Genomic DNA, 55591 nt, shown 5'->3' with positions numbered 1-55591 from the left:
GTGCCGTCCGCACCTCGTGGAAGTTCCCCAGCGTGGAAAATCCGTCAGCGGGCTGCGTCTCGGTGGTCCACGGTGCCGCCCTTGATGTTGACGCCGCAACGGTACCAGCGCGATTCCGTAGATAGTTTCACCGGTTAGCAGTCATCGCTAATTCCGCCTACAGCGCCGGTAAGTTTTACGACGTGCCGAAGCGGACGAACGAGTTTCAAGAGATGGTGGCGATCATCCATTCCCATCTGAGTGGGGATGCAGTCGTCACAGAGTCGAAGATGCTGGTGGACCTCGTGTCAGGCGAAGAAAGGGAGGTTGACACCTGTATTGAGGACGTCGCTGGCGGGCATCGAGTGATCGTCAGCATCGAGTGTCGAGACCACCAAAGGCGGCAGTCTGTGGGTTGGGTCGAGGAGATGAATAGCAAGCACGATCGGCTGCCGACCAATGTGTTGGTTCTCGCATCGTCCTCCGGGTTCACCAAGTCGGCCATCGCGAAAGCGCGGAGTTTCGGTATCACGACGGTCGTTCCGGGTGAGCTTGAACCCGGCGCTTTCGGATCCGAGATCATCGGCAAGCTCGCCGCGGTGTGGATGAAGACGTTCACGCTGACCGCAGCGAAGGTGCGCCTGTGGGTTGAGGAGACCGATGGTCGTCCGGCGGAGATCGTGCGTGCGTTTCCAGACAACGTGATCTTCCGGGCGGACGGGTCGGAAGTGGCGGTCGTGCAAGATATCGCAAACGTGATGATCCAGAAGCTCGACATAGACAACGATGCATTCAGGGACGCGCTGGGTGATGAGAAGTCCTTTACGGTCGGGACGGAGTCGCCGCACTTGTTGGATCCCGAGACCGGTGAGCCGCACGACATCTTCCTTCAAGCCGAGGAACCAACTGGCCCCTGCTTCCGGCGCATTGAGCGGATCGAGGTCACCGGCCCCGCCGATGTCGTGGTCGCAGAGATACCGCTTACGCATCGGGAGCTCCAAGCTCAGAAGCCATGGGAGTTCCAACGCACGGGCTACGCTGCCGGTTCGGCCGAGTTCGGTGGTGGGAGCGTTCTGATTGTTGCGACTGAGACAGCTACCGGCGAACGGAGTGTTACGACACGCGTTACCCCTGGCCGCCAGGCCCACGAGGACGAGGACGCCGCCTCCTGAGGGAGCGTTTGTGTGTCGAGTTCGAGAACCACGCGGTGTCCCGCGAGTGTCCCAAGGCGCGCACGTACTAGCCCGAACTGTGTGGATGTATCAGGACAAACTAAGCCGCTGACCTGCGCGGGGGAGGGCGACGCCGGACGGGCCGGGACGTACTCGGGCGCTTTTACACACCAGCGGTCGGGGGTTCGAAACCCTCCGCGCCCACCAAAGAATTCAAACCCCGATCTGCATGTCGATGCAGATCGGGGTTTCTCATTTTCGACAACGGAATGTCCGCAATACGCCATTCTGGACGCATGTCCAGTTCTGTGATCGAAATAGCCGTCGACCCGACGCGCGTGCATCCCACCCGTCCGCACATACACATCGCCGAGATGCCCAGTCTCAGTGTTGCGTTGTTCCCGGGGCAGACGATCCGGGTTCGTTCCCAAAGCGACGCACTGGCGACCGGGATTGCCCGAGTCTGGGAAATCAACCGAATGCATCGCTTGATCTACCTGACGATCGACTGGGACGGGTAGAGCTCAGCTCGGGCAGACATGTGACGGTTGGCCAGAGAACGAGCGTCGCTGCTACAACTACGCTCGTGCAGATTTCGGTTCGTTCGTCCCAATCTCGATTCAATGCGCGAGCTGCCGGGCTTCTCCTCGGCTTCGTTGCGGATCGGGCATTCGCCGATCCGGGGCGGTTCCATCCGGTTGCCGGCTTCGGAACCGCGGCTATCGCGCTGCAGAAGATGTCCTACCGGGACTCGCGAGCGGCCGGAACACTTCATGTCGCTGTGCTCTTGGCCGGCACCGCTGGACTTGGGCTCGCAGCCGAAGCAGCGTCGCGCCGGGCCGGTTGGGTGGCCGTCACGGGTACGACGGCGATAGCTACCTGGGCCGTGCTCGGCGGGACGTCGCTTGCACGCACCGGCATCGACATGGCCGCTCGATTGGAGGCGTCACAGGTCGATCGCGACCTGACGAAAGCGCGTGAGCTACTTCCTTCACTCTGTGGACGCGATCCATCGGTGCTGGGCGAGGAGGGCCTCACGCGTGCAGCGCTGGAGTCGGTCGCCGAAAACACCTCGGATGCAAGCGTCGGTGCAATGTTCTGGGGTGCAATTGCGGGCGTGCCGGGTCTGTTCGTCTACCGCGCTGCCAACACACTCGACGCGATGATCGGCTACCGCTCCGAGAAATACCTCAGATTCGGGTGGGCTGCGGCGAGGTTCGACGACCTGGTCAACATCGTCCCCGCTCGGCTGACCGGTGCGCTGACGGCTGCGTGTGCACCGGTGGTGGGCGGCTCGGTTCAGGAATCACTGGCAGCGTGGAAACGCGACGCAGCGGCTCATCCAAGCCCCAATGCGGGCGTCGCGGAAGCGTCGGCGGCAGGGGCGTTGGGCATTTCGTTGGGTGGTCGGACCGAGTACACGCACGGGGTGGAGATGCGTCCCGTCCTCGGCCGCGGGCCTGTGCCGACGCCGAACGATCTGCGCCGCGCGGCGAGGCTTTCGTCGGCGGTGCAGATCAGTGCAGTTGTGGTGTCAGCGGGTATTTCAGCGGGTATTGCCGTATCGATCGGCAAGTTTGGCTTCCTGCGCCGTCAGCGGCACTGATTCCGGCTCCGGCTTCTTGCGACGGCTGAAGGTACGAGTCGGTTCGGCGGGGGGTGCGGCAGGCGCGGATACCGGCGCTTCCGGGGTCGTCTCGGTAGCGGCGTCGTCCGCTGCGAAGCCGTCGACAGCTGCTTGAGCTGCCTTCTCCTTGCGACGTTCGCGCCACTCCGCGCGAATGAAGTAGGCCAGTCCGAGCGGCGCCATGATGCCGAACGCCAGCCATTGGAACCCGTACGAGAGATAGGGGCCTGCATCGAGTTGGGGGAGAGGGATCGTCCCCAGGCCGCCGGGCTGGTCGGGTTCGAGTTGGATGTACGCGTCGATCAGGTCCGTTCCGATGAACTCGCCGATAGGTTGTGCGTCGATCGAGTAGACCTGTTTCGCGCCGTCCTCGAACATCGGAACTCGGCCGGGCGCGGTGCCTTCCGACAGACGCACGCGACCGTTGAGAGTGACCGGATCGGTCGGCGGCGCGGCGATGGGCGGTGCCTCGGCGCCGTTGATCGGCCGAACGTATCCGCGATTGACGAGGATCGTGCGGCCGTCGTCGAGAAGGAAAGGCGTCAGGATCTCGTACGACGGTGCGCCCTCGATGGACTGCAGTCGAACGAGGATGTCGGCGTCGGGCAGATAGGTGCCTGCCGCGGTGATGTTTCGCCATTCGTCGTCCGGTGCGATCGTCGAATCGGCGATGACGTCACCGATCGGCACGGTCTCCGCGTTGATCGAGTTCGAGATCAGATCATTGCGGTGCTCGGTCTTTGTGTTCTTGCCGAGTTGCCATGGGGCGAGCACGGTGAAGCACAGGTAGGCGAAGAGCCCGACCACAGCTGCCAGTACCAACCAACCGGGCCGCAACAGGAATTTCAGTCTTCGCACACGTCCACGGTATCCGTTGCCCGAACGGGAGTGAATTTTGCTCCGGGTTCAGGCCCGCTCGCGGATCCAGTCGAGTATGTCGGGAATGGCTGCTTCGATCTGGTCTCGCACCAGTTCGAAGTCCTCCTGATCCCCGTAGTACGGGTCCGGAACCGATTCTCCGTCAGCCTCGGGGTCGAACGATCGCAGTAGGCGCCGACGCTCGGTGGGCACGCCGAGATGAGCAAGCTCACGTTCATGGCCGGTGTCGAGGGCGACGACCAGATCGGCCGCGAGATGATCTGCATTGACCTGCGCGGCACTGTGGCCCGTCGGATATCCGGCCGCTCGGAGCACGACGTTGGTCCGCTCGTCGGCCTCGCTACCGGTGTGAAACCCCTCGGTACCTGCACTGCTGACACGGACTCGGTCGGCGAGGCCTTCACGGTCCAGATGCGCGAGCAAGATCTTTTCGGCCATCGGTGACCGGCAGATATTGCCGGTGCACACAAACGTCACATGAAGTGGTTCAGTCACGTGGAGTGGTTCAGTGGCGGCCATCGAGAAGTCCTCCCAGTTCGGATGCCGACGATACGGAGCGAAACGCTTGCCGCGCTTCCTCGGCGGAACCGTAGCCCCATTCGACGACGGTGGGGATGCCGTACTTCGCGGCGCCGAGCACGTCGTGATCACGGTCGCCGATCATGAGAACGTCGGGGGTTCCGCCGTCGGATGCGAGGACGGGAGTGATCCCGAGTGAGGTCAGCGAATGCGCGATCACATCGGGTTTCGCCCGACGAGTTCCGTCGTCACTCGCGCCGCCGATGAACTCGAAGTGCTCGGCCAGGCCGAAATGCTCGAGGATTCGAATGGCGAATTGCTCCGACTTGGAGGTGGCGACGGCCAGTCGGGTGCCGCTCGCGCGAGCCTTACCCAGGACGACGTCCATGCCTTCGTACACCGAGTTCTCCTGCCACCCGGTCGCGTCGTAACGCTCGATGTACGCGGCGATCGCCCGATCCACGTCCGCCGGGGCCATACCGAGTGACCTGAAGGTATCGACCATCGGCGGGCCGATCACCGATGCCAACATCGCTTCCGTCGGCTCCGGATGGCCGACAGTTGCCAACGCGTGTCGGAAGCCGCCGTGAATGCCGGGAGCGGAATCGGTGATGGTGCCGTCCAGATCGAACAGAACTACGGGAAAGCGGTCGAGCGGTGGTGTCGTCACGGCACTCATTGTCCCGGACGGCAGGGGTGATGTCCGCGCACGGTGCTCGACCGTAGGCTGACCGGGTGAGTACCGGAACGTTTGACCTGGAGAGCTTGCGACATCACGGCGATGTCGAAGCGGAGCCCGGGTTACTCGATTTTGCCGTCAACATTCAAGGCTCCGGCCCGCCGAAGTGGTTGCGGGATCGGCTGGCCGCAGGGCTGGCGACGCTTGGTTCGTACCCGTCGGCCGCAGCGGAACTGAAGGCTCGCGAAACGGTCGCGCAGCGGCACGGGCGCCGGCCCGAAGAGGTGTTGTTGCTCTCGGGCGGTGCCGAGGGATTCGCGATGCTGCCGCGCCTGGGCGCTCGTTCGGCAGCGCTGATCCATCCGTCGTTCACCGAGCCGGAACTGGCACTGCGAGAGGCCGGTGTGCCGGTGACTCAAGTGATTCTGGAGCCGCCTTTCGAGCTTCGGACCGCGCAGGTACCCGAATCCGCGGACCTTGTCGTTCTGGGCAATCCGACCAACCCGACGTCCGTGCTTCACCCCAAGGCCGATGTGTTGGCATTGCGTCAGCCGGGCCGGATCCTGGTGGTGGACGAGGCCTTCGGCGACGCGGTCCCCGGCGAAACGGAGAGCATCGCCGGTGTCGAGTCGGCGGATGTAATGGTCCTTCGGAGCCTGACCAAGACGTGGGCGCTCGCCGGATTGCGGTGTGGATACGCGATCGGCTCTCCCGATCTTCTGGCTCGACTCAGTCACGGCCGAGCCCACTGGCCATTGGGCAGTCTGCAGATCGAGGCCATCACGGCGTGCTGCGAACCGTTTGCCGTCGAGCAGTCGAGGATCAAAGCCGACGCGATTGCCGTGGACCGCCGAGACATGTCGCGGCGACTGACCGAGATCGGGATTGCCGTGCACCAACCCGCTGCGGGGCCGTTCGTGCTCATCGATGTCCGTGACGGCGCCACGATGCGAGAGCACCTGCGTGCCCGCGGAATCGCCGTCCGCAGGTGCGACACCTTTCCCGGACTCGGCCCGGATCGGCTGCGCGTGGCCGTCCGTCCAGCCGAGCAGGTTGCGGTACTGATCGAAGCGATGAAGGAGATCTTGTGAGTGGCCCCACCCTTGCGGACGTCATAGCCGTGCTGGAATCCGCGTATCCGCCGGCCCTGGCGGAATCGTGGGACTCGGTCGGTCTGGTCTGCGGCGATCCGGCCGACGCTGTGACGAGAGTGGTTTTCGCGGTGGATCCGACCGAGGCAGTGGTCGACGACGCCATCGCCTCCGGTGCCGACCTTCTGGTCGTTCACCATCCACTTCTGCTGCGTGGGGTGGACACCGTCGGTGCTCACACACCCAAAGGTGCGTTGGTTCACAAGCTCATCAAGGCGGGATGCGCACTGTTCTCGGCGCACACCAATGCGGACTCGGCCGACCCCGGAGTGTCCGACGCGTTGGCGCAGGCTCTGGGCCTGACCGTGCTTCGCCCGATCGAACCCAAGCCGACGCAGCCGCTCGACAAGTGGGTCGTCATGGTTCCGGTGGAGAATGCATCGGCCGTGCAGGATGCACTTTTCGAGGCCGGGGCTGGGCGGATCGGTGACTACAGCCAGTGCAGTTGGACCGTCACCGGTACGGGTCAGTTCCTGCCCGCCGACGGAGCGAATCCGACGATCGGGACCGTCGGCGCTGTGGAGCAGGTTCGCGAGAATCGTGTGGAAGTGATTGCCCCTCGCGGAAAGCGAAGCGCAGTGCTGGGCGCATTGCGTGCCTCCCATCCGTACGAGGAACCGGCCTTCGATGTCTTCGAACTCGCAGCGTTCCCCAGTTCACTCGGACTGGGGCGGTTGGGTGAGCTCGACCACCCCGAAACCTTGCGGGAATTCACCGCGCGAGTGGCGCGCTCACTGCCCTCGACCGAGTGGGGTGTTCGCGCGGCCGGAGATCCAGACGCGACCGTTCGTACCGTGGCGGTGTGCGGCGGTTCCGGCGACTCGTATCTCGACGTGGTGGCGGCACTGGGCGCCGACGTCTACGTCACTGCGGACCTGCGGCATCATCCCGCGGACGAGCATCTACGCGCCGGTGGCCCGGCTCTGGTCGACGTCGCGCACTGGGCGAGTGAATACCCGTGGTGCGCGCAGGCGAAATCGGTGCTCGACGCCGCGTTTGCCGACAATCCGGAGTGGGAAAGCCGGGTTTCGACAATTCGCACCGATCCGTGGTGTTTGAGTGCGCATTAGTGCAGCGCTCTGCAAGGTACGGTTGCACGAACAATTCAAGAGCAGTTCTTCGAGAGCCGTCCTTCGCGAGCACTGCCGACATCGGACTTACAGCAGGAGTTATACAGCGTGAACGTCGAACCACAGGTGCAATCCAAGCTTCTCGACCTCGCCGGGGTGGATGCTGAGCTCACCCGGATCACCCACCGACGCGGAGCGCTTCCCGAGCAGCAGGAAGTCGAACGTCTCGAGGCCGAGCGAATCAGCCGTAAAGACGCGTCCGTAGCCGTCGAAATCCAGATCGACGACATCGATCGCGACATTCGCAAGCTCGAAGGCGAGGTCGACGCGGTTCGTCAGCGCGAGGATCGTGACCGCACACTGTTGCAGAGCGGGTCGGTCGGGGCGAAGCAGCTCACCGAACTCGAACACGAACTCGGCAGCCTGGTCCGGCGTCAGGGGCTCCTCGAGGACGAGTTGCTCGAAGTGATGGAGCAGCGTGAGGCGTTGCAGGCCGATCACGATCATGCCGGTGCCCAGCTGTCGCAGGCCGAAGAAGAGCTGATCGACGCCAAGCGTCGCCGCGACGATGCCGTCGCTGATCTGGACAAGGCGCAGGAGCGTTGCGCCGCCGATCGTGAACGACTTGTCGGTGAATTCCCCGCCGATTTCCTTGCTGTCTACGAGAAGCAGCGCACCCTGGGCGGACCGGGCGCGGCGCTTCTGCAGGCACGCCGATGCGGCGCTTGCCGGATCGAGATCGACCGCGGCGAGATCTCCCGAATTGCCGCGACACCGGCCGACGTCGTCGTTCGTTGCCCAGAGTGCAATGCAATCATGGTGCGTACCAAGGAGTCCGGTCTGTGAATCCCACGCAGGTCATCGTCGAGGCCGACGGTGGATCGCGCGGCAACCCCGGCCCGGCCGGCTACGGCGCCGTGGTCTTCGACGCCTCGCGCTCGGTGTTGGCCGAACGCAAGGAAAGCATCGGTATCGCGACCAACAACGTCGCCGAGTACCGCGGACTGATCGCCGGGTTGACCGCTGCCGGTGAACTCGGCGCGTCGAAGGTCGACGTCCGCATGGATTCCAAGTTGGTCGTCGAGCAGATGTCCGGGCGCTGGAAGGTCAAGCACCCGGACATGATTCCGCTGCAGCGGCGCGCTGCCGAGCTGGCGACGCAGTTCTCGCGAGTGACCTACACGTGGATTCCTCGCGGCGAGAACTCTCATGCCGATCGTCTTGCCAACGAGGCGATGGACGCGGCTGCCGGCATCGAAACCGGCCCAGTCGCACCTTCGGCCCCCGCACCTGCTGCACCTGCCGCGCCGTCCGAAGAGACGTCGGAGCCGCAGATCGCCGGCTCTCCGGGATGGATCGCCACCACCGGCAAGCCGACACGAATGTTGTTGCTACGTCACGGACAGACAGCGATGTCGGTCGATCGCCGGTATTCCGGACGCGGGAATCCGGAGCTCACGGAACTGGGCCGCGCGCAGGCTGCCGGCGCAGCCGGACGCTTCGGGAACCGAGGCGGTATCGACGCCATCGTCTGCTCACCCCTCGGCAGAACCCGTGAGACGGCAGAGGCATCGGCCCGCGTGCTCGGTTTACCCGTCGTCGAGCACAAGGGTTTGATCGAAACCGATTTCGGCGACTGGGACGGACTCACGTTCCGCGAGGCAGCCGAGCGTGACCCGGACCTGCATCGCGAATGGCTCTCGGACACTTCGGTGCGTCCACCGGGCGGCGAGAGTTTCGACGAGGTACGCGAACGAGTCGTCGCCGCGCGTGACGACCTGATCTCGACCTACGGCGGCGCGACGCTGTTGGTCGTCTCTCACGTCACCCCGATCAAGACTTTGGTGCAGCTGGCCCTCGATGCCGGGCCGTCGTTGCTGTACCGGTTGCATCTGGATCTGGCGTCGCTGAGTATCACCGAGTTCTATCCCGACGGGGGAGCCTCGGTCCGGTTGGTCAACGACACGTCACACCTTCGCTGAAAGAGCCCCGACGGCTGATCAGCCTCTGATCAGATCACCAACCACAGGGCACTCACGGCGGCGAGCAATGTCAGTGGCGTCGTGATGACCCCGAGCAGAGTGAATGTCGCCAGCGTGGGCGGTGCGCCCGCGCTGGTGGCGACTCGTCGCCAGAGCATCGTTGCCAGTGAGCCCACGTAGGTGAGGTTGGGGCCGAGGTTGACGCCGATCAACATCGCAAGCACCAGCGCTGGAGGTGCCGCCGTTCCGAGCGCTGCGATCATCAGCAAGGTTGCCGGCAGGTTGTTGACGAGATTGGACGCAACCGCCGCTACCGCGGCGACAAAGAGCAGTGAGCCGTAGCTGGTGTCGCCTGGCAGGATCTGCGCAATCCATTCGCCCACCGGCCCGTTCGCGACTCCGGCGACGATGATTCCGAGAACCAGGACGAACGCGCAGAACCAGAGGTCGGCAGCGTAGAGCATCTTGGCGGCGGTCGTACGGTGCCGAGCCAGAGCGATCGCTCCCAGGACACTCGCACCCACCACCGCGATCCAGGCGGGCTCGATCCCGAAGAAACCCGAAACCGCGAAACCGAGCAGCGTCATTCCGATCACCGTCAGCGGCAGAATCGGCGCAGGCGCAGATCTGGCTGCCGCCGTCGGTTCGGCGCTGTCGCCCCGCGCGAGTTCCGAACGGAAGAACAGTCGAAAAATCAGGTACTCGACAGCGATCGTCACGACCCACGGCAACGCCATCAATGCGGTGAAGTGCAAGAACGTCAAACCTGTTGCGGCAAACGCGATGAGGTTGGTCAGGTTGGACACCGGCAGCAGGGTCGACGCCGAATTCGACAGGTGCGCACTGGCATAGGAATGCGGCCGGGGACTTGCTCCGATGGATCGTGCGGCCGCGATCACCGCGGGTGTCAGCAGCACGACGGTGGCGTCGAGGCTCAGGACCGCCGTGGTCAGGGCGGCGGCGCCGAACACATAGATCAGCAACCGGTGTGGATCGGCGAGGGATTTTTGCTGCAGGATCTGGCTGACCCAGCGAAAGACGCCGAGAGCATCGGCGGCATGAGCGAGAACCAGCACGGCAACCAGGAAGACGACGGTGGGTGCCATGCTCGCCAGTTCGTCGCGGGCTTCGTCGAGAGTTACGACGCCGGTCAGGAGAACGACGACAGCTGCCGGCCCGGCGATGACGATCTCGGGAAGCCCGCGTGGACGCACTATCGCGAAGACGAGGACGAGGGCGACGAGCAGGATCGGTAGAAGAGTCACGCGATGGTGCTCCGTGTCGGGGCGAGCGTCATTTGAGCAGTTCGTAGAGCGTGTTCAGGTTTCGGGTTGTGGTGAACGCCTTGAACTTCGGTTTTCCGGTGTTCCTGCCGAACGCGCTCTTGACGGTCTGCCCCTTCTCGACCTCCCAGTACAGGACTCCGTCGCCTGCCGCCACACGCTCGACCGAGGCATCGAGTTGCGCTGCTGCAGTGCTCAATTCCTCCAGGATTTCCGGCTCGGAGGCAACCATCGCATAAGCATGCCAACCCTCGCGTTCGCGCTCGAACGGGTAGTTGTCCACGATCGCCTGCAGTGTCGGAAGGTCGAGGACGAACACCCAAGCCTCGTAGCCGAACTCGCGGGCAAGGGCGGATTCGATCTGTTTCTTCAGCGTCGGGATGTCGGTGCTCGGACTGTCGAACAGAACGTTGCCTGAGGCCAACACGGTTTTCACCCCTTGGAATCCGAGGTCACCGAAGACTCTCGCCAGGTCCGCCATCTTGATGTTGATGCCGCCCACGTTGATACCGCGTAGCAGGGCCACGTACCGAGTCATACGGTGACCATAGTGCCGGCCACCGACAGGCGCCCGGTAGCATACGGGGGCGGACGAGTTGGCCGGGCGGCCGCGGCTTCTGGAACCAGCGCGTATCGCGCACAGGCCTGGGGCCGAGGAAAGTCCGGACTCCACAGAGCAGGGCGGTTGTTAACGGCAACCCGAGGCAACTCGCGGGACAGTGCCACAGAAAACAGACCGCCTGCCTTTCGAGGCAGGTAAGGGTGAAACGGTGCGGTAAGAGCGCACCAGCACCTCGGGTGACCGGGGTGGCTAGGTAAACCCCGCCCGGAGCAAGGTTGAAGGTCGCATCGCTCGCGGTGCGGCTGCGCAGGTGTTCGAGGGCTGCTCGCCCGAGCCTGCGGGTGAACCGCTCGAGGCACCCGGCGACGGTGTGCCCAGATGGATGGTCGCCACTCGGCACTTCGGTGCCGCAGGACAGGATCCGGCTTACACGCCGACTCGTCCGCCCGCGATCTGCACAGTGAGAAAAAGAAGACCCCCACCGGATCGGTGGGGGTCTTCCTTGTTCGAAAAGCTGTCAGACAGGCTTGATGACCAGCAGCGTAGCCCAGTACGTTGCCGCGTCATGGCCCATGAGCGGGAGGAGGTAATCGTAAAGAATTGCGGACATGCGCACTCCATTTTCTGTTCGTAGCTTGTGTTGGGCATTCAAGCAGAACTCACCGTTCGAATGTCCGGTTCTCACCTGCCAGGCCAAGTAGAAAGAATATCAGTCTCACAGCGATCTACAAGCTTCTATCTCACTCTGATGTCACACTGTGGATATGACTGATGAAGATCGACTCTGGTACTTCGACGTGTCCGACGGTTCCGTCACGCAGGGAAAGGGTGCGTCCTCGCTGACGAGGATGGGGCCGTACCCTGATCGGGACTCTGCCGAGCATGCATTGAAGATCGCTGCCGAACGCAACAAAGCCGCCGATCGGGCAGACGAAGACTGGAACAACTGAGCCTTGGAATAACTGAGCCTTGGAACAGCCGGGACTCGAACAACTGGGACCGGTACTGCTGCTACACCGGCCCGAACCGATCATGGAGGATGCGTGCCCGCAAGTCGAATGATGGTGCAGGGAATCGACTTCGGAGTGGTTCGGGCGGAGTTCGACTTGCCAGGAGCATTCTCGGCTGCGGCGCAGGCCGAGGCCGAGAATGCCGTGGATCGTTTCGGTGCCGGGCGTGTCGACGAAACGGGTATCGCCTTCGTGACCATCGACCCTCCCGGATCGATGGACCTCGACCAGGCAGTGCACATCGAGAAGACCTCGACCGGGTACGTCGTGCACTACGCGATCGCCGACGTCGCGGCGGTGGTGACGCCGGGTGGCGCTCTCGACATCGAAACCCGCAAGCGGGGCCAAACCTTCTATCTCCCGGACGGTTCCGTCCCGCTGCATCCCCGAGCGTTGTCGGAGGGATCGGCGAGTCTGCTGCCGGACGTGGTTCGTCCCGCCGCGCTGTGGCGGATCGAACTCGACGCGCAGGCCGAGCCGACGTCGTGGCAGGTGAGACGCGCTCTGGTGAAATCGGTGGCACGTCTGGACTATTCGACCGTGCAGCGCGATGCCGACGCGGGAACCTTGCATCCGTCCATCGCCGCACTACCGGAGTTCGGACGATTGCGCAGTGTCTCGGCGGTTGCCAGGGGTGCCATCGAGCTGAAACTGCCCGAGCAGTCAGTGGTTCGGGATCAGCCGGAGGACGAGTCCTCGGCTCGCTGGCGGATCGAACTGGAGCCACGCACCGAAGCGGACGACTGGAACGCAGAAGTGTCGCTGCTGACCGGGATGTGTGCCGGCCGCATGATGATCGACGCAGGTATCGGGTTGCTTCGCACGCTGCCGCCGGCCGAGGAGTCCGCGGTTCGGACCTTGCGGAGAACTGCAGTGGCGCTGGGTATCACGTGGCCGGAGGGGCAAAGCGTCGGGCAGATTCTTGCCGGACTCGATTCCAACGAGCCGTCGACGATGGCGCTGATGTCGGTTGCGCCGTCGTTGCTGCGCGGGGCAGACTACGCGGCCTTCGACGGCCGACTACCGGAGTTGACGGTGCATGCGGGGATCGGAGCGCCCTACGCTCACGTGACTGCTCCGCTGCGCCGGCTGTCCGATCGTTTCAGCACCGAGGTGTGTCTGGCGATCACAGCTGGTACGCCGGTACCGGAATGGGCGCGCACTGCACTTCCCGAGCTGCCCGACATCATGAGTGGGTCCGACTCGCTGGCGAACAAGGTCGACCGTGCGTGCATCGATCTGACCGAGTCCACGCTGCTCGACGGCCGGGTCGGCGAGGTCTTCGACGCAGTGGTGATGCGCGCCAAGGACGGAAAGCGCTCGGCGGAAGTGTTTGTCCCGTCGATCGCCGTGATTGCGAAATGCGTCGGAACGCCCGACGACGGTGAGCGCGCAAAGGTGCGACTCACCGCCGTCGACACCGTCAAACGGACGGTGGAGTTCACGTTCCCGGCGTAGCGAGCTACCGGTAAGAATCGGTGGCTTCCACCAAGTGATGTGCGATGCCGGGCTCCATCGCGGAGTGTCCGGCGTCGTCGACGATCACGAGCTTGGATTCGGGCCACGCCTTGTGCAGCGCCCAGGCGCTGGTGACCGGGCAGACGACGTCGTAGCGGCCCTGGACGATCGTCCCCGGAATGCCGTGCAGTGCGGAGCTTTTGCGTAGGAGTTGGTTCTCGTCGAAGAACCCGCCGTTGACGAAGTAGTGGTTCTCGATACGGGCGAAAGCCAAGGCGAACCGGGTCTCGGAGTTCTGTTCGATCTTGTCCGCCTGTGGGTACAGGTAGCTCGTCGATCCTTCCCAAGCCGACCAGGCGATCGCTGCCCGGGCTGCGACGGCGGGGTCTTCGGAATGGAGCAGTTGGTGATAGACCGCGACGAGGTCTTCGCCGCGCTGCGCCTCGGGTACCGGTTCGAGGAATTTGTCCCAGCGCTCCGGGAAGATGTTTCCCGCGCCGCCGTTGTAGTACCAGTCGATCTCGCTACGACGCAGGAGGAAGATCCCGCGCAGGACCAGCTCAGTGACGCGCGTAGGAAACGTTTCGGCGTAGGCGATGGACAGCGTGGAACCCCAGGACCCGCCGAAAACCATCCACTTGTCGATCGAAAGATGTTCGCGCAGGGCTTCGATGTCGGCCAGCAGCTTGTCCGTCGTGTTAACCGACAGGTCGGCGCCGTCGGCAACGTGAGGGGTGGACCGCCCGCAGCCGCGCTGGTCGAGTAGAACGATGCGGTATGCAGCCGGATCGAAGAACTGGCGTACCGCCGGTTGCGCACCACCGCCGGGGCCACCGTGCAGGAACACCACCGGCTTGCCGTCCGGATTTCCGCTGACTTCCCAGTACATGCTCTGGCCGTCACCGACATCGAGGAAGCCGGTGACGAAAGGCTCGATCGGGGGATACAGACTCCGGAGAGTCGACGGCTGCCCTGAAGTGGCTGACGTGTCGGTCATCAGAAGCCCACCAGGCCGGAGGCGAGATCGGGGATCTCGAGTGCGGAAATCGCGCCGCTCCGGACGTCGGGGCACGCGGCTGAGGTTGCCGCGTCGATGCTTTCGCGGTTCTGAGCGAGATCGAGCAGGTTGATGCCGTTCTGCGTCGCCCACGTGATGACGATCGTGTTCAGTCCGCCCTTGCCGAGCGTCGGGGTGACGGTCCGCCAGTTCTGCAGCTGCCCTTCCATATCCGAGCACAACTGCTGGACTTGAGCGTCGGTGAACGTCGAACCGGACGCGGTTGTTGCCGGCGCCGTCGTGGTGGAACTCGCGGGCGTAGTGCTGCTGGGCGCGGGAGAGTTGGTGGACCCTCCCGCGCATCCGCTCAGCACCGTGACGAGAGCTGCCGCGCCGACTACAGCTGCGGCAGTAGAACTTCGACGGTTACCGATCATTGAACGCACCCCTGGCTGGTTGAGAGACAGGCGGCGTTCGCCGGTCTCGGATCAGAAACTGTGTTCTGCGGCCGGGAAAGCGCCAGTGCGAACTTCTGATGCATAGGCTGCGGCTGCGGAACGCAGTTCGTCACCGACGTTACCGAAACGCTTGACGAACTTGGCTGTCTTACCACTCGTGTAACCCGCCATGTCCTGCCAGACGAGTACCTGAGCGTCGCATTCGGAACCGGCCCCGATGCCGACGGTGGGGATGGTGAGTTTGCGGCTGACCTGGCCCGCAATCTCGGCCGGAACCATTTCCATGACGACGGAGAACGCCCCGGCTTCCTGGACTGCAATGGCGTCCGCCACAAGCTGCTCGGCCGCGTCGCCGCGACCCTGGACGCGGAATCCGCCGAGCGAGTTCACGCTCTGCGGGGTGAATCCGACGTGTGCCATGACGGGGATGCCGGCCGAGGTGATTGCCGCGATCTGCTTGCTCATCCGCTCACCGCCCTCGAGTTTGACGGCGTGCGCGAGGCCTTCCTTCATGAACCGTGTGGCAGTCGCCAGGGCCTGCTCGGCGGAACCCTCGTAGGTGCCGAAGGGGAGGTCGGCGACGACGAGTGCGTGCGGCGCGCCGCGAACGACGCCACGCACGAGCGGGAGCAGTTCGTCGACGGTGATCGGCACGGTGGTGTCGTAGCCGTAGACGACGTTGGCGGCAGAGTCGCCGACGAGCAGCACCGGGATGCCTGCGTCTTCGAAGATGCGTGCCGTGGAGTAGTCGTAAGCGGTGAGCATCGACCAGCGTTCGCCGTTCTGCTTCATCTCGGCGAGGTGGTGAATGCGCGTCTTACGCTTCGGTGCATCGGTAGAGCTTGCAGTGGGTACAGAACCGTAGAGAGGTGTTTCGGACATCGTTGTCCCTTTCTGGCCTCGAGGCCCTGAGCGTTGATCGCCTTCGGGTCCCCGGGTGTGGGTGATGACGTGTTCAGTCTGCCACCGGACATCGCCGACACGAATAGTTGACGGGGTGCAATGGGTCACATCACCGCGCGCGTATCAGGTAGGTGCCGAGACGAGGCGAACCGCTGGCTATCGCGGTTTCCTGGCACCATCGATGGCATGTCGAAGTTCGTTCGCCTCTCCGGTGCCCTCGCCGGAAGCGCAGCAGTGCTCGTGTTGGTTGTCGGTTGCACCAGTTCGGAAGGCACGCCCGAATCAGTGGAACCTGCTGGTTCTGCCGCGTCCGCGGTGCCGTCCGGCCTCGAGAAATTCTACGAGCAGACGCTCGACTGGGGTTCGTGCGACCAATTTGTCGAAGAAGGAACTGCGCCGCTGGGGCGTGGGATCGACTGCGCCGAGGTGAGCGTTCCCGTCGACTACGCGAATCCGAACGGCGACACCGCGAAGGTGGTGATCTCGCGTTCGAAGGCAACCGGCGACCGCATCGGCTCACTGTTGCTGAACCCCGGCGGGCCGGGTGGGTCCGGGCTGTCGATGGCGACCTCGGGTTCGGGCACCGAATTGCAGGAACGTTTCGACATGATCGGCTTCGATCCGCGGGGGATCGGGGCGTCGACCCCGCAGGTTCGGTGTTTGACGCCGGAGGAGACCGACGCGGAGCGTGCGGAGGTCAACGTCGACATGACGCCGGAGGGCATCGCTCTCGCCGAGGCGGACAGCAAGGACTACGCCGCCAAGTGCGCTGAGCGGACCGGTACGGAGTTCCTCGCTCATGTCGGTACCTACGAGGTGGTGCGAGATATGGACGTCATTCGGGGCGTTCTCGGCGATCCGAAGATGAACTACCTCGGGTTCTCGTACGGGACCCGGCTCGGATCCACGTACGCGGAAACCTTTCCGCAGAACGTCCGAGCGATGGTCCTCGACGGCGCGCTCGACCCCGAGCAGGATCCGGTCGACGAAGTGGTCTTGCAGGGGCAGGGCTTCCAAGGCGCGTTCGACGCCTTTGTCGCCGACTGTGTCTCGCGAACGGATTGCCCGCTGGGTGATGATCCGGCGCAGGCGCAGGCACGCTTTCAGGCACTCGTCGATCCGTTGATCGAGAAGCCGGCACAGACCACCGATCCGCGCGGGCTGAGTTATTCCGACGCGATCACGGGCGTGCAGCAAGCTCTGTACTCGCCACAGTTGTGGACGCCGCTGCGTGGGGGTCTGTCGAGTCTGGCCGACGGACGCGGCGACTCGCTGCTCAATCTCGCCGACATGTACGAAGGCCGTGAGGATGACGGCAGCTACTCCAACATCAACGACGCGTTCAACGCCATTCGCTGCGTGGACGATCCGGCAACCACCGACCGCGCCGAGGCCGGCGAATCCGACACTCGGTACCGCGAGGCGGCGCCGTTCCTCGACGACGGCCGCGGGACGGGTCAAGCGCCGCTCGACCTGTGCGCGTTCTGGCCCGTTCCGGCTACCGGCAGCCCTCACGCGCTCGACCCCCAGGCACTCGCTGACGCCGGTCTGCCGCAGCTGGTCGTCGTGTCCACGACGCAGGATCCGGCGACCCCGTATCAGGCGGGAGTGGATCTCGCGAAGCAGTTGGGCGCTGCTCTGATCACGTTCGACGGAACCCAACACACGGTGGTTCTGGACGGAAACTCCTGCGTCGACGATGCCGTCGTCGACTACTTCGTTTACTTGAAGGCTCCGGAAGAGGGTCTGACATGTTAGCCGGCGCGGCGCCGTACGCTGCGCCTATTCGATGGTGACCAATCACTCTGTTAACCGGGACCACTGATGTAACACAGATTTAACGTGGCTTGCTTAGTCTCGCGTGCATGGATCGCCAAAAAGAATTCGTGCTTCGTACCCTGGAAGAGCGCGACATTCGGTTTGTCCGCTTGTGGTTCACCGATGTTCTCGGGTACCTCAAATCGGTGGCGATCGCCCCCGCCGAACTCGAAGGCGCTTTCGAGGAGGGAATCGGATTCGACGGTTCCGCCATCGAGGGATTCTCACGAGTCTCCGAAGCCGACACCGTCGCTCGGCCCGACGCCTCGACATTCCAGATCCTGCCGTGGGCGCACAAGGACGGTGCGCAGCATTCCGCTCGCATGTTCTGCGACATCACGATGCCCGACGGTTCGCCGTCGTGGGCCGATCCGCGCCACGTACTGCGTCGCCAGCTGAGCAAGGCCAGCGACTTGGGCTTCAGCTGCTACGTCCACCCGGAAATCGAGTTCTTCCTTCTGGAGAACGGCCCGATCGACGGCACTCCACCGATCCCGGCCGACTCGGGCGGATACTTCGACCAGGCCGTGCACGATTCGGCTCCGAATTTCCGCCGCCACGCCATCGACGCACTCGAGTCGATGGGCATCTCGGTCGAGTTCAGCCACCACGAGGCCGCGCCGGGTCAGCAGGAGATCGATCTGCGCTACGCCGACGCACTCTCGATGGCCGACAACGTGATGACGTTCCGGTACGTCGTCAAGGAGGTCGCGATCGGTGAAGGCGTCCGGGCGAGCTTCATGCCCAAGCCGTTCAGCGATCAGGCCGGCTCCGCGATGCACACCCACATGAGCCTGTTCGAGGGCGACACCAACGCCTTCCACAATCCGGACGATCCGATGCAGCTCTCCGAGACCGGCAAGGCGTTCATCGCCGGCATCCTCGAGCACGCCAACGAGATCAGTGCGGTCACGAACCAGTGGGTCAACTCGTACAAGCGACTCGTCCACGGGGGAGAGGCACCCACTGCTGCGTCGTGGGGCCCGTCCAACCGATCGGCTCTCATTCGCGTCCCGATGTACACGCCCAACAAGGCGTCCTCGCGCCGCGTCGAGATCCGTAGCCCAGACTCGGCTTGCAACCCGTACCTGACTTTCGCGGTCCTGCTTGCTGCCGGTCTTCGCGGCATCGAGAAGGGCTACACCTTGCCGCCCGAGGCAGAAGACGACGTGTGGTCGTTGACCTCCGCCGAGCGCCGCGCCATGGGTTACAAGGAACTGCCGAGCAACTTGGACAGCGCTCTGCGCGAGATGGAGAAGTCGGAGCTCGTGGCCGAAGCACTCGGCGAGCACGTCTTCGATTTCTTCCTGCGCAACAAGCGTCGTGAGTGGGAGGAATACCGCAGCCACGTGACGCCGTTCGAGCTCAAGACCTACCTCGGTCTGTGACGGTGAAACCGCCCGCTGCGAGATCAGCAGTTCCAGGACCGGGTCGACTCGGGCTGGTCGAGCCCACCGCTGCCGACGAGTTGCGTCAGCTCGGTTGGGTCGACGCCGAGAGCATCGAACTCTTGTGGTCGCTGTCGCGTGCCGCGAACGCCGACCTCGCTCTGCGCACCCTTGTGCGGATCAAGGACGGGCTCGGCGACGGGTGGCGCGAACTCGATCAGGTCCTGCGCAAGGACAAGAGCCTGCGCGGCCGTTTGTTCGCACTGGTGGGTGCGTCGTCGGCCTTCGGCGACCACCTGGCCGCGGATCCGATCGGCTGGAAACTGCTCGACGGCACCGCTCTGCCGACCAAGGACGAGGCGACTGCAGCCTTGCTGGAGGTCGTGGGTGCAACTGTCGACGAGGGTGCCACCGAAGGTTCCCTGACCTACCGCGCCACGGTGACCGGGCCGGAAGCTGTTGTTGCTCTGCGTAAGAGCTACAAGGACCAGCTGATGCTGCTGGCTGCGGCTGATCTTGCGGCGACCGTCGAGAACGAACCCGTAGTTCCGTATCAGACTGTGGGGCACCAGCTTTCCGATCTGGCCGACGCCGCGCTGACCGCTGCACTTGCGGTGGCCATCTCAACGGTGTGTCCCGAGGGCAGCTGTCCGATCCGGCTCGCCGTGATCGCCATGGGCAAATGTGGTGCGCGCGAGCTGAACTATGTCTCCGACGTCGACGTGGTGTTCGTCGCCGAACCGGCCGATGCGACGGCCAGTCGCGTTGCCGGTGAGATGATGCGTATCGGTACCTCCGCATTCTTCGAGGTCGATGCTGCGCTGCGGCCCGAAGGCAAGCGCGGAGAACTGGTTCGCTCCCTCGAATCCCACATCACGTACTACAAGCGCTGGGCCAAGACCTGGGAGTTCCAGGCACTGCTCAAGGCTCGTCCGATGACCGGCGACATGGAGCTCGGTCGCCAGTACTCCGAGGCGATGAGCCCGATGGTGTGGATCGCCTCCGAGCGCGAGGACTTCGTCCCCGAAGTCCAGGCCATGCGTCGACGCGTCGAGGAAATGGTTCCCCCCGAACTGCGTGAGCGTGAACTCAAACTCGGCCGCGGAAGTTTGCGCGACGTCGAATTCGCCGTCCAACTCCTGCAATTGGTGCACGGGCGCGCCGACAGTTCGTTGCATGTCCAGAGCACCGTCGATGCACTGACTGCATTGGCGGCGGGTGGATACGTCGGCCGCGACGACGCCGCCAACCTGACTGCGTCGTACGAATTCCTGCGTCTGCTCGAGCACCGTCTGCAGTTACAGAAGCTCAAGCGCACACACACCCTGCCGCCGCCGGACGACGAGGAAGCGCTGCGTTGGCTGGCCCGCGCCGCGCACATGCGACCCGACGGTCGTCTGGATTCCCTGGGAGTCCTGCGCGCCGAGATCAAGCGGAATTCGCATCGGATTCGCCGCCTGCACGCCAAGTTGTTCTACCGCCCGCTTCTCGAATCGGTGGCGCGGATGGACAAGGAAGCACTGGTCCTGGGGCCAGAAGCCGCGGTTCGCCAGTTGGCCGCTCTCGGTTACACGGCACCCGAGCATGCTCTCGGGCATCTGACTGCACTGACGAGTGGCGCTTCACGCAAGGGTCGCATTCAAGCGCTCCTGTTGCCGACTCTGCTCGAATCACTCGCGGACACACCGGATCCCGATGCCGGTCTGCTCGCTTACCGCAGGCTCTCGGACGCGCTCGTCGACCAGACGTGGTTCCTGCGCCTGCTCCGCGACGAGGCTGCGGTGGCCGAGCGTCTGATGACCGTGCTGGGCTCGTCGGCGTACCTACCCGACCTGCTCATCAAGGCTCCCGACGTGATTCGCTTGTTCGCGGATTCGCCGAGTGGACCGCGCCTGGTCGAGCCGAAGCCCGAGGACGTCGCTCGCGGAATCCTCACCGCCTCCGGCCGACACAGTGATCCCAATCGTGCTGTTGCTGCGGCCCGCTCGCTGAGGCGACACGAACTTGCGCGAATCGCGTCGGCCGACATCCTCGGCATGCTCGATGTTCCTGCAGTCTGCAAGGCGCTGTCCTCGGTGTGGGCCGCGGTGCTCAATGCATCGCTCTCCGCGGTGATCGAGGCCAGCGTCACCGAACTCGGGACCGAGGCGCCGGCCAGTTTCTCCGTCATCGGCATGGGTCGACTCGGCGGCGGCGAACTGGGCTATGGATCCGATGCGGACGTGCTGTTCGTGTGCGAACCCCGCGAGGGCGTCGACGAGACCGTTGCGGTCAAGTGGGCCAACAGCATTGCCGACAAGGTGCGCAAGCTTCTCGGGGCACCGAGTACAGATCCACCGCTCGAGGTCGACACCGGACTGCGCCCGGAAGGTCGCAACGGACCGATGGTACGAACCCTGGAGTCTTACGACGCGTACTACGCGAAGTGGGCTCAGGCGTGGGAGATTCAAGCACTCCTTCGTGCGCACCCGGTGGCCGGTGATCCTGAATTGGGACTGCGGTTCCTGCACATGATCGACAAGACCCGCTACCCCGAAGGCGGCGTCAGTGACGCGGCGGTGCGCGAGATCCGGCGCATCAAGGCGCGAGTCGATTCCGAAAGGCTTCCTCGCGGAGCCGATCCGGCGACGCACACGAAACTGGGTCGCGGCGGCTTGGCCGACATCGAGTGGACTGTGCAATTGCTGCAGCTGCGCCACGCCGACAAGATCGAGTCGCTGCACAACACGTCGACCCTCGAGACTCTCGACGCCATCGGCGCCGCGGAACTGCTCAGCGAAGGTGACGTCGAACTGCTGCGTGACGCCTGGATCACCGCGACGAAGGCACGCAACTGCCTCGTTCTGGTGCGGGGGAAGCCGACCGATCAGCTTCCTGGCCCGGGCCGTGTTCTCGCGGCGGTGGCGCAGGTCGCTGGATACGGCGACGACGCAGGGGAATTCCTCGACAATTACCTGCGCATCACGCGTCGGGCAAAAGCAGTGGTGGAGAGGGTCTTCGGCGGGGAGTAGCGTTTTTGCTCAGTCTTGGCGAACCGGCGCATTCGCGGCGAACTTGCGGACTTCGGCGTCCTGCCACACGTGGGCGGGAACTCCGCCGCCGAGTAGCTCGCGCGCGAGCGCGGGTTGCCCGCCGATCGGTACGTCGCTGCCCGCGATGATCATGTTGCCGTAGCGGCGGCCCTTGAGCATCGCGGGATCGGCGATGATCGCCATGTGTTCGAACTGTGCGCCGATGGTTGCGGCCTCGCTGCGCGCGCCCTGGAGATCCGGGGTGTCGCCGCAGTTGACGATGTAGATGCCGCCCGGTGCGAGCACGCGTCGTACGTGGGTGGTGAATTGCGCCGTCGTCAGTGGTGTCGGAGTTGTGCTGCCGGCGAAGACATCTCGAATCACGATGTCCCGGGTGGACTCGGTGAGAGTTTCGGTGACGGCGCGGGCTTCTCCGACGCGGATGCGCAGAAGAGGCGCGCGCGGGAGGTCGAACCAATCGCGTACGAGTTCCGCCAGAGCACCGTCGATTTCGACCACCACTTGACGCGCGTCAGGGTACGTGGCGGCGAAGTATCTGGCCATGGAGCAGGCGCCACCGCCGAGATGAAGCACCCGCAGGCGCTCGGCCTTGTCACGTTCGGAATCGACCAGATGCGCGATCCACCGCATGTACTCGAAATCGAGCACCGTGGGATCCGCGACGTTCACGTGGGAACTGGGCACTCCGTTGATCTGGATGATCCAACTGTCATCGGAGTACTGATCGCGGACTAGTTCGCACGTCCCGGTATCGATCGGAAAAGTGCCGGCGACGGGACCGGACTCGCCTCGCTCGGGAGTACTGCTGCGAGTTCTGGTCTTGCGAGTTCCCTTGGCCACTGTGTCCATGTTAGTCGTGCGCCTTTCTGGTAGAGGCGGCTACCAAAAAGGCACACGGACCGACGGTATTCTCGGGCTACTTCAGGCACACTCGTACATGGAGTGTGATCGGCGACACAAATGCCGGCGCGTTCTTTCGTCGTCCGTGCATCACGAAGAATTTCGAGGAGTGCAGGTGAAGGTCAAGGCAGCGGTAGTCAAGGCGCCAGGTCAGGCGTGGGAGATCGAAGAGGTCGAGCTGGGGGACCCGGTCTCGGGTGAGGTGCAGGTCCGACTCGCCGCATCGGGGCTGTGCCATTCGGACGAACATTTGCGTACGGGCGCCAGCCCGCTGCCCTTCTACCCGGCCCTGGGCGGGCACGAAGGCGCCGGAGTGGTGACGAAGGTCGGACCGGGTGTCGCGAGCGTCGAAGAAGGCGACCACGTGGTTCTCGCCTTCATCCCGGCGTGCGGACGTTGTCCGTCCTGTGCGAAGGGTCTGCAGAACATCTGCGACGAAGGAGCCGGCCTGTTGACCGGGCAGGCGATCTCCGACAAGACGTACCGCGTCACCCTCGACGACGAGCCGGTCATCCAGATGTGCCTGCTCGGAACATTTTCGCCGTACGTGACCGTCAACGAGGCGTCGGTGATCAAGATCGAGAAGGACATCCCGCTCGACAAGGCGGCCTTGCTCGGCTGCGGTGTTGCCACCGGTTGGGGATCGGCCACCGCAATCGGTGGAGCCAAGGTCGGCGACACGGTGGTGGTCGTCGGCGTCGGCGGTGTCGGAATCAACTCGGTGCAGGGTGCGGCGTCCGCCGGAGCACGATTTGTGATCGCGATCGATCCCGTCGAGTTCAAGCGCGACAAGGCAAAGGAATTCGGCGCCACACACACTTTTGCCTCCCTCGAGGAAGCGCTACCGGTGATCGGCGAGATCACCTGGGGCAAGATGGCCGACGTCACCGTGATCACCGTGGGCGAGATTCACGGCGACATCATTCAGCCCGCGCTCAGCGCGACGGGCAAGGGTGGCCAGGTCGTGGTCGTCGGAATGGGGCATTACGCAGATTCGCAGGTGACGCTCAGCCTCTTCGAGCTGACCCTTCTGCAGAAGCGTTTGCAGGGAGCCATCTTCGGCGGGGTAGGGCCACGGTCCCAGATTCCCAAGTTGCTCGATCACTACCGAAGCGGCGCACTCAAACTCGACGAGTTGGTGACCAAGACTTACAAGCTCGAGGAGATCAACGAGGGGTACGCCGACATGCTCGAAGGAAAGAATCTGCGCGGGATGATCGTCTACACGGAGGACGATTACTGATCGTTTCCCTTTGACTGAGGGCTCCGGCCCGGCACCACGCTTCGTGATGTCGGGCCGGAGTCTTCTGCCCCCACGCACATTTCTGTCGATCGATGAGTCGACTGCCCCCGTAGTGGGCACTCGCAGAGTGAGGAAACCGGGCACCGTGTCCGGATCTCAGTCCACGACTCGACAGAGAAGAGCAGAGCATGCCCTACATCACCACCTCCGACGGAACCGAGATCTACTACACCGAGCACGGCGTCGGCCGGCCGATCGTCCTCAGCCACGGGTGGCCGCTGAGTTCTGACGCGTGGCAGGTCGAGATGAAGCTGTTCGCCGACGCCGGATACCGGACCATCGCGCACGATCGTCGAGGACACGGTCGCTCGTCGAAGACGTACACCGGCAACGACATGGATACATATGCCAAGGACCTGGCTGAGCTGATCGACACACTCGACCTGAAAGACCTGGTCCTGGTTGGCCATTCGACCGGCGGCGGGGAAGTGGTCCGTTACGCGGCGCAGCACGGCAAAGGGCGCGTGGCGAAGGTGATCACCGCCGGCGCCGTACCGCCGATCATGGTCAAGTCGGACGGCAACCCCGAAGGCACACCGATCGAGGTCTTCGACGGCATCCGTGAGGGAGTTCTGCGAGACCGATCGCAGTTCTACAAGGATCTCAGCGAGAGCTTTTACGGCGCGAACCGCGAAGGTGCCGACGTCTCGCAAGGGGCGAAGGACGACTTCTGGCGGCAAGGTATGTTGGTCAACCTCGCCGCGGCCTACGACTGCGTCAAGGCATTCTCGGAGACGGACCAGACCTCCGATCTCGAAGCCATCGACGTTCCGTTCCTCATCGCTCAGGGCGACGACGATCAGATCGTGCCGATCGGCGCAGCGGCCGAGAAGGCGATCAAGCTGGTGAAGAAGGGCACGCTGAAGGTGTATCCGGGCGCACCTCACGGCATCTACGGCTCATATCAGAAGACACTGGACCAGGACATTCTCGCGTTCATCGAGGACTGACGTCAGCGAGGCGGAAGGACCGGAGTCGAAAGGACCAGAGTGGGAAGGATAAAATTGCCATGTCTACACACGTTGCCTCACTACGCAATGGCCCCAGTGTCTTCGAGAACGAACTCGGGTCGATCTCGCAACTCGACACGAGTTCGTTGCCGATCCTGTCCGGTCTGTCGATCAAACGAATTGTTCTCGGTCCCGGCGCGATCCGTGAACCACAATGGAACGTCAACGCGAACCAGATCGCCTACGTCACCAGCGGAACCGTGCTCGTCTCGATGTTGGGCAATGCTGACGAGTTCGCCAGTTTCGTGGTGCGAGCGGGGCAGATGTATCACGTCGAATCCGGCGCGATTTATCACATCGAGAATGTCGGAGAGGAGGAGGCGGAGATCATCGCCGCCCTGCGTACTTCTCTGCCGCAGCACTTTTCGTTGCAGAGTAGCGTCAGCGCAATGTCGAACGCGGTGCTCGGCAATACGTACGATCTCGCCGCATCGGCCTTCGACGTCTTCGGTAGAGCCGATGCGTCCCAGATAGTTCGGCGGGACGGCGCCGCCGTCGTTCCCGATACCGCCGGCCTTCCCAACGCGCATCTCTTCGATCTCGAAGGCCAGATCGCGCCTCTCGCATATCCGTACGGACAGGCGAAAGTGGCGCGAAAGCAGTATTGGGCGGCGCTGGAGGATCTTTCGATGTACTCGTTGACTATTCGCGAGAGTGGAATGCGTGAGCCACACTGGCATCCCGTCACTGCCGAAATGGGATACGTGCATCGTGGTCACGGGCGGATGACGGTCCTCGATCCGGACGGTTCGCTCGACACCTACCTACTGGAGCCCGGTCAGGTGTATTTCGTTCCGCGTGCCTATCCCCATCATATCGAGGTTCTAGGCGACGAGGACATCAATTTCCTCATCTTCTTCGACCAGCCGACACCGGGCGACATAGGCTACCGTGCAACGGCTTCCGCGTTCTCGCGCAGCGTTCTCTCGGCCTCGTTCGGCGTTCCGGAGCGGGAGCTGCCGCACTTCCCTTTCACTCCGATCGATCCGCTCATCGTCTCGCGGATCAATCCGATCGACCGCCAGCACTGACCGGCAAGGACGCCCATCATGACCACCACGCTCACCGTGACCGATCACGGGACGACGCTCGACTTCACGTACGAGGACGCCCTCCGCTATCACGGTCCGCAGGCCCCGGGCGGCGTGGCGCATGCCTACAAGGTTCTCGAGCGCGCTCTCGGTGTCCTCGGCGGGGAAGGCTCCGTCGAGCGTCGCGAGCTGGTCGTCACCACCGCACACGGCGGACCAGGAGTGCGCGATGCGTTCGAGTTGGTCACGCGCGCGGTGACCGAAGGGCGGTACACCGTTGACAGTTCCTTGGCCAGGCGTGAACGTGGAAATACGCTCGCGCTGTATGTATTTCGGATCACCTATCGCGGCGCGAGCGTCACGCTGACTGTTCGGGAGGGGTTCGTCGTCGACGAGTTCATTACTCTGTCCCGTAAGTCCGACCGGACGGCCGAAGACGAGTCACGGCTGACAGAGCTCAAGCAGGAGATGGCGGATCGAGTGATGTCGAGCCCGGCCGAGAGCGTGTACGACGTCGACACCGGCACGCTCCCCGTCTGAGCGACGGCGGCGCAGGCGTCGGCGTGCAGAAATCTGGGCTGTCTGAAGTCAGCGGCTGGCGAACATCCTTATTCGTTGGTCGCGGCTGCGCTCGAGATGGTTGCGCATGTAGCCACGCGCGGACGATTCGTCCCTGGCGCGGATGGCGTTCAGGATCTCTTGATGTTCCGAATTGAGCAGGTCCGGTTCGCCGTAGTTCGACGGCGGGCCGCTGTCGTAGATTCGCAATTGGGTGGTGAGGCGGATCAGCAGTGAGGTGATCGTGGAATTGTGGGCAGCCTGCCAGAGGGCCTCGTGAAACTTGAAGTTCCCGGAACGCACCTCGGTGCCTTCGGTTGCAGTGCAGCAGAACTCGTGTAATCCGTCCAGGCGAGCAAGGTCGAGATCGCTGTGGCGGAGTGCGGCGGCGCCTGCCGCTTCCGATTCGAGAGCTACCCGCGCCGCGTAGATCTCGATGACGTCCTCGGGTGTGCCGGAACGGACACGAAAACCGCGAGCGGCTCGTTCGAGTAGTCCGTCGTGTGCGAGCCAGTTGAGTGCTTCCCGGATCGGGGTGCGGGATGCGCCGTACGATTCGCACAATTGAGTCTCGTGCAGCGGAGCGCCCTGGGGGAACTTGCCGGCCAGGATGTCGGCTCGCAGGCGCAGGTACTGCCGCGAGGTCTGATCGGACCGGCCGAGCGCAGCCTCCGGCACCAGCAGATCGGTGGTGCTCGTATCGGCGTCGAGATCCATGTGTCCCCATTCCTGTGCATGCAAGTAGAGCGCGTTCGATTATGCCATCGACGACGAGTGAGTACTTGCGTATACGCTAGTACTCATTTAGGTTCGTGCTTGTTCGTTTCCGAGGGAGAGGGTCTGAAGTGGCTGGAGAGACCGCGTCGCCGCTGGTGAGTGCCGTTGAACTCGACGCGATGCTGCGTGAGGGAGGCGTCGCCGTGCTCGACGCGACGGTTCATTTTCCTCCCGCGCGATTCGACGGCGACTATCGCCCGGAGTCCGGGTACGACGGCTGGGTTTCCTCGCACATCCCGGGTTCCCGACACGTCGACCTCATGGACGTCTTTTCCGAAAGGGAAGCGGCGCTGCATTTCACACGCCCGTCAACGGAGCAGTTGATGTCCGATCTCCAATCCAGTGGTATCGAACCGGGTGCGACAATCGTGATCTACGACCAGGGTTCGACCACTTGGGCATCACGGCTCTGGTGGGTGTTTCGCAACGCCGGCATCGAAGCAAGGGTCCTCGACGGTGGCCTCGCCGAATGGACTCGATGCGGCTTCGCCCTCGCGAGCGGCGACGACGTCACCCACACGTCGGCGTCGAAGCGTTGGAGTGTGACGGACCTTGGCCTGTGGGTCGATCTACCTCGCGTTGCCTCACTGTCCTCAGGAGAAGAAGCCGGAACGCTGGTGTGCGCGCTGGCGCCTGAGCAGTACGAGGGAACGGAGAAGACGCGATATTCGCGACGCGGACATATTCCGTCAAGTGTGAATCTGTCTGCGAAGGGTCTTCTCGACGCCGATGCCCGGATGCTTCCGGCGGACGATGTTCGGTCGAAATCTGCTGACGTTCTACCACCCGTCGCTGAACCTGTCGTGATCTATTGCGGCGGTGGAGTTTCGGCGTGCCTGACAGCACTCGCACTGATCCGCGGCGGCTATGAGGACGTCAAGGTCTACGACGGTTCGTTGGAGGAATGGACTGCAGATCCGACTTTGCCGATGGTTGTCGGCGGTGAGCCCGGCGGCGCGCTTGCGGATGTTCGATGTCCGCGGTCCTGAATCGCCGCAGTCCTCAATTACCTCCCGTTCTGAAGGAATTCTCATGTCTGACACTGTCTCTGTCGAAACCGTCGCGTCGGCGATCGACGCACTCCGCGATCAGGTACCGCTCGTCCAGTCGCTGACCAACATCGTTTCTGCGAACTTCTTGACCAATGTTCTGCTCGCCGCCGGCGCAAGCAACGCTCACATCGACAACGTCCACGAAGCGGGTGGGTTCGCTGCCATCGCCGGGGGAGTGCTCGTCAACCTCGGAACGCCGGACGACGGGACAGCCGAAGCTTTCCTGATAGCAGCAGAAGCGGCCCGAACTGCCGGTACGCCATGGGTTTTGGATCCCGTCGGTGTCGGCGGACTACCCTGGCGGAGCGGTATCGCTGTGGATCTGCTGCGCTTTCACCCCAGCGCCATCCGAGGGAACGCATCGGAGATCATCGCTCTGGCCGGACTCGGCGGTGACACCCGCGGCGTCGACAGTGCCTCCGATTCCGCCGATGCGGTGCCCGCCGCTCTGTCACTCTTGAAGCATGCGGATGCCGTGTCGGCATCCGGACCGGTCGACTACATCGTCGGCCGCGATGCGGGCGGTGACACCCAGGGCATCCGAGTCTCCGGTGGCAGCGCGCTGTTGCCGCGCGTGACCAGTACCGGTTGCTCTCTGGGCGGTCTTGTCGCCGCCTACCTCGCCGTCACGTCGACCGCGCTGGACGGATTGGTTGCCGCGCACACGCATGTTGCCGTGGCATCGGAGATCGCCGAGGAAAATGCCTCGGGCCCCGGTTCTTTCGCGGTCGCATACCTCGACGCGCTCTACAGCGTGAATGCGGACACCATCCGTTCGCGTGCCCGAATCGAATCGTTCGACCTGCCGGCTGGAGTGCAGAACTGATGGGCATCAAGACATTCTGGTATCTCACCCAGGCAGACGGGGACTACCCGTGGAGCCCCGGTGGGCTGTTCCCCGTGGACGGGGCCAGGCAGATCGAGCTCGCGAAGACCATCGACGACGGCGGATTCGAAGGTGCGCTTGTTGCCACCTGGCCGAACGATCCGTTCATCTCGGCGACGTGGGCGGCAGCGCACACCACGCGCATGAAGTTCCTCGTCGCCGTCTACGCGAACATGACGCCGGCGCGACTGCTGGCGGAGAAGGCATTGACTTTCGACGCCTTCAGCGGCGGCCGACTGTTGATCAACTCGGTCAACGGACGCGAGAACATCCTGACCAAGTACGACATGAACGTGCCCCACGACGAGCGTTACGAGTTGGGGGAGCAGTACTGGGCGGACTTCCGCCGCATCTACGCCGAAGGCACGGAGTCGAACTTTCCCAACACACCACTGCGTATCGATGCGCCCGCTGGGCATCAGGTTCCGCTGTGGGGTACCGGTGATTCGCCTGCAGGCCTGGCGAATTCAGGCAAGGTGCTCGACACCTACTTGGCGATGCTGCGCGAGACTTCGTTCATCGAAGACAAATTCTCTGCCGCACGGGCGGCGGCGGAGGCAGCCGGGCGCGAGTTCACCGACTTCGGTGCGCTCACCGGTGTGATCGTTCGCCCCACCAAGGCGCAGGCGCACGACCGGTTCCGTTCGTTGTTCGAGAAGACGGGCGTCGAGCAGATCGCTCATGTCTTGGACAACGCAGTGCGTCGTCGCACTCAGGGGAAGCAAGACCTCAAGACTTTCACCGCTCGCGACGCTCAGCGGCAGGGTTGGGCGGACAAGATTGCTTCCGGCCGACTTCCGGAACCGGAGGAGTTGTACGTCGGTGACGGGCTGTACGCGGGTATCACGGCGTGGTCACCCCTCGACATCTTCGGCACCGGGTCATCGGCGGTGTACTACGTCGGCGATCCGGATTCGATCACGGACTCGGTACGCACGCTTCGCAGCCGAACCGGTTTGACTGCACTGATCCTGGCAGGTTGGCCTCTGATCGAGGAAGCGAAGTGGGTTGCGGAGCATCTTGTTCCGCGATTCGACGAACTCAGCTGACGGCGCGCCGCAAGACAGTGGCACCGAGACCTAGAACGTCGCGGAGAAATGCTGTGGCAGTGTCGATTTCAGGCGCAGTACATTCGAGAAGGATCTTGACTTCCACGTCCTTCTTGACGATGTCGGCAATAACGGCCACGGCGACAACACCGTTGCCGACGGCCGAGCCTCGGAACAGATCGATCCCGTCGCCGTCCGCGCTGACTGTGCCGTCGAGATAGCCGTAGTCGAGCGGATAGATCGCATCGGGGTACCGCGGGTGTGCCGACCCTCGGGGGCGATCGATCACGACAGCTGACGTGGCAGCCAGGTGATCGAGGGCGGAGAACAGGTCTTCGCTCATCGTTACCGGTGCTCGCGCAGTAGCTGAGTCGGTGTCAGGCCTGCCAGCGCTCGCGTATCGCGCGCGAGGTGGGCTTGGTCGGCGTAGCCGGCGCGACCGGCCAGCGACGACAGCGTGAGTTTTGCGCCGCGGCTGAGAGTCAACACGTCCTGCATTCGTTGCACCTTCTGAATCAGTTTGGGGGACAGCCCGACCGCTGACGTGATCGATCGTCTGAAATGACGTTCGGAAACACCGAGGTCTGCAGCAATCTCTCGTATCGGCGTGGAAGGGGAGGAGATGAGCGCGGAGTAACCACCCTCGATTCCGTGGTCGGGTTCCAGTCCGCGCCACAACTGGCCCAGTAGGTGAGCGTCGACTGCCTCGTGGCTCAGGGCGTCGGCAAGTACCCGCGCTTGTCTGGAAGTGAGGATGTCGTCGAAGGCGATCTTCGAATCCTGCACCGCGTCGGCAGCTGTGCCGAGCAGGCTCCGCAGAGCCGGTGGATTGATCCGGATGCCCCACATGGTTGTACCGGCGGCGACCGAAACCAGATCGGCACCGGTTGCCGGCCCGACGAGCCACGACTTTCCGGTGCTGTCGACGATGAAGTCTGCGCAGAGATCGGGAAGAATCCGCTTTGCTTCCGTGGGCGTATGGGCTTCGCTGGTGCTTTTCCACGTGCAACTGAACAGGCCGGCCGAACCGGTGATCCGAGTCTCGACATAGGTGTGGCCGTTTTGTTCAAGACTCGACGCTACCGTCCGACTACCGTCAAGAGCGAGGGTGTCAGTGCCGGTCATCAGATCATCGTCACACACTCGCCGATCACTTCTCGACCCGAAACAGGAGAAATACCGTGTCCGTCTCTCCGAGACTCGATCTCGTCGGAATCGTCACCAACGATCTCGCGCGTTCCCTCGCGTTCTACCGAACCCTCGGGCTCGACATTCCGGAAACACCCGCTGACGCTCCACACGTGGAGTTCACTTTCGACGGTGGGCTTCGGCTGGCCTGGGACGCGCTGTCCACCATCACGAGCTTCGATCCGGACTTCGCTGTCGGGGAAGGTCGACACCCCGTCGCTTTGGCCTTCGATTTCGGGACACCCGCTGCAGTCGACGAGGCGTATCAGCGCATCACAGCCGACTTCCCCGGACATAAAGAGCCATTTGATGCCGTGTGGGGGCAGCGTTACGCCGTCCTTCTCGATCCCGACGGCAATACCGTGGATCTCTTTGCCGCGCTCTGAATTCGAACGACGCAGGCCCCGAACGAATATCGGTCGGGGCCTGCGGTTGTCGGTGATCGAGTCGTTGTCAGTTCACCAAGCGTTCAGGGTGTCGAGGATCTGGCCTCGGGCCTTCCACAGTTCTGCACCCCAGTACGGCCACGAATGAGTGCCGTTGGCCGGGAAGCTGTACGTTGCCGGAATTCCCAGGGAGTTCATGCGCAGTTGGAATGCCCGTGAGTTCATCAAGGCAAGGGCCTCGAGCCCGATGGCACTACCGGTATTCACGAAGTCGACGGGCCGACGCGGTTGATCGAACTGCCCGGGCAGGCCGCTCGCAGCGGATATGTACAGCGAGAGCCCAGCCAGTTCGGGTGCAAACACGAAGGGATCGTTGCGGAGCCAAGCGGGGTTCCACGGCGGTCCCCACATTGCATCGACATTGAAGGACCCGGCGCTGACCATGGCCACCCGGATCGCCTCACGCATGCCTGGAGCTGAGATGTTGAGGTATCCCGAGAGCGAACCGGCGAACTTGAACTGATCGCGGTGGTAGGCGGCTAGCGTCAGTGCCGCGCTGCCACCCATGGACAGTCCGAGCACGCCGTTGTTGGTTCGGGAGACGCCGCGCGATTCCAGATAGGCGGGAAGTTCCTGGGTGAGGAAGGTTTCCCATTTGTACGTGACCGGCTGGCGATTCAAATTGCTGCTCGCATACCAGTCGGAGTAAAAGCTGGACTGCCCGCCGACCGGCATGACCAGGGTGACGTTGTCGCCGCGATACTGCTCGAGAGCGTTGGTCTCGAAACTCCATGCGTTTCGGTCGTCGCGTGCTCGTAGGCCATCGAGAAGATAGAGCGCCGCGTTGCCGCCGCGCGAAGCCCACTGGATCTGAACCTTGATCGGTCCCATCGACGAGTCGACAAACACTTCCTCGTAGCCACCGGCCGGGGCGGTACGCGCGGGCGCTGCGGTCGCTACCGATCCGCTGATCAGGCCTGCGGTCAGGGGGAGTGCGAGTGCTGTCGCGGCGAGGCCCAGGATCCGACGCTTGATTCGTTTCGAAATACGGTTTCTCGAAAGATCCGGGTTCGAAATATCTGGGTTCTTCGCCAAATCTGTGTGAGCCTCGTGCATGTATCACTCCCGCCCCAAAGGTGCTTGCACACCGAAATCCGACCGAGCCCCCCGAGGCGCGGAATTCCTTATGACACTAAGTGGTCTATATTGACCTCGACGGCACCGTTACCGGTTCGTTATCAAACTGGTCCGATTTACCGTAATGCCGTCAGGCGTCGTCGACCGGAGGTTGTGCCACGATTTGCCAACCTCCACGAATCAGGTGTTCACGTACCCGAGCGACGTCCGATTCGTGCGGAATATCGTCGGTGACCTTGGTGATGAGGACGCCGATGTCGATCGGATCGACCGAACCGGGAAAGTCGATCGGATCGACCGGAAGCGGAAAGCCGGCGACGAGATCGTCAGCAAGAACGGCGATCTCGTCGTCGGACAGTTGTCGCCGGAGCAGGGCCATCAAAGGGACGTAGTCCTGCTCCGGCACACCGTTCGGATACCCGGCACGCAGCCAGCCGAGTATCGAAGCCAGAAGTGGTGGAAGACTCAACGAATCGAGCTTCAGTGGTTGTCGAGATCAGCGAGGGGCCACCCGGCGGCAGCAAGGACGGAGGCAACGCGCGCGATGTCGTCGTCCGAGGGAGTCTGGCTCGTCAGATCGGCGATCTGAGCGCTGATCTCGTCGCTCGAGATCACCTGGTCGCTGTTGACGTCGCTCAGTTCTGCGAGTGCAGCGCCGATGGCAATGTCTCGAATTTGCGCGTCCGAGAGTTTGCGTCGTAGCAATGCGACAAGCGGAATGCGGTCCTTGGGCGGTATGCCTTCGGGGTAGCCGGCGCGAAGCCAGTCAAGAATGGATTGAGGAAGGGATGGAGTCGGTCCAGTCACGGTGATGTCTTTCCGCTCGTGAGGGCGCACGGGATCAGAAGATCTCGATGCCGAATGTGTGGCTGAGGAAGCCCTGCATGATGAAGAGGATTCCGGTGACGATCGCGATGAGCACGACCGCGAAGCACACCACTGCGCCTGCCACGGCCAACGGACTGCGAGCCGCGACGGCAGTGCTCCCGCCGCCACTGCCACGTTGTCCGGCGTCGAGCGACTTCAGGCCGATTGCGAAGATCGCCGGTAGTCCGGCGCCCAGCAGGAGGCCGACCAGTACGACCTGCCAGAGCGAGTCGACGGTGTTTTTCAAGATATCCATGTCGATTCCCTCTTTCAGGCTTTGACGTCGGTGGTGACGCGGGCGTCCGGACCGGGGACCTCTGCGGGTACCAGGCCGCCGTCCCACTCGGCGTTGACGTTGCTCGGATCGATGGGCTCCTTGCGGGAGCGCAGGTACATCCAGCCGGCCAACGCGATGAGCACGGCGAAGACGACCAGGACACCGGGCAGGCCGCCGACGATGTCGGCCAGTCCCCAGCACAGAGCGCCGACGATTGCAGCGGACGGAAGAGTGATCAACCAGGCGACCGCCATACGTCCGGCTACGCCCCAACGAACTTCGGCGCCCTTGCGTCCCAGACCGGTTCCCATGATGGAACCCGTCGCCACATGGGTGGTGGAGAGCGGAAGGCCGAGGTGGCTGGAGGTGAGAATGATTGCAGCAGAGGATGCTTCGGCTGCCATGCCTTGTGGTGCGGCAATCTCGACAAGTCCCTTGCCGAGAGTGCGGATGACTCGCCAACCGCCGAGGTAGGTTCCGGCAGCGATCGCGAGCGCACAGGTGAGCTTGACCCAGAACGGCATGTCCGCGTCGGCGGAAATGGTTCCGTGGGCGACCAGGGCGAGGAAGATGACGCCCATGGTCTTCTGAGCGTCGTTGGTGCCGTGTGCGAGGGAAACGAGTGAAGCCGAACCGATCTGGCCGAGTCGGAAACCTTTGTCCTTGGTTTCTTCTCCGACGTTGGAGGTGATGCGGTAGATGAGCCAGGTGCCGGCCGCGGCAACCAAGCCGGCCACGACGGGAGCGAGAACTGCGGGGATGACAACCTTGCTGAGGACGCCGCTCCAGGCGACACCGCTCATGCCGAGGGACGCGATGGCGGCGCCGATCAGGCCGCCGAACAGTGCGTGTGAGGAACTCGAGGGGATGCCGAGCAACCACGTTGCCAGGTTCCAGATGATGCCGCCGACAAGGCCGGCGAAGACGATGGTGAGCAGCGCTTGGCCACCCACATTTCCGAGGTTCACCACGCCCTTGGCCACGGTGGCAGCAACCTCTACCGAGAGGAAAGCTCCGACCAGGTTCAAGGAAGCAGACAGAGCGACTGCCACCTTGGGCTTGAGGGCGCCGGTTGCAATCGACGTGGCCATAGCGTTGCCAGTGTCATGAAAACCGTTGGTGAAGTCGAACCCCAGAGCGGTTACGACGACGACGAGGAGAACGATGAGTTCCGCATTCACGAGAAGTCATGTTCCAACACCTCCGGGCCTCAAATCGACCTCAGACGTGGTCGTTCCGCGACATTTCCACCACTCGGCACCTGTTGTTCACCTTCGTCCGGATAATTGTCCGTTTTGAAACTCCTGGGGTAGAGAAAATTCATTCGCGTGCATGGTCGTGGAGGTTGTGGAGGCATACGCTCGTTTCATGTCCCTGGGCGAAGAGAAGACGATCTCGGTCACCACATTCCGTAAGAGCGGTGACGGCGTAGCCACGCCGACGTGGGTCGTGCCTCTGCCTGACGGACGTATCGGCTTCTGGACTTCCTCGAAATCGGGTAAGGCCAAGCGGCTGCGAAACAACCCACGCGTCACCGTAGTGCCGTGCAACAACCGCGGAAAGGTTGCCGACGGTGCGTCGCCGGTCACCGGGACCGCTCAGTTGGTGAGCGGTGGAGCTGAATTCGACGAGATCCGCAGCAAAGTCAAAGCGAAATACGGTGTGATGGTGCCTATTTCGAAATTCTTCAACACCCTTGGTCACATCGGTAATGGTCCGTTCCCGTACGGCGACACCGGCGTGATCATTTCCGTCGATGCGTAGTCGGGATTGCGTAGCGGAGTAGTCTGAAGGTATGGAACCCACGACCGGGCACCTCTGCCTGACGGTTCCACGAATCCTCCGTCAAGGAGCCTCGTCATGGCGCACATCAGCACTCTCGACTATGCAATGGAAGCGCCGCAGCGCCATGTCGGGCAACCTTTCCCGTCGCCGACGCGGACTCCGCGATTCCTGCTTCGTGGGCAAGGTGCCGTCAAGGCATCGGTTGACGGCGCGTGGTTCCCGTGGACCACGAACGTCACGGCGGAGCTTCACGATCTGATATCCGCACTTTCGCTGAGGTTGGGGCCGATCGCGCGGGTTGCGTTCGACTGGAACACGATCAGCAGCGCGCAGCGTCGTATCGACGAGGTCGACGGACTGGAAGTGCGGGGTCCGTGCCCTGGCCAGCCCCACGATTTGATGTATCTCGACGATATCTATGGTCGTCAACTCGTTTTGATGATGATTCCGCCGTACACGGATCCGGACCGCGCGTACGAGGTCATGCGGCGGTTGGTGGATCCTGTCCGCAGCGAAACCTATCGGGTGCAGTGAGATCTTTCTGACGTGCGGGGGTCGAATCTCGCGATTCCTGAACATTCGTCCAGTTTGTCTGGTTTGATGGTTCTCGTAACCACGATCTCAGGCGCATTCCTTCAGGTCAGCGCTTGGGCGCGGCAGCTTGACTCCCTGCCGTGTCGTCGGTCCGGCATGTCCACCACCCTCCCACTGTGCGTGAGCGCCGGACCAGAGGAAGCCCCGCCCTCCCCACGGGGGTGGGGCTTCTACTCTGTTCGGGCTGAGCGGCGTTCGCATCGCCGAATCCGCCCGCTTGTTCGGCAGTTCGGGACGCCCTGGCCCGTAGCATCGCCACCGTGAACATTTCCCTACTCGGTGCGGCTGGGCTTCAGGACTGCGCCGACAGTGGAATGGACTGCATGGACGGATTCGAAGCATTCTTTCTTCTGTACGGCGGCGGATTCATTCTCGCCTTGATTTGGCTTTCCCTGTGTCTTGTCGGAACGGCCGATGTGGTTTCTGTGTCCGGGCGAGTCGGTGTGTGGCGCGCTGTCGCCTTCTCTGTCGGGATTTGGCTTGTGCCCATCGTCGGGTTGAGTGCATGGTTTGTTTACCGACGCTCTCGCCAAATCTCGAAGACGGTCGGTCCGGATCAAGCCCCCTACTGGACTTGAATGAGACTGACATTTTCACTGAGACCGCACCTAGCCTTGAAACTATGTGGCATCCTGCCGCTGCAGCCAGTTCAAGATCGCTTGGTTGGTCTCTTCGGGTCTTTCTTGTTGGATCCAGTGACCGCAATCGAGATTGACTACTTCCACATTGGGCACGAACTCTGTCAGGTTCTCAGCTCTCGCGATCGCGTCACGGTCGCCGTAGATCATGAGTGTGGGCTGTTGGATGATCGGGTCCACCTCCGCCAGCAGATGCCAGTTGCGGTCAAGGTTCCTGTACCAGTTCACACTGCCCGTGAATCCTGTCGATTCGAAGGCGGAGACGAAAACGGCCAATTCTCTATCGCTCATCAGGGGCTCACCGAGTGGTGTCTCTGCTTTGGCGAGATCGATCAGCGCCATACCCGGCTGAGGTTCCCTGAGGGGTTCGTTCTTCCGGTACAGGTTGCGGAGGAACCGGAAGGTGTTGTCTTCGAACACCGCGTCCGCGACGCCCGGCTGTCGATTGAAATGGACGAAGTAGAAATCACCGCCAAGCACGGCTTCCATGAACTCAATCCACGGCTGCTCTCCGCGATCCTGGTAGGGCAGGCTCAGGTTGATCACTTTGTTTACCCGGTCCGGGTGCAACAGGGTAAGGCCCCACACGACAAAGGCACCCCAATCGTGACCGACAAAGGTGGCATCGTCGTAGCCGTAGTGATCGAGAAGTGCGATGAGATCACCCGCCAAATGTTCGATGTCATAGTCCGTCACTTCGGTCGGACGTGACGAATTGCCGTAGCCGCGTTGGTTCGGGACGATGACGTGGTAGCCCGCCTCGACAAGGGCGGGCACCTGGTATCGCCAGGAATAGGCGTGCTCTGGCCATCCGTGACACAACACGATGGGTTTCCCGGCATTGTGTCGCCCTGCTTCGAAGACTTCGAGTTCCACGCCGTTCACTGGGATGAGGACGGGCCTGGGGAAGTCGGATGGATTCACGGATGCTCCTTTGAGTCGAGTACCGATCTCGTGTCTGGATCGACCGGTTGCTCCGACGATAGGGAGCATCGTGGACACATAAAGTCCTAGATCGCTGGCAATCTGAAGAAATGCGGAACGATCCCACAGACCGAGCACTGCAACTGCTCTCGCTCCTTCAGACTCATCGCTTCTGGCACTGTGCCGAACTTGCCGCACGACTCGATGTCACGCAGCGGACGGTACGCCGCGACATCGATCGCCTACGCGACCTCGGCTATCCGGTCGATTCCACGTCCGGAAAATACGGGGGCTACCGACTTGCAACGGGGGCGCACGTGCCGCCCCTGATCCTCGACGATGACGAGTCCGTGGCGGTAGCCGTCGGACTGCGCTACGCCGCCGAGGCCGCCATCGGAGGCATCGAAGAAACGGCGCTGCGCGCGCTGACGAAGATCGAAACACTCCTGCCCCATCGACTACGCCGACGTGTGTCGGCACTGCATTCGAGCGTCAGTTCCATGCGGCGGGCAAATGACGACATCGTCGATCCCGAAGCACTCAGTGTGCTCGCTGCGGCATGTCGCGACCACGAGCACGATCGTTTCGACTATCGGCGAGGTGATGGCGAGAGCAGCAGACGACTCGTCGAGTCGCACCGCCTTGTCACGGCGGGGCGTCGTTGGTATCTCGTAGCATGGGACCACCATCGTTCGGATTGGCGAACATTTCGACTGGACCGGCTCTCGGAGCCCTGGCTGGCAGGCAGTCATTTCACGCCACGCGAGATCCCGGGCGGTGACGCGGCAGGCTTCGTCGCGAGATCAGTTGGCTCGCCACCCCGTCACCACGATGCAAAACTCGCCATCGAAGCTACGTTCGCCGACCTCGAGGGCGTACTCAGATGGATTGACCACACACCGATCGAGGTGGCAGCGGACCGCTGCCTTGTCGAGATCCGCAGCGAAGATCTCGGCAGGCTCGCCATGACGGTTGCGCGCATTGCGCTCACCGCCCCAGTGGTCGTCATCGAACCAACCGAGCTTGCCGACACCGTCAGTCGGCTCGCCCTTCACCTCAGGGTCTCGCCACCATGACAGTCAGAAGAGGATTGCGCGACAAGACCATTCACGTCCAAGTTGCCGCGGGGACGTGTTCCCTGCGCAGGCCCCTCGTCTATCGAGACACGTATCCGATTCCCTCTAGGCTGGAGAGTAAGTGACCGATTCGAAATCATCGCCGCCGGCTTCCGTCCACCCTCAGACGTGGAAGTTCGACTACCCGATCATCCACGCCGAGACTCGCGAACAGTGGCGAACTTGGTTGACGGACAATCACACGTCAGGCCGCGGAGTGTGGTTGTGCTCCTGGCGCACCACCACCAGCCGACCACGCTGCCCCTACCCTCAGGCCGTTGAGGAAGCGATCTGCTTTGGGTGGATCGATTCCACCAACACCGTCTTCGACGAAGAGCGCAATTTGCAACTGTTCACACCGCGGAGACGCAAGAGTTCCTGGACCCGACTCAACCGCGAACGCGCAGCTGATATGGAGGCGCGTGGCCTCATGACCGCTGCTGGTCGTGGTGCCATTGCTGCCGCGAAATCCACTGGTTGGTGGACGATTCTCGACCAAGTCGAAGACCTCGAGGAACCATCTGACTTGCAGGCGGCGCTGGACCTGGACACGCAAGCGCGAAGTAACTGGGACAGTTTTCCGCCCAGCGCCCGCAAACAGATGCTGTGGTGGATCGTCAGTGCCGCTCGAGACGCAACACGGGCAGGTCGAATCGCCCATATCGTCAACAATGCGGCCATCGGTCAACGTGCCCGCGGCTGATCCGCGATTCGACCGCGTCCGGTATGAAGGCCGGTCATCATCTGTCCGAGGGGTTTCCCTCGGACCGAAACAAGTCCACCCGCCCCGCAGAAGCGGGACGGGTGGACTCGGTACTCGCAGGTCTGACTTACGTCAGGATGCGGATCACACGTCGTAGTAGAGCTCGAACTCGTACGGGTGCGGACGCAGGTTGACCGGAGCGATTTCCTGCTCGCGCTTGAGCGAGATCCAGGTCTCGATAAGGTCGGTGGTGAAGACGCCACCCTCGGTCAGGTACTCGTGATCGGCTTCGAGGCGGTTGATGACCGTCTCGAGGCTGGTCGGAGCCTGCGGGATGTTGCGAGCCTCCTCCGGGGGAAGCTCGTAGAGGTCCTTGTCGACCGGAGCCATCGGCTCGATCTTGTTCTTGATGCCGTCCAGGCCGGCCATCATCTGTGCAGCGAAGTTGAGGTACGGGTTACCCGAGGAGTCGGGTGCGCGGAACTCTAGACGCTTTGCCTTCGGGTTGTTGCCCGTGATCGGGATACGGACAGCTGCCGAGCGGTTGCGCTGGCTGTACACGAGGTTGATGGGGGCTTCGTAGCCCGGCACCAGACGGTGGTACGAGTTGATCGTCGGGTTGGTGAAGGCCAACAGCGACGGAGCGTGGTGCAGGATGCCGCCGATGTAGTGGCGAGCCATGTCCGAGAGGCCCGCGTAGCCGGACTCGTCGTGGAAGAGGGGCTTGCCGTCCTTCCACAGGGACTGGTGGACGTGCATGCCCGAGCCGTTGTCACCGAAGAGCGGCTTCGGCATGAAGGTCGCGGACTTGCCGTGCTGCCAGCAGGTGTTCTTGACGATGTACTTGAACAGCTGCAGGTCGTCAGCAGCTGCGAGCAGCGTGTTGAACTTGTAGTTGATCTCCTGCTGTCCGCCGGTACCGACCTCGTGGTGGCCGCGCTCGAGCTCGAAGCCCGCGTTGGTCAGGTTGGTGGAGATTTCGTCGCGCAGGTCCACGTAGTGGTCGTACGGAGCGACGGGGAAGTAGCCGCCCTTGGCGCGAACCTTGTAGCCGAGGTTCGGGGAGCCGTCGGCGTTGGTCTCTGCGCCGGTGTTCCAGGAACCGGAGATGGAATCCAGCTCGTAGAACGCGGAGTTCATGCCGGAGTCGTAGCGAACCGAGTCGAAGATGTAGAACTCGGCCTCGGCGCCGAAGAATGCGGTGTCCGCGATGCCGGTGCTGACCAAGTACTCCTCGGCCTTGCGGGCAACGTTGCGCGGGTCGCGGCTGTAGGACTCACGGGTGAACGGGTCGTGCACGAAGAAGTTGATGTTGAGGGTCTTCGCCTTGCGGAAGGGGTCGATCTGCGCCGTGGTGACGTCGGGAAGCAACATCATGTCGGACTCGTGGATCGACTGGAATCCGCGGACCGAAGATCCGTCGAATGCGAGGCCGTCCTCGAACACGTCCTGGTTGAAAGCAGACGCCGGGATCGAGAAGTGCTGCTGGACGCCGGGCAGGTCGCTGAACCGAATGTCGACGTACTCGATGTTCTCGTCCGCGATGTACTTGATGACCTCTTCGGCCGTGGTGAACGCCACGCTTGTGCTCCTTAAGTCGCTTCAGCCAAGTGATGTCGGTTGAATCCGTCGAGGCAGACGGTAGGGAGCTGGTGTTGCCCGCTCGTCAACCCTTTGTTTCGGCAGTGTTACGCGTCGCAGCATCCTGGGGATTTCCGAAGTCCATGTGACCGGCCACACAGTTAAAACCCGGCAAATCTGGACTACGGTGCTGCGACGCCTATCCTGGACAGCATGGCACGTATCACCGGAACTTGGCTCTCTGGGCCGCAAGCAGCTTTGCCGAAGAGCGCGGACGGCCGTGAGCAGTCGTACCGTGGCGAGCTCCTCGGTTTCCCTCAGGAGGGTCCGGGTTCGCTGGTCGGTTCGGGCCGTCGTATCGCGGCACTGTTGGTGGATTGGGTGATGGCTGTGGGAGTGGCCTCGCTCATCACCGGCGACTTCTTCGACGGTATGACCTCGACTGTCACGCTGATGGTGTGGTTCGCAGTCGGCGTCGTCACGGTGGCGCTGTTCAACTTCACACCGGGGCAGTTCGTCCTCGGACTTCAGGTTGCACGAATCGAAGGCCCGATTCGAGTGGGCTTCGTGCGCGCGCTCGGACGTCAGGCACTGCTTGTGTTCGTGATTCCCGCGACCATCACCGACATCGACGGTCGCGGTATGCAGGACCGCGCGACCGGCACTTTGCTCGTGAAATCGCGCTGACACAAATTTCTCGAAGTAAAGAAAGACCCGGGTCCGTGTGGGCCCGGGTCTTTCGTTTTGCTGTGGGGGAGTGTCAGCGACGACGAATGGTTCGCTGCATTCCCTTCATCTTCGCGCCTCCGGGCATCGGGCCCTTGGGAAGCGCTGCTCCGCCGCCGCGTGCGCTTAGTGCAGCGAGGCGACCTTCGATGTTGTCCATGCGCTTGGTGTCGATGTTGCGGGGCAACTTGTTCAAGTAGCGCTGGAGCTGCGAGAGCGGAACCTGGCCCTCGTCGTTGCCGATGATGATGTCGTAGATCGGGGTGTCGCCGATGAGGCGGGCGGTCTTCTTCTTCTCCTGCGCGAGGAGGCCCTTGACGCGTTGCGGCGAACCTTCGGCGACGAGGATGACACCCGGCCGTCCGACGACGCGGTGAACAGCATCGAGTTGGGTAGTGCCGGCGACGGCATTCGTGACGCGCCACGCACCCTGCATGTTGTCGAGCGCCCACGCAGCGGCACCGGCCTGACCTTCAGCCTTCTTGTACACCGATTTCTGGACGCGACGACCGAAGATGATGAAGGCGCCGAGGAGACCGAGAACGATGCCGATCGGCAGCAGGAACCACTGAAGGCCCCAGATGAGGCCGACCAGGAAGAAGACCAGAGCCGCACCGACGAGGGTGCCGATCATCAGCGGCAGGAGGAGCTTGTCGTCCTTGCGCTGCATCTGGAATGCCTGCCAGAGCTGTGTTCTACGTTCCTTGGAAGCCTGCTTGCGGGCAGCCTTCGCTGCAGCCTTTGCCTCTTTGGTGGGTTTGCCCTTACCGGATTTGCTGCCGTTCGCCATGTACCCAGGATACGTCCATTGCTGTGCGCCTTTACTAACCGCCCGCGGTTAATAAAGGCGCACAGCAAAAAGTGGATCAGCGATTCAGGCGCGCCATGAGTGAGCTGGCTTCCTGGGAAGCGTCGCCGCCCTCGGTCAGATGACGCTGCGCCTCGGGAAGTTCACGGCCGTGATGTGCCATGGCCTGCGCATACAGGCGGCCGGCGCGGTACGACGAGCGAACCAACGGACCGGCCATGACGCCGGCGAAGCCCATCTCTTCTGCAGCCTTCGAGTGTGCGACGAACTCCTCGGGCTTGACCCACCGCTCGACGGGGTGGTGCCGGGGCGAGGGGCGCAGGTACTGGGTGATGGTGAGGATGTCGCAACCGGCGGCGTGGAGATCTGCCATCGCCTCGGTGACCTCTTCAGGGGTTTCGCCCATGCCGAGGATCAGGTTGGACTTGGTGACCAGTCCGTAGTCGCGTGCTGCGGTGATGACGTCGAGGCTGCGCTGGTACCGGAATGCCGGACGGATCCGCTTGAAGATGCGGGGGACGGTCTCGAGGTTGTGTGCGAGTACCTCGGGGCGTGAGGCGAAGACCTCGTCGAGCAGTTCGGGCTTGCCGTTGAAGTCCGGAACCAGGTTCTCGACGCCGGTGCCCGGGTTGAGTTCGTGGATCTTGCGGACGGTCTCGGCGTAGAGCCAGGCGCCGCCGTCGGGGAGGTCGTCGCGGGCGACGCCGGTGATCGTGGAGTACCGAAGGCCCATGGCCTGAACGCTTTCCGCGACGCGACGGGGCTCGTCGCGGTCGAGGGCTTCGGGCTTGCCGGTGTCGATCTGGCAGAAGTCGCAGCGGCGTGTGCACTGCTCACCGCCGATCAGGAACGTGGCTTCGCGGTCTTCCCAGCACTCGTAGATGTTGGGGCAGCCCGCTTCCTCGCAGACGGTGTGCAAACCTTCACGCTTGACCAGGCCCTTGAGCTCCGTGTACTCGGGGCCCATCTTTGCTCGGGTCTTGATCCAGTTGGGTTTGCGTTCGATGGGCGTCTCCGCGTTTCGGATCTCGAGACGGAGCAGCTTACGTCCTTCTGGGGCGATAGTCACGACAGTGATCCTACGCCCGGTGATTACTGCAACGGGGTTCGGGCGAGCCCGTCAGCTGTACTGAACGGTAGTAAAAGTCGGAGTAGGCGAGGCGCTTTCGAAGGTGACGCGCTCGACGTTCCGTTCGGTGACGGGCATGGTTCCGTCGAGAGCAGCGATCACTGCCTCGGTCACAGCGGGAGTGACTTCGTCCACGGTGACGTCGCGACCGAGTTCATGCGACAGCGTCGTGACCCCGGCGTCACGGATGCCGCAGGGAATGATGTTGTCGAATCCGGTCAGGACCGAATTGCAGTTCAGGGAGAAGCCGTGCAGTGCCACGCCCCGTTGGACGCGCACGCCGATGGCAGAAACCTTGCGCTCGGGCTTCCATTGCCCGTTTGCGAGTTCGGCAGGCAGCCAGACGCCGGAGCGGCCGTCGATGCGCCCGCAGTTCAGGCCGAGGTCCGTGCACACCGTGATCAGTGCTTCCTCGATGCGTCGGACATACCGCACCACGTCGATGGGCTCGGCCAGTTTCACGATCGGATATCCCACCAGCTGGCCGGGGCCGTGCCAGGTGATCTTCCCGCCGCGGTCGACGTCGATGACAGGCGTGCCGTCGACGGGACGATCTTCGGGTTCCGTGCGTCGTCCTGCTGTGTACACCGGCGGGTGTTCGAGGAGCAGTAGCGTGTCCGGTCCGATGTCGTCCGCCCGCACTGCCGCGAGCTCACGCTGGCGGTCCCACGCGGCGTTGTAGTCGATCGAACCGAGTTGCTCGACGGCGATCGGCAGTTTCGAGAACCGGGCGGAAACGGCAGCGCTGCTCATGGACGTAGAGATTACGCCCGACTTCGGAATCAACCGAGTGCGGCCGCCAGCGCTTCGCCGATCGTGTTGTGGCGGAAAGAGAATCCCGCCTTTTCCAAAGCTGCGGGAATGGCGCGCTGGCCACCGAGGATGCCGCTCTTGGCGAATTCTCCGATCAACGCTTCGAGTGCGAACCCGGGAACGATCCAGGGAGCCGGGCGGTGGACCGCACGGGACATGGCGTCATTGAACTGGGCATTGGTGACAGGGGCCGGACCGGTCAGGTTGACGGGACCGGAGAGTTCGGAATTCGTGAGCGCGAACTTGATCGCGTCGCACTCGTCCTCGAGTGAGATCCACGGAAAGTACTGGCGACCGTTGCCCAGTCGCCCGCCGAGGCCGAACGAATAAAGGCGCCGAAGCCGACCGAGCATGCCCCCATGAGGTGAAATCACGACGCCGGACCGCAGATTGACGACGCGGGCACCCGCCGCACGCGCCGGTTCGGTGGCAAGTTCCCAATCGCGACACGTCGTGGCGAGAAAGTCTGTGCCTGCCGGCGAATCCTCGTCGACGATCTTGTCGCCGGTGTCGCCGTAATAGCCGACGGCGCTCGCGTTGGCGAGGACGGGAACCTTCTGACTCGCGACCGCTTCGGCCAAGACGTCGGTCGCGACGATGCGGCTGTCACGGATCGCTTGCTTGTAGGAACCCGACCACCGTTTGTCGCCGATGCCGACGCCGCAGAGGTTCACGACGGCGTCGGCGCCCTGCAGGATGGAGAGGTCCAGACGGTCGTGGTCCGGGTCCCAACGCGATTCGTCGGGGCCGGCGGTCGAGCGTCGCACCAGACGCACCACGTCGTGGTTGTCGGAGCGCAACGATGACACCAAGGCCGTTCCGATCAAACCGGACGAGCCGGCGATGACTACTCGCATTCGGAAAGCCTCCTTCGATTCAGCGTGCTTCGATATCCGAACGTATATCTCCGACCGTACTGAAAAAGCCGGGGCGCCACCTCCTGATGGAGATGACGCCCCGGCCGGCCGAGCAGTTGCTTACAGGCCCAGATCAGCTTCGAACGAGGCTTCTTCCAACCGCTGCTTAACAGTGGTGAGGAATCGGCCGGCATCGGCGCCGTCGACCAGACGGTGATCGTAGGTCAGCGGCAAGTAGATCATCGAGCGAACGCCGATGGACTCGTTGCCGTTCTCGTCGGTGACCACCATCGGGCGCTTGACGATCGCGCCGGTTCCGAGCATGGCCGCCTGCGGCGGTACCAGGATCGGGGTGTCGAACAGCGCGCCCTGGCTGCCGATGTTGGTGATGGTGAAGGTGCCACCCGAGAGCTCGTCCGGCTTCAGGCCACCCGAGCGTGCACGCTTGGCGATGTCGGCGATGGCTCGGGCCAGGCCGGCCAGGCCGAGATCGCCGGCGTTGTGGATGACGGGGGAGAGCAAGCCCTGATCGGTGTCCACTGCGATGCCGAGGTGCTCAGCGTCGTAGTAGGTGATCTGCTTGGCAGCCTCGTCGTAGCTTGCGTTGATGTTCGGGTGCGACTTCAGCGCCTCGACGACTGCCTTGGCGAAGAACGGAAGGAACGTCAGGTTGACGCCTTCGCGCTCGATGAAGCCGGCCTTGGCACGGGCCCGCAGGGCGACGATCTTGGTGACGTCCACCTCGAAGGTCTGCGTGAGCTGAGCGGTGTTCTGCAGCGACTCACGTGTCTTGGTGGCCGTGATCTGCCGAATACGGTTGGCCTTCTGCGTGGTTCCACGCAGGTGTGCCAGTTCGGGTCGGACGCCTGCGGCTGCGGTGGCGGTCGGTGCGGCCGCGGGTGCTGCAGCAGGAGCAGCGGCGGCGGGAGCCTTCTTGGCCTCCGCAGCGGCGAGCACATCCTGCTTGCGGATGCGGCCGCCGACGCCGGTGCCGGTGACGGTCGCGAGGTCGACGCCGTTGTCCGTTGCGAGCTTGCGCACGAGCGGGGTGACGTACGGGCTGCTGTCGCCGGAAGCTGCGGGTGCGGCCGCCGGTGCGGGAGCCGCAGCAGGCTTCGGAGCGGGTGCGGCCGGTGCGGCAGCAGGCTTGGGTGCTTCAGCCTTGGGTGCTTCGGCCTTCGGTGCTTCAGCCTTGGGGGCAGGGGGTGCGGCCGGTGCTGCGGGAGCGGCCTTGGGTGCCGGAGCCGCGGCGGGTGCGCCGGATCCGACGACGGCCAGCTGGCCACCGATCTCGACGGTGTCGTCTTCCTGCGCATTGATCTCGAGCAGGATTCCGGCGACGGGGGACGGGATCTCTGTGTCGACCTTGTCGGTCGAGACTTCGAGCAGCGCCTCGTCGACGGCAACCTCGTCGCCGACAGCCTTGAGCCAACGGGTGACGGTGCCTTCGGTGACGGACTCGCCGAGGGCGGGCATCGTCACGGCGGTACCTTCAGCGGAACCGCTCGAAGCGGCGGGTGCCTCGGCAGCGGGAGCTTCTTCAGCGGGAGCTTCGGCAGCCGGCGCTTCCTCGGCGGGAGCTTCCTCGGCGGCGGGGGCGGGTGCCTCTGCCGCGGGTGCTGCGGCTTCGCCGGCTTCACCGATCTGGGCGAGCTCGCCACCGATTTCCACGGTGTCGTCTTCCTGCGCGACGATCTTGGTCAGGACGCCGGCGACGGGAGACGGAATCTCGGTGTCGACCTTGTCCGTGGAGACTTCGAGCAAGGGTTCGTCGACTTCGACCGTGTCTCCTTCCTGCTTGAGCCACCGTGTGACAGTTCCCTCGGTGACGCTCTCACCTAGGGCTGGCATCTGGACGGAGAAGGCCATGTCTTTTGACTCCTCGACAGTTGTGTTCGGGTTGTTGAATTTTGTCGACTTGTGGTCGTAATGCATTGTGCTCGAGTGGCGCGCGACGTGCGGCTACTTGTAGCTATTTTGCCGATGTCGACGCGCGGGCGCGGCGTCACCGTCGTTCATCTTTCCATTGATACGCCGGGCGTGTCCGATGAGGGGGATGCCGTCCGTTTCGGGTGTGTCGGCTACTGGCGAGTAGGTATGCGTCGGGGGTCCGGCTGTAACGTCGTAAGCGGACCAAACGGTATGTCGTGCGCAGGCACAACGGACATCGCCTGGCAAACTTGACATATCGCCGGGGTGCATCCGCGGCGTCGGTACCGAGGAGGGTACGACCGTGGGACTGTTCGATCGTTTCAAGCGTCCGCCAAGTGCGGCTCAGGCCGCAGCGCAAAGTGATGCGGATCATCTGGCGAATTGGGCGCACTCGCACGAAGGCGTCGAGGCCTATGTGGAACCGCAGACGACGGTGACCGAGGTGACCGTCGTCCTGGTTGCGAAGGACGGGGAGTGGACTCGTCGTCGTGTCGGCGGCGAACGTGGTGCCCGCAAATTGGGACAGGACCTGAAGATCCCGGTCTACGACGTCCGCAAGACGGGATATCCGCAGCGTATGCGCGATCACGACGAACGTAAGCGAATCGAACGCAAGCGGGCCCGAGAGCAGGAATTGCGCGACGGCGCCTGAACTGCTGTGCGCCTTTATTAACCGCGGGGGGTCAATAAAGGCGCACAGCAAGGGGTCAGCCGTTTACCGCGATGTCCTCCAGGACCGAGATCATCGTGCGAACGGGAACGCCGGTGCCGCCCTTGCCGGTGTAACCCCACGGCCCTGACGTGTTGTAGGCCGGCCCCGCGACGTCGATGTGCGCCCACTGGACACCCTCGGGAACGAATTCCTTGAGGTAGTGAGCTGCGACCAGCATGCCGCCCCAGCGGTGTGGGGTGACATTGGCCATGTCGGCGACCTTGGAGTCGAGATCTCCGCGCAATTCCTCCGGCAGCGGCATGGCCCAGCCGTTCTCGCCGACGCTCTGCGAGATGGAGGCGACGCGGTCACGGAACTCGTCGGTTCCCATGACTCCGGGGGTGCGGTTGCCGAGCGCGACCATCTGCGCACCGGTGAGGGTGGCGGTGTCGATCATGTAGTCGGGGTTGTCCTCACCCGCGCGAACCATCGCGTCGGCAAGAATCAAACGGCCCTCGGCGTCGGTGTTGACGACCTCGATGGTGATTCCGCCGTACTGGGTCAGCACGTCGCCGGGACGCTGGGCGGTCGCGGACGGCATGTTCTCGGCCATCGGTACGTATGCGACGACGTTGACGGGCAGGCCGAGCTTGGCGGCAAGCACAACGGTGGAGATGACGGCTGCGGCGCCGCCCATGTCCGAGGTCATGTTCTCCATACCGGCGGCGGGCTTGATGGAGATTCCGCCGGTGTCGAAGGTGATGCCCTTACCCACCAGTGCGACCTTGCGGGCACCACGCTTCTTCGACGCGTATTCGAGGCGGACGAGACGCGGCTGGCGTGACGAGCCCTTGCCGACGCCGATGATTCCGCCGTAGCCACCCTTCTCGAGTGCCTTCTCGTCGAGAACCTGGACGGTGAGCCCGGCCTCGACGCCCAGTGCCTTCGCGCGCGCGGCGAACTCGGCGGGGTAGAGGTGGCTCGGGGGAGTGTTGACGAACTCGCGTGCGGTGGCGACGGCCTCGGCGATGGCAGCCGACCGTGCCAGCGTCGCTTTGGTCTCCTTCGTGCGCGGCGACGGCACCAGAAGTTCGACGCGGGCCAGTGGCTGCGAATCGGGACCGGGAGCCGTCATGGACGACTTGAATTCGGTGAAGCTGTACGCGCCCAACGCAAATCCCTCGGCGGCTGCACCGAGGTCGAGGATCGAGAGCGTGGTTGCGACGGTGTCGATGCCGGACAACGAGCGAGCTGCGGCGCCGGCGGACTTACGGATCTGCTCGCTGCCGAGCTTGTCGGCAGAGCCGAGTCCGACGGCGAGAACGCTGGTGACCGACAGTTCGCTCGGTGCCGGGACACGAGTGAGCTGCTCGGGCTTGCCGGTGGCGCCGACGGCGATGAGGCTGTCGAGGATCTCGGCGAGTACGTCTTCGGCGACGATGCCTTCGCTGAGTGCGATTTCGGGGCCGTCCGGACCCGACGTCAGGCCGACGACCAGTATCTCTGCGCGCTTGGCGACTGTGCCGGCGAGAACGAGGTCGGGTCCCAACGATCGGGCTGTGCGAGTGCTCAAGGTGTCTCCTGTGAGGTGAGTGTGCGATGCGTCCGGTTCTGGCGGATGCCTGAGTCGATGTTAGGCCCTTTGCAGTTTGCGGACGGGCGATCGTCACGGCCGGGTGAGCTCTCGCTGCGGACATGTTTCGATCGGCGAAGTCCGATAGGTTGTGGGCCATGACCGACGAACAACTGTTGCAGGGCCCGATCCACCCCGTCCACGTCGAACTCGGCGCGACGTTCGCGCCGTTCGGGGGGTGGCAGATGCCGGTTTCGTACGCCGGCGTCGTGGCCGAACACACCTCTGTGCGTGAGAATGTCGGACTCTTCGACGTCAGTCACCTCGGCAAGGCCGTCGTGCGTGGCGCGGGCGCCGCGGAATTCGTGAACTCCGCACTGACCAACGACCTGAACAAGATCGGGCCGGGTAAGGCTCAGTACACGTTGTGCTGCAACGAGTCCGGTGGTGTCATCGACGACCTCATTGCGTACTACGTCAGCGACGACGAGATCTTCCTCGTCCCGAACGCAGCCAATACCGCGGACGTCGTTGCGGCTCTGGTCGCTGTGGCACCGGACGGAATCACCGTCGAGGATCAGCATCGTGCCTACGGTGTGCTGGCTGTGCAGGGTCCGAAATCGGTGGCGGTTCTGACCGCTCTGGGACTTCCCACCGAGATCGAGTACATGGCGTACGAAGATGCGGAATGGAACGGCGTGCCTGTTCGTGTGTGCCGCAGCGGTTACACCGGTGAGGTCGGCTACGAACTCCTGCCGCGGTGGGAGGACAGCGAGCCGTTGTTCCGCGCGCTTCTCGAGGCAGTGCGCGCCGAGGGTGGGCAGGCCGCCGGACTCGGCGCCCGTGACACTCTTCGTACCGAGATGGGGTATCCGCTGCACGGGCATGAGCTTTCGCTCGAGATTTCTCCGCTCGAAGCGCGCTGCGGATGGGCGATCGGTTGGAAGAAGCCGACATTCTGGGGCAAAGAGACCTTGACCGACGAGAAGGCTGCCGGCCCGGCTCGCAAACTCTGGGGGATCAAGGCTCTCGATCGCGGCGTGCTTCGTGCCGGCCTCGGTGTTCTGCGTGACGGCGAGGCAATCGGCGAGACCACCTCGGGGACGTTTTCGCCCTCGCTCAAAGTGGGAATTGCGTTGGCGCTCCTCGATTCCGGTGCCAATGTCTCGGCCGGCGACGAGATCGAAGTCGACGTCCGTGGTCGTGCACTTCGGTGCGTCGTGGTGTCTCCTCCGTTCGTGGAGACCAACACCAAGTAGAGAGCTTTTTCACGTTCGATAGGATTGCGCCCATGACAGGTGCCGCCGATTTCGTTCGTGTTCAGAGCTCGTCCCCGAAGTCCGACGCCGAGCGCCGTGACATTTTGGCGGCGCCCGGCTTCGGGCGGCACTTCACCGACCACATGGTCTCGATCGACTACACCGCGGGCAAGGGCTGGCACGACGCCCAGGTGTTGCCGTACGGAAACATCGAGCTCGATCCGGCCGCAATGGTTTTGCACTACGGACAGGCCATCTTCGAGGGCCTCAAGGCATACCGTCAGCCGGGTGGCGAGATCAGCTCGTTCCGCGTCGAGGCCAACGCCGAGCGTTTCGCGGCATCTGCGCGCCGTCTGGCCATGCCGGAGCTCCCGTCGCAGATGTTCATCGATTCCATCACCGAACTGATCGACGTCGATCTCGACTGGGTTCCCGCAGCCGGTGGCGAGGACGCGCTCTACCTCCGTCCGTTCATGTTCTCCACCGAAGCCGGACTCGGTGTCCGTCCCGCCGACGAGTACCGCTACCTGCTGATCGCCTCGCCTGCTGGTGCGTACTTCCCGCGCGGCGTCAAGCCGGTCAGTGTGTGGCTGTCCACCGAATACGTTCGCGCGGCCCCCGGTGGTACCGGCGCGGCCAAGTTCGCCGGCAACTACGCCGCTTCACTCCTCGCCCAGGCGCAAGCCGCCGACGAGGGTTGCGACCAGGTGGTCTGGCTCGACGCCATCGAGCGCACGTACGTCGAGGAAATGGGTGGAATGAACCTGTTCTTCGTCTTCGGCTCGGGCCCCGACGCTCGCCTCGTGACGCCGTCGCTGTCCGGTTCGTTGTTGCCAGGCATCACGCGCAACTCGTTGCTCGCCCTTGCCGCCGATTCCGGTTTCGCCGTCGAGGAGCGCAAGATCAGCACCGACGAATGGCGCACCAAGTGCAAGAGCGGTGAAATCACCGAGGTCTTCGCTTGCGGCACAGCAGCAGTCATCACCCCCGTCGGACGCGTCAAGTCCGCCGAGGGCGAGTTCACCATCGCCGACGGCGAGCCGGGTGAGGTGACGATGGCACTGCGCGACACCCTCACGGGTATCCAGCGCGGAACCTTCGCCGACACCCACGGCTGGATGACGAAACTTCACTGATCGCTGGTTCGTTCCGCGAGCAATCGCTCCCGGAAGAACTGCAGAATCTCGTCTCGTGCGACGGTGGTGGGCGATCCCGCCTCGTCGACGAGATGAGCCGTCACCACGCTGTGTGGATTGGCAATGACGTGTTCGAAGAACGGCGACGTTGTCGCGTTGGCCGCTTCGTCGGGTAGTACCTTCCCGACGAAGCGCTCGCCCAAGGCCTTCGAATAGGCGGCGAATCGTTGTGCGCGGCAGAACGAGTCACCTCGAAAGCGGTATGCAAGCACCGTGAGGTCTTCGGCCTCGAGTCTCGAGCGCACGGCTTCGAGTTCTTCGGGCCCGCTGTCGGTTTCGTCCGGTCGATCGAGCGGTAACGACGGTTGGGCGAGAACCGGCGCGATGACCGAGGGTTCGAGCATCATCGACAACGCGAAGTTACCGGTGAAGCACATTCCGATCACGCCGACGCCAGGTCCGCCGCTCTCCTCATGGGCGGAAGCGGCGAGTGAACGCAGCCAACGGACCGCCGGACTCGGTTCGTCGGCAGCGAGGGCGCGGAATTCTGCACTGACGCAGGCTCTCTTGAATACCGTCAGCCCCTCGTTCACTGTGGGGACCGCGCCGTCGTGCCCGAACAGTGACGGAACGAAGACAGTGAAACCGGCGTCGCGCACCCAGCGGGCGAATCGCGCTACATGCGGGCTGATGCCCGGCATCTCCGGCATGACGATTACTGCGGGACCGGTGCCGGCCACGTACACGGACTTCGCCACTGCGTCGATGGTGATCGTTCGACGGTCGAAGTCTTCGAGCGGATCGTCTTCGGTCATGCTCCGGTTCGGCACGGTGAGCCCTCTCAGTAGTCGAAACAATTCCTCTGCACAGTCTTTCGGCGCGGGATCGACTACAGAAGAGGGCGGTTCGCCATGTTTTCGGGCGGGCTCGCCTCGCACCTATCCGGCGCCGCCGTTGCGGAATCGCTTTCGGTAGTCGGCCGGGCTGATGCCGACGCGGTCGGTGAACAGGCGACGGAAGGTTCCAGGATCCTGATAGCCGATGTGCTCCAGGATCTTTCCGAGAGGCCAGTCGGTCGATTCCAACAACCGTTTCGCTTTTCGGATCCGTGCACGCTGCAGATAACTGCGCGGCGATTCCCCGGTCTCGTCCTTGAACTTCCGAAGCATGGTTCGGGTGCTGAGGTGAAAAGCACTCGACAGCAGATCCAAGTCGTAAGGTTCCGCCATCCGTTCGACCAGCCACCTTCCGACGTCGTCGGCAAACTGTGTGTGTTTGGCGGGCAGCATCGAGTCGAGGATGTACGGAGCTTGACTGGTTCGGTTTTCGGGCGCCAGCGTAATTCTTGCGGTCGTACGCGCAATCTTGTCGCCGAGATGCTCGCGCACGAGTGCTGTTGCGAGGTCGAGCGCGGCGGTGAACGCAGCAGTGGTGGTGACGCCGTCGTCCTGGACGATCAACGAGTCGGTTCGAACCGTCGCACCGGGGTAACGACTCGCGAGGTCCGCACCGTACAGCCACGACGTCGTACATCGGCGTCCGTCGAGCAGTCCCGCCTCGCCCAGCAGATACGCGCCGACGCAGACCGACGACACCCGAACGCCGCGCGCCTCGCACGCACGGATGAACTCGATTTCTCCCTCCCACAGCGACAAACGCGTCGCAGGGTCTTCGGACGGCACGAGTTCGAACCCCGGCACAACCAGGTGATCGATGTCGTGATGCCCCTCCTGCACGCCGAGCGAAAATCCACCTGCCGCAACGACGGGCGTGCCGGACGCTGCGATGACCGATACCTCGAAGGGGTCGGCGGGCGCTCCATCAGCGACCCGATTCGCGATCAGGAGAAGGTCGGTGAAAACGAAGATCTCGGCCGCGAGGCAACCTTCGTACGCAAGGACACCTACTCGCACGACGTCGGATCACAGTCCGAGAGTGAGGCCGACGGCCGTAAGCGTCACAGTGAGTTCGAGTGCGAATCCGAGAACGTCTCCGTTGAGTCCGCCGAATCTACGGACGCAGTGACGCACGCACAGCACACTGATCACCAGCGCCGACGCGGTCACGAGAGGGCCGAGCCACCACCGGTCGGTGGCAAAGCCGGAAGCGGCGATCAGCGGAACCGACCACACGATTGCGGCCCACAGCGGTTGTGAATCGGCGACGAGCGCACCGAATCCGCTCGGGCTCGACGCGAGAATACCTCGGCGGCAGGCAAAAACGACGGCCACACGACCCGCAGCGACAGATACGAGAACGGCGATCCACTGCGTGGGGGAGTCGGCAACAGCGAGGACGCCGAAGGAGACCGATTGCAGCCCGAGGAAGATGAACAGCGCCGCGACCCCGAACGGTCCGGCACCGCCGCTGTGCATGACTTCGCGGGCGCGCTCCGGTGGACCGTAACAACCCAGTCCGTCGACGGAGTCTGCCAGTCCGTCCACGTGCATCCCGCGTGTCCCGAGAGCGAGCGCACCGACCGTCAGCAAGCCTGCGAGATAGGGATTCAGGCCGATACTGGTTGTGCCCCAGAGCAGAAACGTCGCGGCAATGCCGAGAGCGATCCCGGTGAGCGGAGCTGCCGCGATGGCGCGACGGCCGGCAGTTCGATCGATGTCGGAGGGACCACGAACCGGAAGGACCGTCAGCCACGAGAAGGCCAGCGGCACTCCGGACAGCGGGCCCGCCACGCTCACTCCGCCGTATCGGTCTTGGTCAGGTCGATCGACTCCGGTTCGTCGGCAGGTGCGCTGCCCTGAGTGCTGACACCGGCTTCGGAGAATGTCGCCATCTTGCTCAGGATCGCCACTGCGCCCTGAAGAATCGGGAGAGCTGTGACTGCACCTGAACCTTCACCGAGACGCATGTCGAACTCGACGATCGGGTCGAGACCCATTCGGGTCAATGCGATGGTGTGGGCGGGTTCGGTGGAGCGGTGTCCGGCGACCCACCATTCACGTGCGCCGAAAGCCAGTTCG

Annotated in this window: 57 protein-coding genes and 1 other RNA gene (1 of these 58 running past the window's edge); 29 read left to right on the top strand and 29 right to left on the bottom strand. The window is 63.4% G+C overall.

Features of this window, described 5'->3' with window-relative positions:
* Positions 1 to 182 precede the first annotated feature (182 nt).
* From V3587_RS19905 to V3587_RS19895, 3 genes are all read left to right on the top strand, one after another.
* The gene (locus V3587_RS19905) at positions 183 to 1151 is read left to right on the top strand and encodes a hypothetical protein (RefSeq protein WP_283377218.1); all 969 of its coding nucleotides are present in this window, start codon (positions 183 to 185) and stop codon (positions 1149 to 1151) included.
* Between the two features lie 296 nt (positions 1152 to 1447).
* A complete protein-coding gene (locus tag V3587_RS19900) occupies positions 1448 to 1672 on the top strand; it encodes a hypothetical protein (RefSeq protein ID WP_042445743.1) in 225 nt (74 codons plus the stop codon).
* Between the two features lie 65 nt (positions 1673 to 1737).
* On the top strand, positions 1738 to 2757 hold the full coding sequence (locus tag V3587_RS19895; RefSeq protein WP_219468160.1) for a cobalamin biosynthesis protein: 1020 nt from the start codon (positions 1738 to 1740) through the stop codon (positions 2755 to 2757).
* Here V3587_RS19895 and V3587_RS19890 read toward each other — a convergent pair.
* The 3 genes from V3587_RS19890 to V3587_RS19880 are packed head-to-tail and all read right to left on the bottom strand — an operon-like array spanning position 2698 to position 4855.
* Positions 2698 to 3636 carry an SURF1 family cytochrome oxidase biogenesis protein gene (locus V3587_RS19890; protein WP_042445745.1) on the bottom strand — a complete coding sequence of 313 codons (939 nt, stop codon included), beginning with the start codon at positions 3634 to 3636 and terminating at the stop codon, positions 2698 to 2700. The genes V3587_RS19895 and V3587_RS19890 overlap by 60 nt on opposite strands.
* A 48-nt stretch (positions 3637 to 3684) precedes the next feature.
* A complete protein-coding gene (locus V3587_RS19885; RefSeq protein WP_007735468.1) occupies positions 3685 to 4176 on the bottom strand; it encodes a low molecular weight protein-tyrosine-phosphatase in 492 nt (163 codons plus the stop codon).
* Positions 4163 to 4855 (bottom strand): HAD hydrolase-like protein, encoded by a 693-nt coding sequence (locus V3587_RS19880; protein ID WP_283377217.1) that lies wholly within the window; start codon positions 4853 to 4855, stop codon positions 4163 to 4165. The genes V3587_RS19885 and V3587_RS19880 overlap by 14 nt, the downstream gene beginning before the upstream one ends.
* 56 nt (positions 4856 to 4911) lie before the next feature.
* On the opposite strand from V3587_RS19880, the gene cobC reads away from it, so the two are divergent.
* The 4 genes from cobC (at position 4912) to V3587_RS19860 (ending at position 9058) form a co-directional block, all read left to right on the top strand.
* Positions 4912 to 5946: an Rv2231c family pyridoxal phosphate-dependent protein CobC gene (cobC, locus tag V3587_RS19875; protein WP_283377216.1), complete on the top strand. Its 1035-nt coding sequence runs from the start codon at positions 4912 to 4914 to the stop codon at positions 5944 to 5946.
* Positions 5943 to 7076 carry a Nif3-like dinuclear metal center hexameric protein gene (locus tag V3587_RS19870; RefSeq protein ID WP_030537562.1) on the top strand — a complete coding sequence of 378 codons (1134 nt, stop codon included), beginning with the start codon at positions 5943 to 5945 and terminating at the stop codon, positions 7074 to 7076. Before cobC ends, V3587_RS19870 begins: the two co-directional genes overlap by 4 nt.
* 108 nt (positions 7077 to 7184) lie before the next feature.
* The gene (locus V3587_RS19865; protein ID WP_019748955.1) at positions 7185 to 7922 is read left to right on the top strand and encodes a zinc ribbon domain-containing protein; all 738 of its coding nucleotides are present in this window, start codon (positions 7185 to 7187) and stop codon (positions 7920 to 7922) included.
* On the top strand, positions 7919 to 9058 hold the full coding sequence (locus V3587_RS19860) for a bifunctional RNase H/acid phosphatase (protein ID WP_064689138.1): 1140 nt from the start codon (positions 7919 to 7921) through the stop codon (positions 9056 to 9058). The genes V3587_RS19865 and V3587_RS19860 overlap by 4 nt, the downstream gene beginning before the upstream one ends.
* 29 nt (positions 9059 to 9087) lie before the next feature.
* Here V3587_RS19860 and V3587_RS19855 read toward each other — a convergent pair whose 3' ends face one another.
* Positions 9088 to 10323: an SLC13 family permease gene (locus tag V3587_RS19855; RefSeq protein ID WP_283377215.1), complete on the bottom strand. Its 1236-nt coding sequence runs from the start codon at positions 10321 to 10323 to the stop codon at positions 9088 to 9090.
* A gap of 28 nt (positions 10324 to 10351) precedes the next feature.
* Complete coding sequence (locus V3587_RS19850; protein ID WP_283377214.1) at positions 10352 to 10879, bottom strand: DUF1697 domain-containing protein; 528 nt, start codon at positions 10877 to 10879, stop codon at positions 10352 to 10354.
* Positions 10880 to 10933: 54 nt separating this feature from the next.
* Between V3587_RS19850 and rnpB the strand changes: the two genes are divergently transcribed.
* The 3 genes from rnpB to V3587_RS19835 all read left to right on the top strand — a co-directional run bounded on the left by rnpB (position 10934) and on the right by V3587_RS19835 (position 13371).
* Positions 10934 to 11348, top strand: an RNA gene (gene rnpB / locus V3587_RS19845) — RNase P RNA component class A.
* 319 nt (positions 11349 to 11667) lie between these two features.
* Positions 11668 to 11853, top strand: a complete 186-nt coding sequence (locus tag V3587_RS19840) for a hypothetical protein (RefSeq protein ID WP_007735457.1) — start codon at positions 11668 to 11670, stop codon at positions 11851 to 11853.
* 108 nt (positions 11854 to 11961) lie between these two features.
* Positions 11962 to 13371, top strand: a complete 1410-nt coding sequence (locus V3587_RS19835) for an RNB domain-containing ribonuclease (RefSeq protein ID WP_054186668.1) — start codon at positions 11962 to 11964, stop codon at positions 13369 to 13371.
* 4 nt (positions 13372 to 13375) lie between these two features.
* Here the strand turns inward: V3587_RS19835 and pip are convergent, their stop codons facing one another.
* From pip to panB, 3 genes are read right to left on the bottom strand one after another with little or no spacing between them, the layout of a single operon-like run.
* Entirely contained in the window at positions 13376 to 14368 is a 993-nt protein-coding gene (pip, locus tag V3587_RS19830) for a prolyl aminopeptidase (RefSeq protein WP_283377213.1), read from the bottom strand.
* Complete coding sequence (locus V3587_RS19825; RefSeq protein ID WP_007735455.1) at positions 14368 to 14805, bottom strand: hypothetical protein; 438 nt, start codon at positions 14803 to 14805, stop codon at positions 14368 to 14370. The genes pip and V3587_RS19825 overlap by 1 nt, the downstream gene beginning before the upstream one ends.
* Positions 14806 to 14856: 51 nt before the next feature.
* Positions 14857 to 15708 (bottom strand): 3-methyl-2-oxobutanoate hydroxymethyltransferase, encoded by an 852-nt coding sequence (gene panB, locus V3587_RS19820; protein ID WP_003941624.1) that lies wholly within the window; start codon positions 15706 to 15708, stop codon positions 14857 to 14859.
* 207 nt (positions 15709 to 15915) lie between these two features.
* Here panB and V3587_RS19815 point away from each other — a divergent pair, with 207 nt between their 5' ends.
* From V3587_RS19815 to V3587_RS19805, 3 genes are all read left to right on the top strand, one after another.
* Positions 15916 to 17487 carry an alpha/beta hydrolase gene (locus V3587_RS19815; protein WP_007735453.1) on the top strand — a complete coding sequence of 524 codons (1572 nt, stop codon included), beginning with the start codon at positions 15916 to 15918 and terminating at the stop codon, positions 17485 to 17487.
* 107 nt (positions 17488 to 17594) lie between these two features.
* Positions 17595 to 18935 carry a glutamine synthetase family protein gene (locus V3587_RS19810; RefSeq protein ID WP_003941637.1) on the top strand — a complete coding sequence of 447 codons (1341 nt, stop codon included), beginning with the start codon at positions 17595 to 17597 and terminating at the stop codon, positions 18933 to 18935.
* Complete coding sequence (locus tag V3587_RS19805) at positions 18932 to 21946, top strand: bifunctional [glutamine synthetase] adenylyltransferase/[glutamine synthetase]-adenylyl-L-tyrosine phosphorylase (protein ID WP_283377212.1); 3015 nt, start codon at positions 18932 to 18934, stop codon at positions 21944 to 21946. Before V3587_RS19810 ends, V3587_RS19805 begins: the two co-directional genes overlap by 4 nt.
* Positions 21947 to 21955: 9 nt before the next feature.
* On the opposite strand, the gene V3587_RS19800 is transcribed toward V3587_RS19805, so the two are convergent.
* Positions 21956 to 22816, bottom strand: coding sequence for a spermidine synthase (locus V3587_RS19800; protein ID WP_007735449.1), 861 nt, complete (start codon positions 22814 to 22816; stop codon positions 21956 to 21958).
* Between the two features lie 166 nt (positions 22817 to 22982).
* Between V3587_RS19800 and V3587_RS19795 the strand changes: the two genes are divergently transcribed.
* The 4 genes from V3587_RS19795 to V3587_RS19780 all read left to right on the top strand — a co-directional run bounded on the left by V3587_RS19795 (position 22983) and on the right by V3587_RS19780 (position 26751).
* Positions 22983 to 24110, top strand: coding sequence for an NDMA-dependent alcohol dehydrogenase (locus tag V3587_RS19795; RefSeq protein ID WP_003941634.1), 1128 nt, complete (start codon positions 22983 to 22985; stop codon positions 24108 to 24110).
* A gap of 188 nt (positions 24111 to 24298) precedes the next feature.
* A complete protein-coding gene (locus V3587_RS19790; protein WP_003941629.1) occupies positions 24299 to 25120 on the top strand; it encodes an alpha/beta fold hydrolase in 822 nt (273 codons plus the stop codon).
* Between the two features lie 59 nt (positions 25121 to 25179).
* Positions 25180 to 26211: a cupin domain-containing protein gene (locus tag V3587_RS19785; protein ID WP_007735448.1), complete on the top strand. Its 1032-nt coding sequence runs from the start codon at positions 25180 to 25182 to the stop codon at positions 26209 to 26211.
* A gap of 18 nt (positions 26212 to 26229) precedes the next feature.
* Positions 26230 to 26751, top strand: a complete 522-nt coding sequence (locus V3587_RS19780) for a hypothetical protein (protein ID WP_166502390.1) — start codon at positions 26230 to 26232, stop codon at positions 26749 to 26751.
* A gap of 48 nt (positions 26752 to 26799) precedes the next feature.
* Here the strand turns inward: V3587_RS19780 and V3587_RS19775 are convergent, their stop codons facing one another.
* Complete coding sequence (locus V3587_RS19775; RefSeq protein WP_007735446.1) at positions 26800 to 27486, bottom strand: GntR family transcriptional regulator; 687 nt, start codon at positions 27484 to 27486, stop codon at positions 26800 to 26802.
* A 128-nt stretch (positions 27487 to 27614) separates the two neighbouring features.
* On the opposite strand from V3587_RS19775, the gene V3587_RS19770 reads away from it, so the two are divergent.
* From V3587_RS19770 to V3587_RS19760, 3 genes are read left to right on the top strand one after another with little or no spacing between them, the layout of a single operon-like run.
* On the top strand, positions 27615 to 28535 hold the full coding sequence (locus V3587_RS19770; protein WP_082845759.1) for a sulfurtransferase: 921 nt from the start codon (positions 27615 to 27617) through the stop codon (positions 28533 to 28535).
* Positions 28536 to 28578: 43 nt separating this feature from the next.
* Positions 28579 to 29424 carry a hydroxyethylthiazole kinase gene (gene thiM / locus V3587_RS19765; protein ID WP_054186673.1) on the top strand — a complete coding sequence of 282 codons (846 nt, stop codon included), beginning with the start codon at positions 28579 to 28581 and terminating at the stop codon, positions 29422 to 29424.
* Complete coding sequence (locus V3587_RS19760; RefSeq protein ID WP_007735443.1) at positions 29424 to 30533, top strand: LLM class flavin-dependent oxidoreductase; 1110 nt, start codon at positions 29424 to 29426, stop codon at positions 30531 to 30533. Before thiM ends, V3587_RS19760 begins: the two co-directional genes overlap by 1 nt.
* Here V3587_RS19760 and V3587_RS19755 read toward each other — a convergent pair.
* Both V3587_RS19755 and V3587_RS19750 read right to left on the bottom strand, forming a co-directional pair.
* A complete protein-coding gene (locus V3587_RS19755) occupies positions 30526 to 30876 on the bottom strand; it encodes an inorganic pyrophosphatase (RefSeq protein ID WP_214927366.1) in 351 nt (116 codons plus the stop codon). The genes V3587_RS19760 and V3587_RS19755 overlap by 8 nt on opposite strands.
* A gap of 2 nt (positions 30877 to 30878) precedes the next feature.
* Entirely contained in the window at positions 30879 to 31658 is a 780-nt protein-coding gene (locus V3587_RS19750) for a helix-turn-helix domain-containing protein (RefSeq protein WP_225320064.1), read from the bottom strand.
* A gap of 56 nt (positions 31659 to 31714) precedes the next feature.
* On the opposite strand from V3587_RS19750, the gene V3587_RS19745 reads away from it, so the two are divergent.
* Positions 31715 to 32107, top strand: coding sequence for a VOC family protein (locus V3587_RS19745; protein ID WP_007735439.1), 393 nt, complete (start codon positions 31715 to 31717; stop codon positions 32105 to 32107).
* Between the two features lie 72 nt (positions 32108 to 32179).
* Here the strand turns inward: V3587_RS19745 and V3587_RS19740 are convergent, their stop codons facing one another.
* The 5 genes from V3587_RS19740 to V3587_RS19720 form a co-directional block, all read right to left on the bottom strand.
* Complete coding sequence (locus V3587_RS19740) at positions 32180 to 33223, bottom strand: alpha/beta hydrolase (RefSeq protein ID WP_206434748.1); 1044 nt, start codon at positions 33221 to 33223, stop codon at positions 32180 to 32182.
* Positions 33224 to 33374: 151 nt separating this feature from the next.
* A complete protein-coding gene (locus V3587_RS19735; RefSeq protein WP_007735437.1) occupies positions 33375 to 33713 on the bottom strand; it encodes a DUF3349 domain-containing protein in 339 nt (112 codons plus the stop codon).
* Between the two features lie 11 nt (positions 33714 to 33724).
* Positions 33725 to 34051 (bottom strand): DUF3349 domain-containing protein, encoded by a 327-nt coding sequence (locus V3587_RS19730; protein WP_225320063.1) that lies wholly within the window; start codon positions 34049 to 34051, stop codon positions 33725 to 33727.
* 34 nt (positions 34052 to 34085) lie between these two features.
* Positions 34086 to 34367, bottom strand: coding sequence for a hypothetical protein (locus V3587_RS19725; protein ID WP_003941641.1), 282 nt, complete (start codon positions 34365 to 34367; stop codon positions 34086 to 34088).
* Between the two features lie 14 nt (positions 34368 to 34381).
* On the bottom strand, positions 34382 to 35569 hold the full coding sequence (locus tag V3587_RS19720) for an inorganic phosphate transporter (RefSeq protein ID WP_047270833.1): 1188 nt from the start codon (positions 35567 to 35569) through the stop codon (positions 34382 to 34384).
* 187 nt (positions 35570 to 35756) lie between these two features.
* Here V3587_RS19720 and V3587_RS19715 point away from each other — a divergent pair, with 187 nt between their 5' ends.
* Both V3587_RS19715 and V3587_RS19710 read left to right on the top strand, forming a co-directional pair.
* Positions 35757 to 36152 (top strand): PPOX class F420-dependent oxidoreductase, encoded by a 396-nt coding sequence (locus V3587_RS19715; protein WP_042445944.1) that lies wholly within the window; start codon positions 35757 to 35759, stop codon positions 36150 to 36152.
* Between the two features lie 96 nt (positions 36153 to 36248).
* A complete protein-coding gene (locus V3587_RS19710) occupies positions 36249 to 36707 on the top strand; it encodes a DUF5994 family protein (protein ID WP_283377211.1) in 459 nt (152 codons plus the stop codon).
* A 680-nt stretch (positions 36708 to 37387) separates the two neighbouring features.
* On the opposite strand, the gene V3587_RS19705 is transcribed toward V3587_RS19710, so the two are convergent.
* Complete coding sequence (locus V3587_RS19705; RefSeq protein WP_054826291.1) at positions 37388 to 38329, bottom strand: alpha/beta fold hydrolase; 942 nt, start codon at positions 38327 to 38329, stop codon at positions 37388 to 37390.
* A gap of 110 nt (positions 38330 to 38439) precedes the next feature.
* Between V3587_RS19705 and V3587_RS19700 the strand changes: the two genes are divergently transcribed.
* Both V3587_RS19700 and V3587_RS19695 read left to right on the top strand, forming a co-directional pair.
* Positions 38440 to 39405: a helix-turn-helix transcriptional regulator gene (locus V3587_RS19700; protein ID WP_283377210.1), complete on the top strand. Its 966-nt coding sequence runs from the start codon at positions 38440 to 38442 to the stop codon at positions 39403 to 39405.
* 121 nt (positions 39406 to 39526) lie between these two features.
* Positions 39527 to 40147: a YdeI/OmpD-associated family protein gene (locus tag V3587_RS19695; protein WP_042445829.1), complete on the top strand. Its 621-nt coding sequence runs from the start codon at positions 39527 to 39529 to the stop codon at positions 40145 to 40147.
* Positions 40148 to 40291: 144 nt separating this feature from the next.
* Here the strand turns inward: V3587_RS19695 and glnA are convergent, their stop codons facing one another.
* Complete coding sequence (glnA, locus tag V3587_RS19690) at positions 40292 to 41728, bottom strand: type I glutamate--ammonia ligase (protein ID WP_003941609.1); 1437 nt, start codon at positions 41726 to 41728, stop codon at positions 40292 to 40294.
* A gap of 213 nt (positions 41729 to 41941) precedes the next feature.
* Between glnA and V3587_RS19685 the strand changes: the two genes are divergently transcribed.
* Positions 41942 to 42415 (top strand): RDD family protein, encoded by a 474-nt coding sequence (locus tag V3587_RS19685; RefSeq protein ID WP_003941579.1) that lies wholly within the window; start codon positions 41942 to 41944, stop codon positions 42413 to 42415.
* Between the two features lie 73 nt (positions 42416 to 42488).
* Here V3587_RS19685 and V3587_RS19680 read toward each other — a convergent pair whose 3' ends face one another.
* The 5 genes from V3587_RS19680 to sucB all read right to left on the bottom strand — a co-directional run bounded on the left by V3587_RS19680 (position 42489) and on the right by sucB (position 47930).
* Positions 42489 to 43244 (bottom strand): DUF4191 domain-containing protein, encoded by a 756-nt coding sequence (locus tag V3587_RS19680; RefSeq protein WP_003941625.1) that lies wholly within the window; start codon positions 43242 to 43244, stop codon positions 42489 to 42491.
* A gap of 76 nt (positions 43245 to 43320) precedes the next feature.
* On the bottom strand, positions 43321 to 44331 hold the full coding sequence (lipA, locus tag V3587_RS19675; protein ID WP_003941610.1) for a lipoyl synthase: 1011 nt from the start codon (positions 44329 to 44331) through the stop codon (positions 43321 to 43323).
* Between the two features lie 51 nt (positions 44332 to 44382).
* Positions 44383 to 45144, bottom strand: coding sequence for a lipoyl(octanoyl) transferase LipB (gene lipB, locus V3587_RS19670; RefSeq protein WP_209447544.1), 762 nt, complete (start codon positions 45142 to 45144; stop codon positions 44383 to 44385).
* Positions 45145 to 45173: 29 nt separating this feature from the next.
* Positions 45174 to 46061, bottom strand: a complete 888-nt coding sequence (locus tag V3587_RS19665) for a TIGR01777 family oxidoreductase (RefSeq protein WP_118603008.1) — start codon at positions 46059 to 46061, stop codon at positions 45174 to 45176.
* A gap of 120 nt (positions 46062 to 46181) precedes the next feature.
* Entirely contained in the window at positions 46182 to 47930 is a 1749-nt protein-coding gene (gene sucB / locus V3587_RS19660) for a 2-oxoglutarate dehydrogenase, E2 component, dihydrolipoamide succinyltransferase (protein WP_283377209.1), read from the bottom strand.
* Between the two features lie 364 nt (positions 47931 to 48294).
* Here sucB and V3587_RS19655 point away from each other — a divergent pair, with 364 nt between their 5' ends.
* Positions 48295 to 48645 carry a hypothetical protein gene (locus V3587_RS19655; protein ID WP_003941713.1) on the top strand — a complete coding sequence of 117 codons (351 nt, stop codon included), beginning with the start codon at positions 48295 to 48297 and terminating at the stop codon, positions 48643 to 48645.
* A 55-nt stretch (positions 48646 to 48700) separates the two neighbouring features.
* Here V3587_RS19655 and V3587_RS19650 read toward each other — a convergent pair whose 3' ends face one another.
* Positions 48701 to 50218, bottom strand: a complete 1518-nt coding sequence (locus V3587_RS19650) for a leucyl aminopeptidase (RefSeq protein WP_007730044.1) — start codon at positions 50216 to 50218, stop codon at positions 48701 to 48703.
* Positions 50219 to 50376: 158 nt separating this feature from the next.
* Here V3587_RS19650 and gcvT point away from each other — a divergent pair, with 158 nt between their 5' ends.
* On the top strand, positions 50377 to 51477 hold the full coding sequence (gcvT, locus tag V3587_RS19645; RefSeq protein ID WP_019748918.1) for a glycine cleavage system aminomethyltransferase GcvT: 1101 nt from the start codon (positions 50377 to 50379) through the stop codon (positions 51475 to 51477).
* Positions 51478 to 51509: 32 nt separating this feature from the next.
* Positions 51510 to 52613 (top strand): branched-chain amino acid aminotransferase, encoded by a 1104-nt coding sequence (locus V3587_RS19640; RefSeq protein ID WP_003941766.1) that lies wholly within the window; start codon positions 51510 to 51512, stop codon positions 52611 to 52613.
* Here V3587_RS19640 and V3587_RS19635 read toward each other — a convergent pair.
* The 4 genes from V3587_RS19635 to cobT all read right to left on the bottom strand — a co-directional run.
* Positions 52607 to 53428 (bottom strand): dienelactone hydrolase family protein, encoded by an 822-nt coding sequence (locus V3587_RS19635; protein ID WP_007730045.1) that lies wholly within the window; start codon positions 53426 to 53428, stop codon positions 52607 to 52609. The genes V3587_RS19640 and V3587_RS19635 overlap by 7 nt on opposite strands.
* Before the next feature lie 123 nt (positions 53429 to 53551).
* Positions 53552 to 54526: a GlxA family transcriptional regulator gene (locus tag V3587_RS19630; protein WP_283377208.1), complete on the bottom strand. Its 975-nt coding sequence runs from the start codon at positions 54524 to 54526 to the stop codon at positions 53552 to 53554.
* A gap of 9 nt (positions 54527 to 54535) precedes the next feature.
* Complete coding sequence (locus V3587_RS19625; protein ID WP_080961137.1) at positions 54536 to 55303, bottom strand: adenosylcobinamide-GDP ribazoletransferase; 768 nt, start codon at positions 55301 to 55303, stop codon at positions 54536 to 54538.
* Positions 55304 to 55305: 2 nt separating this feature from the next.
* Positions 55306 to 55591 carry the 3' end of a nicotinate-nucleotide--dimethylbenzimidazole phosphoribosyltransferase gene (gene cobT, locus V3587_RS19620; RefSeq protein WP_054187294.1) on the bottom strand. 860 nt of this gene lie beyond the right edge of the window, so 286 of the gene's 1146 nt are visible here — the last part of the coding sequence; its start codon lies off the right edge, out of view; it ends in the stop codon at positions 55306 to 55308.

Origin of the sequence: Rhodococcus sp. IEGM 1306, assembly GCF_036541985.1 — a bacterium.
Classification (GTDB): domain Bacteria; phylum Actinomycetota; class Actinomycetes; order Mycobacteriales; family Mycobacteriaceae; genus Rhodococcus_F; species Rhodococcus_F qingshengii.
This window is presented reverse-complemented; position numbering and strand designations above follow the sequence as displayed.

Bases quoted from the DNA above. Each gene is read 5' to 3' on its own strand.
- V3587_RS19760 (WP_007735443.1), top strand. From the start codon at position 29,424: ATGGGCATCAAGACATTCTGGTATCTCACCCAGGCAGACGGGGACTAC.
- V3587_RS19640 (WP_003941766.1), top strand. From the start codon at position 51,510: ATGACAGGTGCCGCCGATTTCGTTCGTGTTCAGAGCTCGTCCCCGAAG.
- gcvT (WP_019748918.1), top strand. From the start codon at position 50,377: ATGACCGACGAACAACTGTTGCAGGGCCCGATCCACCCCGTCCACGTC.
- V3587_RS19810 (WP_003941637.1), top strand. From the start codon at position 17,595: ATGGATCGCCAAAAAGAATTCGTGCTTCGTACCCTGGAAGAGCGCGAC.
- V3587_RS19710 (WP_283377211.1), top strand. From the start codon at position 36,249: ATGGCGCACATCAGCACTCTCGACTATGCAATGGAAGCGCCGCAGCGC.
- V3587_RS19800 (WP_007735449.1), bottom strand. From the start codon at position 22,816: ATGGACACAGTGGCCAAGGGAACTCGCAAGACCAGAACTCGCAGCAGT.
- V3587_RS19825 (WP_007735455.1), bottom strand. From the start codon at position 14,805: ATGATCGGTAACCGTCGAAGTTCTACTGCCGCAGCTGTAGTCGGCGCG.
- V3587_RS19755 (WP_214927366.1), bottom strand. From the start codon at position 30,876: ATGAGCGAAGACCTGTTCTCCGCCCTCGATCACCTGGCTGCCACGTCA.
- V3587_RS19775 (WP_007735446.1), bottom strand. From the start codon at position 27,486: ATGGATCTCGACGCCGATACGAGCACCACCGATCTGCTGGTGCCGGAG.
- V3587_RS19740 (WP_206434748.1), bottom strand. From the start codon at position 33,223: ATGCACGAGGCTCACACAGATTTGGCGAAGAACCCAGATATTTCGAAC.
- V3587_RS19680 (WP_003941625.1), bottom strand. From the start codon at position 43,244: ATGGCGAACGGCAGCAAATCCGGTAAGGGCAAACCCACCAAAGAGGCA.
- V3587_RS19790 (WP_003941629.1), top strand. From the start codon at position 24,299: ATGCCCTACATCACCACCTCCGACGGAACCGAGATCTACTACACCGAG.
- V3587_RS19635 (WP_007730045.1), bottom strand. From the start codon at position 53,428: ATGACCGAAGACGATCCGCTCGAAGACTTCGACCGTCGAACGATCACC.
- V3587_RS19850 (WP_283377214.1), bottom strand. From the start codon at position 10,879: ATGACTCGGTACGTGGCCCTGCTACGCGGTATCAACGTGGGCGGCATC.
- thiM (WP_054186673.1), top strand. From the start codon at position 28,579: ATGTCTGACACTGTCTCTGTCGAAACCGTCGCGTCGGCGATCGACGCA.
- lipB (WP_209447544.1), bottom strand. From the start codon at position 45,144: ATGAGCAGCGCTGCCGTTTCCGCCCGGTTCTCGAAACTGCCGATCGCC.
- V3587_RS19880 (WP_283377217.1), bottom strand. From the start codon at position 4,855: ATGAGTGCCGTGACGACACCACCGCTCGACCGCTTTCCCGTAGTTCTG.
- V3587_RS19785 (WP_007735448.1), top strand. From the start codon at position 25,180: ATGTCTACACACGTTGCCTCACTACGCAATGGCCCCAGTGTCTTCGAG.
- V3587_RS19780 (WP_166502390.1), top strand. From the start codon at position 26,230: ATGACCACCACGCTCACCGTGACCGATCACGGGACGACGCTCGACTTC.
- V3587_RS19750 (WP_225320064.1), bottom strand. From the start codon at position 31,658: ATGACCGGCACTGACACCCTCGCTCTTGACGGTAGTCGGACGGTAGCG.
- V3587_RS19725 (WP_003941641.1), bottom strand. From the start codon at position 34,367: ATGGATATCTTGAAAAACACCGTCGACTCGCTCTGGCAGGTCGTACTG.
- V3587_RS19885 (WP_007735468.1), bottom strand. From the start codon at position 4,176: ATGGCCGCCACTGAACCACTCCACGTGACTGAACCACTTCATGTGACG.
- V3587_RS19840 (WP_007735457.1), top strand. From the start codon at position 11,668: ATGACTGATGAAGATCGACTCTGGTACTTCGACGTGTCCGACGGTTCC.
- V3587_RS19900 (WP_042445743.1), top strand. From the start codon at position 1,448: ATGTCCAGTTCTGTGATCGAAATAGCCGTCGACCCGACGCGCGTGCAT.
- pip (WP_283377213.1), bottom strand. From the start codon at position 14,368: ATGACCGACACGTCAGCCACTTCAGGGCAGCCGTCGACTCTCCGGAGT.
- V3587_RS19815 (WP_007735453.1), top strand. From the start codon at position 15,916: ATGTCGAAGTTCGTTCGCCTCTCCGGTGCCCTCGCCGGAAGCGCAGCA.
- panB (WP_003941624.1), bottom strand. From the start codon at position 15,708: ATGTCCGAAACACCTCTCTACGGTTCTGTACCCACTGCAAGCTCTACC.
- V3587_RS19700 (WP_283377210.1), top strand. From the start codon at position 38,440: ATGCGGAACGATCCCACAGACCGAGCACTGCAACTGCTCTCGCTCCTT.
- V3587_RS19665 (WP_118603008.1), bottom strand. From the start codon at position 46,061: ATGCGAGTAGTCATCGCCGGCTCGTCCGGTTTGATCGGAACGGCCTTG.
- sucB (WP_283377209.1), bottom strand. From the start codon at position 47,930: ATGGCCTTCTCCGTCCAGATGCCAGCCCTAGGTGAGAGCGTCACCGAG.
- V3587_RS19685 (WP_003941579.1), top strand. From the start codon at position 41,942: ATGGCACGTATCACCGGAACTTGGCTCTCTGGGCCGCAAGCAGCTTTG.
- V3587_RS19715 (WP_042445944.1), top strand. From the start codon at position 35,757: ATGTCCCTGGGCGAAGAGAAGACGATCTCGGTCACCACATTCCGTAAG.
- V3587_RS19835 (WP_054186668.1), top strand. From the start codon at position 11,962: ATGATGGTGCAGGGAATCGACTTCGGAGTGGTTCGGGCGGAGTTCGAC.